General features: G+C 73.1%; 43 protein-coding genes, 1 tRNA gene and 1 pseudogene (1 of these 45 cut by a window edge). 18 read left to right on the plus strand and 27 right to left on the minus strand.

What is annotated here, in order from left to right; translation table 11 throughout:
* The 3 genes from AB0D49_RS34355 to AB0D49_RS34365 all read left to right on the plus strand — a co-directional run.
* Nucleotides 1–18 carry the 3' portion of a transglycosylase SLT domain-containing protein gene (locus AB0D49_RS34355; protein ID WP_362765483.1) on the plus strand. The gene continues 804 nt to the left of window position 1, outside the view, so only the last 18 of its 822 coding nucleotides appear in the window; its start codon lies off the left edge, out of view; it ends in the stop codon at nucleotides 16–18.
* A 94-nt stretch (nucleotides 19–112) separates the two neighbouring features.
* Nucleotides 113–1,087, plus strand: coding sequence for a hypothetical protein (locus AB0D49_RS34360; protein ID WP_362765486.1), 975 nt, complete (start codon nucleotides 113–115; stop codon nucleotides 1,085–1,087).
* Between the two features lie 302 nt (nucleotides 1,088–1,389).
* Nucleotides 1,390–1,935, plus strand: coding sequence for a sigma-70 family RNA polymerase sigma factor (locus tag AB0D49_RS34365; protein ID WP_362765488.1), 546 nt, complete (start codon nucleotides 1,390–1,392; stop codon nucleotides 1,933–1,935).
* 360 nt (nucleotides 1,936–2,295) lie between these two features.
* Here the strand turns inward: AB0D49_RS34365 and AB0D49_RS34370 are convergent, their stop codons facing one another.
* Nucleotides 2,296–4,455 (minus strand): YfjP family GTPase, encoded by a 2,160-nt coding sequence (locus AB0D49_RS34370; protein WP_362765491.1) that lies wholly within the window; start codon nucleotides 4,453–4,455, stop codon nucleotides 2,296–2,298.
* 3 nt (nucleotides 4,456–4,458) lie between these two features.
* Nucleotides 4,459–6,066, minus strand: a complete 1,608-nt coding sequence (locus tag AB0D49_RS34375) for a dynamin family protein (RefSeq protein WP_362765495.1) — start codon at nucleotides 6,064–6,066, stop codon at nucleotides 4,459–4,461.
* Nucleotides 6,067–6,384: 318 nt separating this feature from the next.
* Between AB0D49_RS34375 and AB0D49_RS34380 the strand changes: the two genes are divergently transcribed.
* The 4 genes from AB0D49_RS34380 to AB0D49_RS34395 all read left to right on the plus strand — a co-directional run bounded on the left by AB0D49_RS34380 (nucleotide 6,385) and on the right by AB0D49_RS34395 (nucleotide 11,681).
* Nucleotides 6,385–6,457 (plus strand) — tRNA-Arg (locus tag AB0D49_RS34380).
* A 314-nt stretch (nucleotides 6,458–6,771) separates the two neighbouring features.
* Nucleotides 6,772–9,183, plus strand: coding sequence for a BTAD domain-containing putative transcriptional regulator (locus AB0D49_RS34385; RefSeq protein WP_362765498.1), 2,412 nt, complete (start codon nucleotides 6,772–6,774; stop codon nucleotides 9,181–9,183).
* 211 nt (nucleotides 9,184–9,394) lie between these two features.
* Nucleotides 9,395–9,958 (plus strand): single-stranded DNA-binding protein, encoded by a 564-nt coding sequence (locus AB0D49_RS34390; RefSeq protein ID WP_362765501.1) that lies wholly within the window; start codon nucleotides 9,395–9,397, stop codon nucleotides 9,956–9,958.
* Nucleotides 9,959–10,241: 283 nt separating this feature from the next.
* A complete protein-coding gene (locus AB0D49_RS34395) occupies nucleotides 10,242–11,681 on the plus strand; it encodes a TQXA domain-containing protein (RefSeq protein WP_362765504.1) in 1,440 nt (479 codons plus the stop codon).
* Nucleotides 11,682–11,775: 94 nt separating this feature from the next.
* Here AB0D49_RS34395 and AB0D49_RS34400 read toward each other — a convergent pair whose 3' ends face one another.
* Nucleotides 11,776–12,399: a nuclease-related domain-containing protein gene (locus AB0D49_RS34400; protein ID WP_362765507.1), complete on the minus strand. Its 624-nt coding sequence runs from the start codon at nucleotides 12,397–12,399 to the stop codon at nucleotides 11,776–11,778.
* Nucleotides 12,400–12,756: 357 nt separating this feature from the next.
* Between AB0D49_RS34400 and ettA the strand changes: the two genes are divergently transcribed.
* The 3 genes from ettA to AB0D49_RS34415 are packed head-to-tail and all read left to right on the plus strand — an operon-like array spanning nucleotide 12,757 to nucleotide 15,517.
* Nucleotides 12,757–14,421, plus strand: a complete 1,665-nt coding sequence (ettA, locus tag AB0D49_RS34405) for an energy-dependent translational throttle protein EttA (RefSeq protein ID WP_362765510.1) — start codon at nucleotides 12,757–12,759, stop codon at nucleotides 14,419–14,421.
* A 2-nt stretch (nucleotides 14,422–14,423) separates the two neighbouring features.
* Entirely contained in the window at nucleotides 14,424–14,834 is a 411-nt protein-coding gene (locus AB0D49_RS34410; RefSeq protein ID WP_362765513.1) for a thioesterase family protein, read from the plus strand.
* Nucleotides 14,831–15,517 carry a hypothetical protein gene (locus AB0D49_RS34415; RefSeq protein ID WP_362765516.1) on the plus strand — a complete coding sequence of 229 codons (687 nt, stop codon included), beginning with the start codon at nucleotides 14,831–14,833 and terminating at the stop codon, nucleotides 15,515–15,517. The genes AB0D49_RS34410 and AB0D49_RS34415 overlap by 4 nt, the downstream gene beginning before the upstream one ends.
* A 137-nt stretch (nucleotides 15,518–15,654) precedes the next feature.
* Here AB0D49_RS34415 and AB0D49_RS34420 read toward each other — a convergent pair whose 3' ends face one another.
* The 6 genes from AB0D49_RS34420 to AB0D49_RS34445 form a co-directional block, all read right to left on the minus strand.
* Nucleotides 15,655–16,620, minus strand: coding sequence for an ABC transporter ATP-binding protein (locus tag AB0D49_RS34420; protein WP_362765519.1), 966 nt, complete (start codon nucleotides 16,618–16,620; stop codon nucleotides 15,655–15,657).
* 79 nt (nucleotides 16,621–16,699) lie between these two features.
* Entirely contained in the window at nucleotides 16,700–19,447 is a 2,748-nt protein-coding gene (locus tag AB0D49_RS34425; RefSeq protein ID WP_362765522.1) for an FtsX-like permease family protein, read from the minus strand.
* Nucleotides 19,448–19,697: 250 nt separating this feature from the next.
* Nucleotides 19,698–22,937: an FtsX-like permease family protein gene (locus AB0D49_RS34430; protein ID WP_362765525.1), complete on the minus strand. Its 3,240-nt coding sequence runs from the start codon at nucleotides 22,935–22,937 to the stop codon at nucleotides 19,698–19,700.
* Nucleotides 22,938–23,108: 171 nt separating this feature from the next.
* Nucleotides 23,109–23,522 (minus strand): globin, encoded by a 414-nt coding sequence (locus AB0D49_RS34435; RefSeq protein WP_362765528.1) that lies wholly within the window; start codon nucleotides 23,520–23,522, stop codon nucleotides 23,109–23,111.
* 32 nt (nucleotides 23,523–23,554) lie between these two features.
* The gene (locus tag AB0D49_RS34440) at nucleotides 23,555–24,346 is read right to left on the minus strand and encodes a hypothetical protein (RefSeq protein ID WP_362765531.1); all 792 of its coding nucleotides are present in this window, start codon (nucleotides 24,344–24,346) and stop codon (nucleotides 23,555–23,557) included.
* 30 nt (nucleotides 24,347–24,376) lie between these two features.
* Complete coding sequence (locus tag AB0D49_RS34445) at nucleotides 24,377–24,823, minus strand: ATP-binding protein (protein ID WP_362765534.1); 447 nt, start codon at nucleotides 24,821–24,823, stop codon at nucleotides 24,377–24,379.
* A 249-nt stretch (nucleotides 24,824–25,072) separates the two neighbouring features.
* On the opposite strand from AB0D49_RS34445, the pseudogene AB0D49_RS34450 reads away from it, so the two are divergent.
* The 4 genes and pseudogenes from AB0D49_RS34450 (at nucleotide 25,073) to AB0D49_RS34465 (ending at nucleotide 26,716) form a co-directional block, all read left to right on the plus strand.
* Nucleotides 25,073–25,971: pseudogene (locus AB0D49_RS34450) on the plus strand (DUF5753 domain-containing protein).
* Complete coding sequence (locus AB0D49_RS34455; protein ID WP_362765666.1) at nucleotides 25,967–26,188, plus strand: DUF397 domain-containing protein; 222 nt, start codon at nucleotides 25,967–25,969, stop codon at nucleotides 26,186–26,188. The pseudogene AB0D49_RS34450 and the gene AB0D49_RS34455 overlap by 5 nt, the downstream one beginning before the upstream one ends.
* Before the next feature lie 33 nt (nucleotides 26,189–26,221).
* Complete coding sequence (locus tag AB0D49_RS34460) at nucleotides 26,222–26,452, plus strand: DUF397 domain-containing protein (RefSeq protein ID WP_362765537.1); 231 nt, start codon at nucleotides 26,222–26,224, stop codon at nucleotides 26,450–26,452.
* 39 nt (nucleotides 26,453–26,491) lie between these two features.
* A complete protein-coding gene (locus AB0D49_RS34465; RefSeq protein WP_362765540.1) occupies nucleotides 26,492–26,716 on the plus strand; it encodes a DUF397 domain-containing protein in 225 nt (74 codons plus the stop codon).
* Between the two features lie 57 nt (nucleotides 26,717–26,773).
* On the opposite strand, the gene AB0D49_RS34470 is transcribed toward AB0D49_RS34465, so the two are convergent.
* Genes AB0D49_RS34470 through AB0D49_RS34480 form a run of 3 tightly spaced genes read right to left on the minus strand, consistent with a single transcriptional unit; the run spans nucleotide 26,774 to nucleotide 28,345 of the window.
* Nucleotides 26,774–27,625 carry a helix-turn-helix transcriptional regulator gene (locus AB0D49_RS34470; RefSeq protein WP_362765543.1) on the minus strand — a complete coding sequence of 284 codons (852 nt, stop codon included), beginning with the start codon at nucleotides 27,623–27,625 and terminating at the stop codon, nucleotides 26,774–26,776.
* Between the two features lie 23 nt (nucleotides 27,626–27,648).
* Nucleotides 27,649–28,182 carry a DUF6879 family protein gene (locus tag AB0D49_RS34475; protein ID WP_362765546.1) on the minus strand — a complete coding sequence of 178 codons (534 nt, stop codon included), beginning with the start codon at nucleotides 28,180–28,182 and terminating at the stop codon, nucleotides 27,649–27,651.
* On the minus strand, nucleotides 28,157–28,345 hold the full coding sequence (locus tag AB0D49_RS34480) for a hypothetical protein (RefSeq protein ID WP_362765549.1): 189 nt from the start codon (nucleotides 28,343–28,345) through the stop codon (nucleotides 28,157–28,159). The genes AB0D49_RS34475 and AB0D49_RS34480 overlap by 26 nt, the downstream gene beginning before the upstream one ends.
* 282 nt (nucleotides 28,346–28,627) lie before the next feature.
* Between AB0D49_RS34480 and AB0D49_RS34485 the strand changes: the two genes are divergently transcribed.
* The gene (locus AB0D49_RS34485) at nucleotides 28,628–28,855 is read left to right on the plus strand and encodes a DUF397 domain-containing protein (protein WP_362765552.1); all 228 of its coding nucleotides are present in this window, start codon (nucleotides 28,628–28,630) and stop codon (nucleotides 28,853–28,855) included.
* Nucleotides 28,856–28,881: 26 nt separating this feature from the next.
* Nucleotides 28,882–29,355, plus strand: coding sequence for a hypothetical protein (locus AB0D49_RS34490; protein ID WP_362765555.1), 474 nt, complete (start codon nucleotides 28,882–28,884; stop codon nucleotides 29,353–29,355).
* Nucleotides 29,356–29,362: 7 nt separating this feature from the next.
* Here the strand turns inward: AB0D49_RS34490 and AB0D49_RS34495 are convergent, their stop codons facing one another.
* On the minus strand, nucleotides 29,363–29,881 hold the full coding sequence (locus AB0D49_RS34495; protein ID WP_362765558.1) for a hypothetical protein: 519 nt from the start codon (nucleotides 29,879–29,881) through the stop codon (nucleotides 29,363–29,365).
* 95 nt (nucleotides 29,882–29,976) lie between these two features.
* Between AB0D49_RS34495 and AB0D49_RS34500 the strand changes: the two genes are divergently transcribed.
* Nucleotides 29,977–30,954 (plus strand): methyltransferase domain-containing protein, encoded by a 978-nt coding sequence (locus tag AB0D49_RS34500; protein WP_362765561.1) that lies wholly within the window; start codon nucleotides 29,977–29,979, stop codon nucleotides 30,952–30,954.
* A gap of 11 nt (nucleotides 30,955–30,965) precedes the next feature.
* On the opposite strand, the gene AB0D49_RS34505 is transcribed toward AB0D49_RS34500, so the two are convergent.
* From AB0D49_RS34505 to AB0D49_RS34570, 14 genes are all read right to left on the minus strand, one after another.
* Complete coding sequence (locus tag AB0D49_RS34505) at nucleotides 30,966–32,342, minus strand: FHA domain-containing protein (RefSeq protein WP_362765564.1); 1,377 nt, start codon at nucleotides 32,340–32,342, stop codon at nucleotides 30,966–30,968.
* A 64-nt stretch (nucleotides 32,343–32,406) separates the two neighbouring features.
* On the minus strand, nucleotides 32,407–33,756 hold the full coding sequence (locus tag AB0D49_RS34510; protein WP_362765567.1) for a VWA domain-containing protein: 1,350 nt from the start codon (nucleotides 33,754–33,756) through the stop codon (nucleotides 32,407–32,409).
* Between the two features lie 258 nt (nucleotides 33,757–34,014).
* On the minus strand, nucleotides 34,015–35,457 hold the full coding sequence (locus AB0D49_RS34515) for a PP2C family serine/threonine-protein phosphatase (protein ID WP_362765570.1): 1,443 nt from the start codon (nucleotides 35,455–35,457) through the stop codon (nucleotides 34,015–34,017).
* Nucleotides 35,458–35,460: 3 nt separating this feature from the next.
* On the minus strand, nucleotides 35,461–38,034 hold the full coding sequence (locus AB0D49_RS34520) for a tetratricopeptide repeat protein (RefSeq protein WP_362765573.1): 2,574 nt from the start codon (nucleotides 38,032–38,034) through the stop codon (nucleotides 35,461–35,463).
* An 11-nt stretch (nucleotides 38,035–38,045) separates the two neighbouring features.
* Nucleotides 38,046–39,353, minus strand: a complete 1,308-nt coding sequence (locus AB0D49_RS34525; RefSeq protein WP_362765576.1) for a hypothetical protein — start codon at nucleotides 39,351–39,353, stop codon at nucleotides 38,046–38,048.
* Nucleotides 39,354–39,453: 100 nt separating this feature from the next.
* The gene (locus AB0D49_RS34530) at nucleotides 39,454–40,485 is read right to left on the minus strand and encodes a glutamate ABC transporter substrate-binding protein (protein WP_362765669.1); all 1,032 of its coding nucleotides are present in this window, start codon (nucleotides 40,483–40,485) and stop codon (nucleotides 39,454–39,456) included.
* A 20-nt stretch (nucleotides 40,486–40,505) separates the two neighbouring features.
* Nucleotides 40,506–41,897 (minus strand): hypothetical protein, encoded by a 1,392-nt coding sequence (locus AB0D49_RS34535; protein WP_362765672.1) that lies wholly within the window; start codon nucleotides 41,895–41,897, stop codon nucleotides 40,506–40,508.
* Between the two features lie 722 nt (nucleotides 41,898–42,619).
* Nucleotides 42,620–43,597 (minus strand): BadF/BadG/BcrA/BcrD ATPase family protein, encoded by a 978-nt coding sequence (locus tag AB0D49_RS34540; protein ID WP_362765579.1) that lies wholly within the window; start codon nucleotides 43,595–43,597, stop codon nucleotides 42,620–42,622.
* Nucleotides 43,588–44,853, minus strand: coding sequence for a 6-phospho-beta-glucosidase (locus AB0D49_RS34545; protein ID WP_362765582.1), 1,266 nt, complete (start codon nucleotides 44,851–44,853; stop codon nucleotides 43,588–43,590). Before AB0D49_RS34545 ends, AB0D49_RS34540 begins: the two co-directional genes overlap by 10 nt.
* A 6-nt stretch (nucleotides 44,854–44,859) precedes the next feature.
* On the minus strand, nucleotides 44,860–45,753 hold the full coding sequence (locus AB0D49_RS34550; RefSeq protein WP_362765585.1) for a carbohydrate ABC transporter permease: 894 nt from the start codon (nucleotides 45,751–45,753) through the stop codon (nucleotides 44,860–44,862).
* The gene (locus AB0D49_RS34555; protein WP_362765588.1) at nucleotides 45,750–46,694 is read right to left on the minus strand and encodes a sugar ABC transporter permease; all 945 of its coding nucleotides are present in this window, start codon (nucleotides 46,692–46,694) and stop codon (nucleotides 45,750–45,752) included. Before AB0D49_RS34555 ends, AB0D49_RS34550 begins: the two co-directional genes overlap by 4 nt.
* A 6-nt stretch (nucleotides 46,695–46,700) precedes the next feature.
* Nucleotides 46,701–48,038: an ABC transporter substrate-binding protein gene (locus tag AB0D49_RS34560; protein ID WP_362765591.1), complete on the minus strand. Its 1,338-nt coding sequence runs from the start codon at nucleotides 48,036–48,038 to the stop codon at nucleotides 46,701–46,703.
* Nucleotides 48,039–48,181: 143 nt separating this feature from the next.
* Nucleotides 48,182–49,399 (minus strand): ROK family transcriptional regulator, encoded by a 1,218-nt coding sequence (locus AB0D49_RS34565; RefSeq protein WP_362765594.1) that lies wholly within the window; start codon nucleotides 49,397–49,399, stop codon nucleotides 48,182–48,184.
* Nucleotides 49,400–49,695: 296 nt separating this feature from the next.
* The gene (locus AB0D49_RS34570; protein ID WP_362765597.1) at nucleotides 49,696–50,802 is read right to left on the minus strand and encodes a mechanosensitive ion channel family protein; all 1,107 of its coding nucleotides are present in this window, start codon (nucleotides 50,800–50,802) and stop codon (nucleotides 49,696–49,698) included.
* Between the two features lie 330 nt (nucleotides 50,803–51,132).
* Between AB0D49_RS34570 and AB0D49_RS34575 the strand changes: the two genes are divergently transcribed.
* Nucleotides 51,133–51,669, plus strand: a complete 537-nt coding sequence (locus tag AB0D49_RS34575) for an HNH endonuclease (protein ID WP_362765675.1) — start codon at nucleotides 51,133–51,135, stop codon at nucleotides 51,667–51,669.
* Nucleotides 51,670–52,125 lie beyond the last annotated feature (456 nt).

The raw sequence follows: 52,125 nt of genomic DNA on the forward strand, positions 1-52,125 counted from the left end.
ACCGAGACCGCCCCATGACGGACGACCGCCCGGACGCCGCCCCCGTGACGTACGACCGTCCCCATACGGACCGTCCCCGCACGACCGTTCCCGTACGACCGAGGAGACCGTGATGGACCGCGCCGACCGCTTCGAGGTGTACCTCTCCGACGACGGACCGGCCGAGATCGACGGCGAGCCGATCGCCGTCGCCCCCGGCGAGTCGGTGCACGAGGCCGTCCTGGACCGGTTGCAGCGGTACGCGCAGGAGCGGGGCGCGGTGGTGGAGGCGATCGTCAACCAGGGCTCCGGCGTGGACGACTTCGCGCTCCAGGTGTCCCCGGACGGTTCGAGCCGCCTGCTCCTGCCGGAGGACCTGGCGTACGGGGAGGAGGACGACGAGGACGACGACGAGGACGACGACGAGGGCGACGACGCCGGGCCCCGCGTGGAGGACGCCCTTATGGAGGACGCTCCCGTGGAGGACGTCCCTATGGAGGACGCTCCCGTGGAGGACGCCCCTATGGAGGGCGCCCCCGCCCCCTCCGTCCCGCCCGCCGAGACGGCCTCCTCCGCCCTGGCCGCCGTCTTCGGCCGGGCCAGGGCGGCGGCCCGTGAGACCCCGCCCATGGAGCCGGTGGACGCGGCGGGCATGTCCGCAAGCCTGCCGCTGGCGTTCACCGAACGGATCGCCCGGGTCAACAGACTGGCCGGGGACGGGCGCCTGGAGGACGCGTTCGCCGCGGCGACCGCCCTGCGCAAGAGCGTCACGCGCGAGGTGGGCGCCGACGACCCGCACGCGCTGGAGGCCCGCTCCCTGGAGGCGTACGTCGCCCACCTGGCGGGCGAGCACCGCGAGGCCGTGGTCCTGGCCCTGGGGGTGGCCCGTATCCGCTGCGGGGCCGGGGACCTCCGGGCGCCGGGCGACGTGGCACGGGCGGCGGCGTTCTGGCAGCGGCTGGACGACGACGGCGCGGCGCTGACCCACGGCCGTGAACTGCTCCACATGTGGGACGTCCTGAACACCCGGGGCCTTTTGGCCCCGGGCCACCGGATCATCGCGGAGCGGGTACGGGGCTATGTGGACTCGCTGGCGGCGTATGTATGAGACGAGCCGGGACAGGACGGGGCGGGCCCCGATATACGCGCGGGACACCCGCGCAAGTACCCCCGTTTCGCCCCCCTTTCCCCCTGATCCGGCGCTGCGTATGTGGGGATGACGTGCGCGCCAGGTGTCCGTGCGGTGACACCGGACGGTACGGCTGGGGCGCCGGTACACGGGTGGGGAACGTGCGTACACGCGGCGTCAATCGGGCATGGATCGCCCCTCGGAACACTCCGTTCCCCAGGACGGCCCCGCTCCCGGTCACCCGGACCGGCTCCGGTCGTCCCAAGGAGCTGGAGCACACCATGAACGTGACGGTCATCGGATCGGCGACCGCGGCCTCACCCGAGGAACGGGCACTGCGCGATCTGTATCTGGCCCATGGCCCGGCCCTCTACACGTATGTGCTGCGCCTGCTGGGCGGCGACACCCACCGTGCGGAGGACGTCGTCCAGGAGACCCTGCTGCGCTGCTGGAACACCCAGAACCTGACCGACGGCGAGGGGATGGCCGTCCGCCCCTGGATGTTCCGCGTCGCCCGCAATCTGGTCATCGACGCCCACCGCACCCGCAAGGCCCGCCCGCTGGAGATAAGCGGCGACATCTGGCTGGGCGAGTGGAGCGCCGAGGCGGACGACATCGAACAGTTGCTGTCGTCGGTGGTGGTGCAGCAGGCGCTGGAGGAGCTGACCCCGGCCCACCGCGATGTGCTGCGGGCGACGTTCTTCGCCGACCACACCACCCGCCAGGCGGCGGAGGCCCTGGGCGTCCCCCAGGGCACGGTCAAGTCCCGCGTGTACTACGCCTTGCGCTGCCTCAAGTCGGCGCTGGAGGAACGGGGGGTGGGCTGAGAACTCCTGCGCCGGCCTTCCAGACGCGGCACCCTGGATCCCGCCCGAAGACACCGTGGACTCACGGTGGACTCATGGACGAGGCGCCCTGCCTGCCCCCCTTGAGGGCGTGACACCCCCGATCCCGCCAAGGCGCCCCCCTGGCTGAACCCGCCCGACGACGCGCCGGGTCCCCAGGGTGTGACATCCCCGTCCCGCCGTGGGACACCACAGGCGTCCAGGCCGCCCACCGGTGATGCCACCGGACGACACGCTCCGGTACCGCCCCACGACACGCCCGGCCTGTCAAGCGCGTCAAGCGCGGCACCGGCGACCGCCCGCACATGTCCCGCCCCCAGGGCACCACCCCCGGACCCCGCCCTAGGACACCCCTACCCCCACCCCCACCACCTTCCCGTACTGCTCCCTGACCTCCCGGTAGCGGAGCAGCTCCGCGGCGACGGGGTCCAGGACGCGGGCCCGGCCGCAGGCCGCCGCGGACTCGCGCAGCCGCCGTTCCGCCTCCAGGCCGTAGCGGCGGGCCGGTCCCCGGGCCGCCAGGCGGCAGCTCCACTCGACCAGCGGGCCGCCCACGATCCCGACGACCATCAGCAGCACCGGCACCCCGAGGTTGGGCGCCATCACCCCGGTGATCTGCCCCACCAGCCACAGCCCGCCCGCGATCTGGAGCAGGGTCATGGCGGCCTGGGCGAGGACCGCGACCGGCCACCAGCCGGGCCTGGGCGGCCGTTCCATCGGCAGCCCCGCGCGGGTGGCCAGCTCGTCCAGCGCCTCCGGCAGCCCCTGCGAGCCGCGCGCCGCCGCCTCCCGCACCGCCACCGCCCAGGGCGCGGGCAGCCCCGCCGACGCCCGGTCGGCGACCGTCCGTACCGCCTGCTCGACCCGCTGCCGCGCGGTGGCCTCCTCGTCCGCCGGGCCGCGCACCGGCAGCCGTCCGGTCTGCTGCTCGCCCCGGTCCTGGTACCAGCGCCACAGCCGCAGCCACGGCGTGCCGCAGGCGCGGTTCGCGTTGCGCAGCCAGGCCCGCTCCGCGGCCTCGCCCGCCGCGCCCGCGCCCACCGAGTCGGCGAGCCGCGCCGAGAACTCGTCGCGTGCCTCCTCGCTCAGCCCGCCGCGCCGCCCGGTCGCGTACACCGGCCGCAGCCGGGCCGCGGCGGCGTCCATGTCGGCGGAGATCCGGCGCGCCGCGGCGCCCCGCTCGGCCACGAACTGGCCCAGCGCCTCCCGCAGCTCGCCCAGACCGTCGCCGGTCAGCGCGGACAGGGCGAGGACATTGGCGCCCGGTTCGCCGTACTCGCCGAGCGCGATGCCGTCCTCGTCCAGGAGGCGCCGCAGGTCGTCGAGGACCTGTTCGGCGGCCTCGCCGGGCAGCCGGTCGATCTGGTTGAGGACCACGAACATGACCTCGGCGTGTCCCGCCATCGGCCGCAGATACCGCTCGTGCAGCACGGCGTCCGCGTACTTCTCCGGGTCCACGACCCAGATCACCGCGTCCACCAGCGCGAGCACCCGGTCCGCCTCCTCGCGGTGCCGTACGGCGGCCGAGTCCAGGTCGGGCAGGTCGATCAGGACGAGGCCGCGCAACTGCGCCTCGGCCTCGGCGCTGTGCAGGGGGCGGCGGCGCAGCCGCCCGGGGATGCCGAGCCGGTCGATGAGGCCCGCGGCCCCGTCGCTCCAGCTGCACGCGATGGGCGAGGACGTGGTGGGCCGCCGTACGCCGGTCTCGGAGATGGTGACCCCGGCGAGCGCGTTGAACAGCTGCGACTTGCCGCTGCCGGTGGCTCCGGCGAGGGCGACGACGGTGTGCTGCCCGGACAGCCGGCGCCGGGCGGCGGCCTCGTCCAGCACCTGGCCCGCCTCGGCGAGGGTGCGGCTGTCCAGCCGGGTCCGGGACAGGCCGACCAGTTCGCGCAGCGCGTCCAGACGGGAGCGCAGGGGGCCGTCGAAGGCCAGCGGGGTGACGGGGAGGGCGCCGCCGCCGCGCGGCTCCACGGCGGCCGGGGCGGGCCGCTGCTCGCCGTCCTCGTCGTCGGTGTCCTCGGTCACCCGCCGCGCGATCAGCCCGTCGTCCCAGACGGCCCCGGTGTCCGGGTCCGGGGCTGCGTTCGTGTTCGTGTTCGCGGCCGTGTCCTGGAGGGGCGGGACGGTGGGCCTGGTGGCGGGGCGGGGCGGCTCGGTGGGCCGGGGCGGCGGCGGGGGAGGGTCCTTGGGAGCGCCGCGCCGGGGCGTGTCCTTGGTCAGGCCCTCAGGGGCGTCTCCCGGCGTGTCGCCGGAGCCGCCTCCCGCGCGGGACACCTCCCCGCCGCGTCCGGCGGCGTCGACGGAATCTCCGGGGAGCCCGCCCTCGGACCCCCCTGCGAGCCCTTCCTCAGGACCCTCTCCGGGCAGCGCCCCGTCGCCGTCGACGGCCCCCGACCCGGCGGCGTCGACCCGGCCCCCCTCCCCGGAGGCCACCGCCGCCGTCTCCTCGGGCTCGGCGTGGTCCGTCTGGTCCTGGTCAGTGTCCGTGGCGGCGGTCACCGCTCACCTCTCCTTCTGAAGTACGGACAGCGCGGCGATGAGTTCGGCCTGCGGCTCGGCGTGGACGTCCAGCGCGTCCAGCGGGGCGAGCCGGCGTTCACGTTCGATGTGCATCACCCGGTCGACGTACTCGCCGAGCAGCCGTCCGCCCCGGTCGCGCAGCCGCAGCGCGCCATGGGCGCCGAGCCGCTCGGCGAGCCGCTCCCCGGCGACCCGGGCCCGGCGCCCGCCGAGCAGCGCGGTGGCGACCAGGGCGGCGATCAGCTCGGGGTCGGGTGTGGCCCCGCGGTCGAGGTCGCGCACCTCGTCCTCCGCGTACTCCTCCAGCTCGCGCCGCCAGCGGCGGACCGACACGCCGATGCGGTGCTCGGCGTTCTCCGGCGGCGTGTCGCGCTCCCCGAGCCCGGGGGCGCCCGCGGCGGGCTCGCGGCGCCAGGACTCCTCGACCCGTTCGTCGGCGGCCGTGACGGCGCACATGAGCAGTTCCCCGAGGCTCTCCACCAGCGCGTCGAGCAGCTCGGCGGCGGAGCAGTCCAGCGGGAAGGCGCGCCAGCGCTTGAGGGCGTCGCCCGCGAGCACGGCCCCCGACTGGAGTCGGCCGCGCACCCGCGCGTGCTCGCTGTCGTAGGCGCCGTCCACGGCGGAGGTCAGCCGCAGGGCGGCGGCGTACTGGGCGGCGGCGGCACCGGCCAGCTCGGGCATCCGGGCCTTGAGCGAGTCCAGCATCCCGTACGCCGTACGGGTCACGGTGTGGCGGCGGGCGCCGGGGTCCTGGGCCTGGTGGAGCAGCCAGGTGCGCAGCGCGGCGACGGCGCTGGCGGGCAGCAGTCCGCCGCCCCAGGCGGACTCGGGCAGCTCGGGCACGGTGAAACGGGGCACGTCCCCCAGCCCGGCCTTGGTGAGCAGCGCGCCGTACTGCCGGGAGACCTCGGTGACCACCTGGTGCGGCACCCGGTCGAGGACGGTGACCAGGGTCGCCCGGTACTCCTTGGCGGTGCGCAGCAGATGCCAGGGCACGGCGTCGGCGTAGCGGGCCGCGGTGGTGACCATCACCCAGATGTCGGCGGCGCAGATCAGCTCGGCGGCCAGCACGCGGTTGTCGGCGACCAGGGAGTCGATGTCGGGCGCGTCCAGCAGGGCGAGGCCGGGCGGCAGCGTGTCGGCGGTCTCGATCCGCAGCACCCGCGCGGGGTTCTCACCGGGCAGCAGAAGATCGTCGCCGGGTTCCTGGTGCGGCACCCAGACCCGGGTGAGCTGGGGCAGCACCCGCATCCCGCTGAACCAGTGATGGTCCTCCGGATGGCAGACGAGCACCGGCGTCCGGGTGGTCGGCCGCAACACGCCCGCCTCACTGACCCGCCGCCCCACCAGGGAGTTGACGAGCGTGGACTTCCCGGCGCCGGTGGAGCCCCCGATGACGGCCAGCAGCGGCGCGTCGGGCTCTCTGAGCCGGGGCACCAGATAGTCGTCGAGCTGCGCGAGCAGTTCATCGCGGTTGGCACGCGCGCGTGGGGCCCCCGCCAGGGGCAGCGGGAAGCGGGAGGCGGCGACACGGTCGCGCAGGGTGGAGAGTGCGTCGAGCAGCTGAGGCCGTACGTCCAAGGTCACCACATGCGAAGAATGCCCAATTTTAGGGGAATTCTGAAGCATATGCTCATGTCTGCGTGCCGACCGGACACAAGGGGCGGAAGGGGCGACTGGGGATCAGTCACAGTCGAGGCATAACGAGTGCACAACACCCGGGGCGTAAGGCGCCAAAAGCGGTGCACGATTCGTACCTGCCTGCGATTATCAGGACCGCTTCACCGAACCTCCACATCGTGCCACGGAGGCGAAGCAGCAAGGGCAAGGAACCAGGAGCTTTATCCTTGTCCCCGGCAACGTCACGGATCAGCCCGCACCCGGGCACCACGACAGAGGCCGCACCAGGCCCCCGTAGCTCAGTGGATAGAGCAGGCGCCTTCTAAGCGCTTGGCCGCAGGTTCGAGTCCTGCCGGGGGCGCACACGTGCATTGGCCAGCGGAAACACCGGCCCCGGTCCCTCCGCTTTTCGGCCCGATATGGACGCCGCGACCCACGGGCCGCCGGTCGATCCGTCCCTTCCGTGCCGGTCGTCCCCTTGAGTGGTCCAGGCCGGTCCGGCCGGTCCGGCAACCGCCCGGTTCGCGATGGCGACGACCATCATTCCCCTCTCACCCGCGCATGAGGCACTTCACATCGCACTCGCGAATCGCCCTGCCCGTCCATTCCTGACCGCTGGCGGGAAATGGTTCGTGGAACTGACGCTCGAACGGCCGCCCGCTACTGTCCCGGGTCGTGGAGGAAGTGGAGGACGTGGAGGAAGTGGAGGGAATGGAGGGACGAGACGCGGAACGGGGCGCAGAGAGCGGCGCGGAACGAGGCCCGGAACGAGGCGCAGAAGGCGGCGCGGAACGAGGCCCGGAACGGGGCGCGGAAGGCGGCGCGGAACGAGGCGCGGAACGGGGCGCGGAAGGCGGCGCGGAACGAGCCGGGGAGAGCGGCAGCGATCCCGCCGAGCCTCCCGCACCTCCCGCACCCCCCGCACCGCTCCGGTTCTCCCTGCTCGGGCCCCTGCGAGGCCGCCGCGGCACCGCGGAGCTGGCCCTCGGCTCCCCCCAGCAGCGGGCCGTGCTCGCGATGCTGCTGCTGAACCGGGGGCGCGCCGTGGGCGTGTCCGACCTGGTCGAAGGCGTCTGGGGCGACGAACCGCCCCAAGGTGCCGTCTCCGTCCTGCGGACCTATGTCTCCCGGCTGCGCAAACTCCTGGAACCCGTCCGCCGGGCCGGGCAGCCGCCCGCCGTCCTGACCTCCCTCGGCGACGGCTACGCCCTCCATACGGACCTGCTCTCCACCGACCTCGCCGACTGCGAGAAAGCCGTCACACATGCCCGGCGCCACTGGGCCGAGGGCCGCGGCGAATGCGCCCTCGCCCAGCTCCGCTCCGCGCTCGACGCCTGGGAGAGCCCCGCGCTGGCCGGAGTGCCCGGCCCGTACGCCGAGGCCATGCGCGCCGATCTCGCCGAACGCCGCCTCAGCACCCTCGAACTGCGGCTGCGCCTCGAACTGGAACTGGGCCGCCACCCGGCCGTCGTCGCCGAACTCCTCGCTCTGCGCGACGCCCACCCCGTCCGCGAGGCCGTCAGCGAACTGCTGCTGCTCGCCCTGTACCGCTGCGGACGCCAGGCCGAGGCCCTGGAGGCGTACGCCCGCACCCGCCGCCACCTGGTCGACGAACTCGGCATCGAGCCCGGCCCCTCCCTGCGCGCCCTGCACACCCGCATCCTGTCCGGCGACCCGGGCCTCCTGCCGGTGCCCCCGCTCCCCACCGCCGCCCCCGCGCGGGCACCGGCCCCCCGTCGCGCCCCTGGTGTCCGGCCCTCGCAACTCCCCGCCGACCTGCCCACGTTCACCGGCCGCCGCACCGAACTCGGCCATCTCACCGCCCTGCTCCTCGACGAGGTCCCGCCCCCCGCCGCCCCCGGGACCCGCCCGCCCGGTATGGCCATCGCGGTCGTCAACGGGATGCCCGGCGTCGGCAAGACCGCCCTCGCCCTGCACTGGGCGCACCGCGTCGCCCACCGCTTCCCCGACGGAACCCTCCATGTCGACCTGCGCGGCTACGGCCCTGGCGGCGGCCCGCGCGAGCCGGGCCAGGTGCTGGAGGCGTTCCTCGCGGCCCTCGGCGTCGCCCCGTCCGCCGTCCCCGCCGGACTGGACGCGCGGGCGGCGCTCTACCGCAGCGTCCTCGCCGACCGCCGGGTGCTGATCGTGCTGGACAACGCCCGGGACATCGCCCAGGTGCAGCCGCTGCTGCCCGGCGCGGCGGGCTGCCTGGTCCTCGTCACCGGACGGGGCCGGCTGAGCGGCCTGGTCGCCCGGCACGGGGCGTGTCCGCTCCCCCTGGGCCCGCTGAGCGCGACGGAGTCCCGCGAGATGCTGGCCCGGCGGCTCGGCGGCCACCGGGTCGCCGCCGAACCCGACGCGGCCGACACCATCGTCGAACTGTGCGCCCGGCTGCCGCTGGCGCTGGCCGACGTGGCCGCGCGGGCCGCCCACCACCCCGGCTTCCGGCTCGCCCACCTCGCGGCCGAACTGCGCGCCGGCCACGGCAGCCTGGACGCGTTCACCGGACACGACACCGGCGCGGACCCCGACACCGTCTTCTCCTGGTCCTACCGCACCCTGTCCGCCGAGGCCGCCGCGCTGCTCCGGCTGCTGGCCCAGCACCCCGGCCCCGACCTGGGGCTCGCCGTCGCCGCCGCGTTGACCGGACAGCCGGGACCCCGGGTCCGCCCCCGGCTCACCGAACTGACCGGCGCCAGCCTGCTGCACGAGCCGTTCCCCGGCCGCTTCGTCCTGCACACCCTGGTCCGCGCCTACGCCTTGGAACGCGCCGCCGAACAGGACAGCGCCCGCGAACGCACCGCCGCGACCTTCCGGTTGCTGGACCACTATCTGCACACCACCCATCACGCCGCCGCCTTCCTCGGCCCGCGGCGCCCGTCCGTCCTGCTGCCCCCGCCGGTCGCGGGCAGCGCGCCGCTGCGGTTCGGCGACCGCGCGCAGGCGGCGAACTGGCTGCGCGCCGAATGCCGGACGCTGCGCGCGGTCGTCGAGTACGCCGCCGCCCACGGCCACCGCGACCACGCCTGGCACACGGCCCACGCCCTGGACCCGCACCTCGGCTGCACCGACCTCGCGGGCTGACCCGCGCCCACCCGCCGAGCGGAACTCCCCGTTCGGGTGACGCGGTTGTCCACAGGCCCCACGCACGTCCACAGCCCCGAGCGGGAGTTGCCCCGGCGACGGCAGTCTGATCGCACGGCGCCCGCCCCGACGGCGGACGCCGCAGACGGACACCGCCGTACGGGACGGACCCGTGGGCGGACCCGGAAGGGACCCGGAAGGGATGGGGACGATGAACGAGACGATGGTGTGCGCGGTGGGGAATGTGGCGACCCGGCCGGTCTACCGGGATCTGGCGGCCGGACCGTCGGCCCGGTTCCGGCTCGCGGTGACCTCGCGCTACTTCGACCGGGAGAAGAAGACCTGGGCCGACGGCCACACCAACTTCTTCACGGTGTGGGCCAACCGCCAGCTCGCCACCAACGTGGCCGCGTCGCTGGCGGTGGGCGACCCGGTGATCGTGCAGGGCAGGCTGAAGGTCCGCAGCGATGTGCGCGAGGGACAGAGCTGGACCTCGGCGGACCTGGACGCGACGGCGATCGGCCACGACCTGGCGCGCGGCACCTCCGTGTTCCGCCGCGCGGCCCGCCCCGAACCGGCGGTCGCGGCGGAGCGGACCCGGCCGGAGCCGGAGTGGGAGACACCTCCGCCGGAGGCCACCACCGCCACCGCTGAACCGTCCGGCCCACCGAACCCGTTCGACCCGACGGAAGCACCGACCACCGAGCCCTCCACCGAACCTGTGGTCGACCCGTCCACCGAGCCCGCTGTCACGGGGGCCGCCACCATGACGTAATCCCACGATCCGCACCACCCTGACAACAGAAGCGGCTTATCGGCGAATACATCCGGATCGCATCCCGCCCCCTCCTGGCGATTTGTCGATAAGCCCTGTTCAAGAAGGTCCCGGCGAGGTCCCGGCGATAACGATTCCGAGTCGGATCGGTTGCCCCTGGAGATCACGGGGAAGCGCGGTCCGCCGTCGTCCTTAGGATGCCGGGCAAGGCTCCAGGGGCTGTTGATGCTGCTGGTGGGACCACACCCCCCACATCAATGGGTCCTGCTCGAAAGGGAGTTCCGTGTCTTCTTCGTTCCGCCTGCCGCTCGTGTCCACCCTGCGGGGCCGGGGTCCGGTCCGTCCGGCCGCCGCCGCGCTGGTGTGCGGGCTCCTGGCCACCGGCGTGCTCACCGCCGCCGGTCCGGCCCTCGCGGACGAGGCGCCCGCGGCGGGCCAGGGCGGCGCGACCGCCACGGTGGGCGCGCTGAAGACATACGGCGAGGCGGTCATCCACGGTGAGGACGGCGACCAGCCCGTCTCCGCGGGGCTGTTCGAGATGTCCGTCGAGGGCGGCGGAATGCTCCAGACGTACTGCGTGGATCTGCTCACCCCCACGCAGAAGGACGCCAAGTACCACGAGACCCCGTGGAGTTCCACCTCGCTCGGCGCCAACAAGAACGCCGGGAAGATCCGCTGGATTCTCCAGAACTCCTACCCGCAGGTCAACGATCTCGCCGAACTCGCCCGCGAGGCGGGCATCGGCGGCGGACTCACCGAGCAGGACGCGGCGGCCGGTACCCAGGTGGCGATCTGGCGGTATTCGGACGGGGCGGACGTCGAAGCCCTCGACCCGCAGGCCGAGCGGCTCGCCGACCACCTGGAGAAGAACGCCCGCTCCGCCGCCGAGCCCCCCGCCTCCCTCACCCTGGAGCCGCCCGCCGTCTCCGGCGCCCCCGGCGCCCCGCTGGGCCCGGTCACCGTCCGCACCAACGCCGAGAGCGTCACGGTCACCCCGCCCGCCGACGCCGCCACCTCCGGGGTGCGGATCGTCGACGCGAAGGGTGAGCCCGTCACCACCGCCCGCGACGGCGGCCGGCTCTTCTTCGACGTGCCCGCCGACGCCCCCGACGGCACGGCCGAGCTGACCGTGCACGCCTCCACGACCGTCCCGGTGGGCAGAGCCTTCGCCTCCGAGACCCGCAGCCAGACCCAGATCCTCGCCGGGTCCAGCGAGTCCACGGTCACCGCGACCGCCTCCGCGACCTGGGCGGCCGACGGCCCGGTCCCGGCCCTGTCGGCCCGCGAGAACTGCGCCGAGGGCGGCGTCGACCTCACCGGCGTCAACGCGGGCACGGAACCCTTCACCTTCGAACTCCTCGGCGTCGAGCACACCCTCCCCGCCCAATCCACCCGCACGGTGACGATCCCCCTCCTGGAGGACCAGGGCTACGACTTCACGATCACCGGCCCCGGCGGTCTGGAGCGGCGCTTCAGCGGGGTCCTGGACTGCCTCACCGCCCAGCACACGCACACCGCCGACGGCGGCGAGAGCACCCAGATCCTCAGCGAGCCCCGCCCGGCCACCGCCGGCGGCACCTCCGACGAACTGAACCTCGCCGCGACCGGTTCCTCCGGCGCCACCGGCCTGATCGGCGGCATCGCGATCGGCCTGGTGGTGATCGGCGGCACGGCCCTGATCATCCTCCGCGAACGAGAGAAAAAGACCACCCCCCAGGACTGACCGTCCTCCCCACCCCACGCACACCCCGAAACCCGCAGGTCAGGGCCGGTCACGCCCCGGCCAGGCAGCCAGCCAGCCCGTGCCGCACGCGGGATCATGCCGCCCAGGTCCGGGCATTCCGCGCCACCTGGTAGATCCGTTCCACCTGCTGAGCGGTAAGAGTGGGGGCGAGGCCCGAGAGGACACGGGCCACCTGTTCCACGCCGAGCACCAGGACGGGCGGGTTCGCGTTCTTGACCGTGAGCTTCGCCGCATCCACCACCGAGATCACGGGGCGGACCGGAACATCGGCCCCACAGTGCCGGGACAGGGCTCGTGCTATGCGCCGGGCCTCGGAGTTGCTGGTGGCGATATGGCGGGTTGCCGCTCGATTGACCGTGATGGCGGTGTCGCCGTACCAGACGGTCTTGCCCCGGTGCCGCTTCGAGTTGATGGCGAAGACGCCCGCCGGACCGATGGCGAGGTGGTCGATGTCCGCCCCCGTCGACCACTGCACGGCGTGCAGCACATACCAGCCTCGCCGCCTGAGCCGGTTGATCCTCCTCCCGGTGGCGCGCTCCCCGACGAGTCCGTCCGACCAACTGCGGATCTCCGAGCCGGGCATCCACCGGGTGACCAGCCGCAGCAGCGGGTTCGGCTGTAGCTCCTGGATCTTCCTCCGCACGGCGTCCCCCGGCTGGTTCCGTGCCAGGTCGTCCCACAGCGGCTGCGGCTGCACCCTGCCCCCTTTGCCTGCGCTTCGCCGCCAGGCCATCACGGAGGCCGATCGCTGCCAAGGCGCGTATCGGCCAGGAACTGTCACAGGTCTCCGCACCTCATCAGGCCCCGGCTGCGTGGGGGAGCCGCGCAAGGCATGAGGGGGACGACTGCCGACCGCCGGGCCGTCTGCGGACCGTCTGTGGATGGCCGACGGCAACCGATGACGGCCGGAAACGACAGGCATCCGGTCCCGGCGGAAGGGCTCGTGCCCAGGTCAGAGGCCGTCCGCCATTCGGGTTTCCTCCCAGGGGTGGCGGTACGGCAAGATGGGGTGTATCTGCCCACTGCCAGATTTCAAGCTGCCGGACGGTTTCTCTTGGCTGAGTTCATTTACACCATGCGCAAGGCGCGCAAGGCGCACGGCGACAAGGTGATCCTCGACGACGTCACCCAGAGCTTCCTCCCGGGTGCCAAGATCGGCGTCGTCGGCCCGAACGGCGCCGGCAAGTCGACCGTACTGAAGATCATGGCGGGGCTGGAGCAGCCCTCCAACGGCGACGCGTTCCTGACGCCCGGGTACACCGTCGGCATCCTGCTCCAGGAACCCCCGCTGACCGAGGACAAGACCGTCCTGGAGAACGTCCAGGAGGGCGTCGCCGAGATCAAGGGCAAGCTGGACCGGTTCAACGAGATCGCCGAGCAGATGGCGACCGAGTACACCGACGCCCTGATGGAGGAGATGGGCAAGCTCCAGGAGGAGCTGGACCACGCCGAGGCGTGGGACCTGGACGCCCAGCTGGAGCAGGCCATGGACGCGCTGGGCTGCCCGCCCGGCGACTGGCCCGTCACCACCCTCTCCGGTGGTGAGCGGCGCCGCGTCGCGCTGTGCAAGCTGCTCCTGGAGGCGCCCGACCTGCTGCTGCTGGACGAGCCCACCAACCACCTCGACGCCGAGTCCGTGAACTGGCTGGAGCAGCACCTGGCCAAGTACAAGGGCACCATCGTCGCCGTCACCCACGACCGGTACTTCCTGGACAACGTGGCGGGCTGGATCTGCGAGGTCGACCGCGGCCGGCTGCACGGCTACGAGGGCAACTACTCCAAGTACCTGGAGACCAAGGCGTCCCGCCTCAAGGTCGAGGGCCAGAAGGACGCCAAGCGGCAGAAGCGGCTCAAGGAAGAGCTGGAGTGGGTCCGCTCCAACGCCAAGGGCCGCCAGGCCAAGTCGAAGGCGCGCCTCGCCCGGTACGAGGAGATGGCCGCCGAGGCGGACAAGATGCGGAAGCTGGACTTCGAGGAGATCCAGATCCCGCCGGGCCCGCGGCTGGGCAATGTCGTGGTCGAGGTGGAGAACCTCAGCAAGGCGTTCGGCGACAAGGTCCTCATCGACGACCTGTCCTTCACCCTCCCGCGCAACGGCATCGTCGGTGTGATCGGCCCCAACGGCGCGGGCAAGACCACGCTGTTCAAGATGATCCAGGGCTTCGAGCAGCCCGACTCCGGCACCATCAAGGTCGGCGACACGGTCAAGATCTCCTACGTCGACCAGAGCCGCGAGAACATCGACCCCAAGAAGTCCCTGTGGGCCGTGGTCTCCGACGAGCTGGACTACATCAACGTCGGCCAGGTCGAGATGCCGTCCCGCGCCTATGTGTCGGCGTTCGGCTTCAAGGGCCCGGACCAGCAGAAGGCGGCCGGGGTCCTGTCCGGCGGTGAGCGCAACCGCCTCAACCTGGCGCTCACCCTCAAGCAGGGCGGCAACCTGCTGCTCCTCGACGAGCCCACCAACGACCTGGACGTGGAGACCCTCTCCAGCCTGGAGAACGCGCTCCTCGAATTCCCCGGCTGCGCCGTGGTCGTCTCCCACGACCGCTGGTTCCTGGACCGCGTCGCCACCCACATCCTCGCCTACGAGGGCGAGTCCAAGTGGTTCTGGTTCGAGGGCAACTTCGAGTCGTACGAGAAGAACAAGATCGAGCGGCTCGGCGCCGACGCGGCCCGTCCGCACCGCGCCACCTACAAGAAGCTGACCCGGGGCTGATCTTGCGGCACATCTACCACTGCCCCCTGCGCTGGGCGGACATGGACGCGTACGGCCACGTGAACAACGTGGTCTTCCTCCGCTATCTGGAGGAGGCCCGTATCGACTTCCTGTTCCGCCCGGACAAGGACTTCCAGCAGGGGTCGGTGGTGGCCCGCCACGAGATCGACTACAAACGCCAGCTCGTCCACCGCCACGCGCCCGTGGCCATCGAGCTGTGGGTCACCCAGATCCGCGCCGCGTCCTTCACCCTCACCTACGAGGTGAAGGACGGGGACGCGCTCTACGTCCGCGCCTCCACGGTGATCGTGCCGTTCGACTTCGCGGCACAGCGCCCCCGCCGGATCACCACCGAGGAACGCGAGTTCCTGGAGGGCTACCGGGACGACGAGGAGGAGGCCGTCGCCGCATGACGGTGCTCCATCTCGCCGACGAGGGGGAGGCGGCGGATCTCGCGGCCTTCCTCTCCCGGCTGCTCCGCTACGACCGCTCCGCCGCCGTCCGGGTCCAGGTGGCGGGCACCGCGCTCGCCGTCTTCGGCCGCCCGCCCTCCTTCGAGGTGCTGGCGATCCGCGCGGTCCGGCTGGCCAAGCCGTACGAGAACGGTCTCGACGTCACCCTGGACGTCACGGTCTCCGCGGGCGAACTGCTGGAGTCCGTGGACGAACCGGCGGTGACGGTGACCGTGCCGGGCGCGGTGACCGGTCCGCCCTGGGCCGGGGTCCTGCCCCCGCGCGGCGGCTGGCACGCCGAGCCCGGACTGCCGGGGCCGGAGGCGCTGGCGGCCCTCGTCCAGGCCGCCGTCGCCGAGTTCAAGTCCCGCACCCAGGATCTCGCCCCCGAGCGGCGGGTCCGGGCCGAACTCGACCGGATCGGCCGGGAGATCTGGTCCCGCACGGTCGCCGACACCGCCCTCCCGGTCCGCGCGGTGCACGCCGCCCAGGCCCTCGGCTTCCTCCGCCCCGGCACCCCCACCGAGATCGCCCTCTTCACCTCCGGCACCTGGCTCCGCCTGCGCACGCGGTACGGCTCGGTGGCGGTCCGCCGCCCCGGCACCCAGGGAACCCGAGGCACCCTGCCCCTCAGCGTCCGCTGACCTCCACGGGGCGTCACGAGAAACACGGCCCCGTCCCGGGTGGGCGCGAGTGGGTGTCCGCCCCGCCCCACCCCGGGCCCCGGCCCGTCGCACCCCGAGCCCCACCCCGGTCACGTCACCCCAGGTGGGCGCCCCGGTCACCCGCCGGAGGCCCGCTCACTGTCGTCCGGCCACACCCCGATATGGTCCCGCTCCAGTTCCAGGGCCACCCGGTCCCGCATCCCCAGGGCCGTCGTGTAGTCCGCGGGGAGCTGGAGACGTCCGGCGCGGTCCAGCATCGCGTACTCGCGGGCCACGACCGTCTCCCGGCCGGTCGCCGCGTCGATCTCGCTGCGCCGCAGCACCTCCGTGGAGGTCCGGCCGTCCCGGATGGCGACGGTACGGCGCACCTCGCTCGCCACGGCCTGGTCATGGGTGACGATCACGATCGTCGTGCCGAGCTGCTCGTTGGCGTCCCGGAACGCGCCGAAGATCTGCTCGGCGGTGTGCGAGTCGAGTTCGCCGGTGGGTTCGTCGGCGAGCAGCACGTCCGGGTCGTTGGCGAGGGCGACGGCGATGGCGCAGCGCTGCTGCTGGCCGCCGGACATCTGGTGCGGACGCCGGTCGCGGCAGTCGGCGACCTGGAGCAGCTCCAGCAGCCGCAGGGCCCGCTCGGTCCGGTCGCGGCGGCGGGTGCGGGCGCCGTTGAGCTGCATCGGCAGGGTGACGTTCTGGGCGGCGGTGAGATACGGGAGCAGATTGCGCGAGGTCTGCTGCCAGACGAAGCCGACGACGTCCCGCCGGTAGGCGAGCCGGTCCTTGGCCGTCATGGCGAGCAGATCCCGTCCGGCGACATGCGCCGCACCGGCCGTGGGGGTGTCCAGACCGGCGAGGATGTTCATCAGCGTGGACTTGCCGCTGCCCGAGGCGCCGACCAGGGCCATCAGCTCGCCCTTGCGGACCAGCAGATCGAGTCCCTGGAGGGCCTGCACCTCCACCCCGTCCGTGGTGAAGATCCGTACCAGCCGGTCACAGGTGATCAGCGCGTCATGGCCGTAGGCGGGGGCGTCCCGGGCGGCGGTGACGCGTGCCGCGAGATCCGTGAGGGTGGGTTCGGTCGTCATGGGGCTCCTCGAAGGAGACGGGCCGGGCGGACAGCGGGGGGCAGAGGGCGGGAAGCGGGGCGGCAACGGACCGTCGGGCTCATCGCGCGTCCCCCGCCCGCAGCTCCCGTACGGCCCCCCGCCGTGCCGTCCACCACGCCTGGAGCGCGGCCACGGTCACCGTCAGCAGCAGCACGCCGAGCGCCGGTACGGCCAGGGACACGGGGTCGGTCACCAGCCGGGGCGGGACGGTGACCGGGTGGTTCGCGGGCAGTGCGAGGGAGGTGAGGTCCAGACCGGGGGCGAGGACCTGCACCGTCCCCCAGCCGGTGAGCGCGCCGCCCAGCGCGGCCAGCCCGGCCTGCGGCAGCGACTCCAGGATGAGCAGCCGGCGCCCCTCCGCGCGGGTCAGCCCCATGGTGCGCAGCCGGGCGAGCAGCGCGGTGCGTTCAGGGGCGGCCCGCAGCAGCGACAGCAGCAGGGCCAGTACGGCGAGCCCCGCCCCGGCCAGCACGGCGGCGCCGTACAGACGTTCCACACCGGACTGGAGCGGGGAGTCCACGAACCGCTCGCGTTCCTCGGACCGCACCTGGACATGGGCGGGACCGCCCGCCGCGGCGGCCCGCAGCGCGTCGCCGTCGACCCCGGCACCGCTCACCAGCACCGCCGTCGGCCGGGCGGCCGTGCTGCTCAGCCCGGCGCGGTCCACGACGAGGAACTCGGTGCCGGAGACGGCCGGGGTGCTGTCCCGGACCAGCACGATCCGGACGTCGACGACACTGCCGTCGCCGAGCCGCACCGGGAACGGCCGGGTCCCGTACATCTCGGCGACGACCGGCGAGGCCAGCGCGGGCAGCGAGGCGCGCTCGGCGGTCGGGCGGCGCAGTTCGTCCGCCCCGAAGGCGCCGAGCCCGGTGCGGTCGGCGAGCGCGGTGTACGAGGCGAGGTCCACGGCGGCGAACGGCACGGGCTGGCTGCCGGTGTAGGGGCGGGCCTGGTAGTCGACGCCGACCACGGTGGTGGCCCGGACGCCGGGCGCCTCGGCGACCCGTTCGGGCAGCCCGTCCGGCAGCGGCACGGTCGCCTCGACCCGGGCGTCGGCGCCGATGGCGTACAGCGCGGCCCGGTCCCGGGCGTCCTGCACCCCGGCCACCACCGAGCCGCCGAACGCGGCCGTGGTCAGCGCGACGGACAGGGCGAGCAGCGGCAGTACGGCGGAACCGGTGCCGCGTCCCGCGCGGGCCAGCGACAGCGGGCCGAGCAGTCCGCGCAGCCGGGCGGCGGGACGGGCCAGCATCCGCAGCGGCAGCGGATACAGCCGGATCAGCACGAGCGCGGCGATCACCGCGACCAGCACGGGCGCCGCCGCGGCGAGTTCGTCGCCCCCGCTGCCCCGGCGGCGCAGCGTGACGACCGCACCGGCCGCGAGCACGACGAGGGTCAGCTCCACGACGGTACGGCGCCGGGACGGCCGCAGCGCGGTGATGTCCGTACGGGAGTCGTGGACGCGGACCCGGCGGTGCGCGGCGACGGCCCGCAGCGGCAGGGCGAGCGCGGCGACGGCGGTGGCGGTGACGGCGGCGAGCAGCGCGGGCGTGGTACGGCCCGCCGGGACGAGCAGCAGCGCGGCGCCCAGCCCGAGCGCCCCGGCGGGGACGGCGACCACGGCGGTCTCGGCCAGCAGCCGGCCGGCGAGGGAGCGCAGGGAGGCGCCGCGGGCCCGCAGCAGGGCGAGTTCGGTGCGCCGCCGGTCGGCGGCGAGACCGCCCGCCATGGCCAGCACGACGGCGGCGACCGTGCCGGTGCCGACGGCGGCGACGGCGGTGAGCGGGCCGACGCCGGTCCGCAGCCGGTCGTAGCCGTCGAGGACATGGTCGAGTTCGGTGACCGCCTGGGTGCGGGGGTCGGTGGCGGAGCGGGCGGTGCGCAGCCCGGGGCCGGACTCCAGGGCGGCGACGGCGGTCCGCAGCCGGGGCGTCTCATGGGCGTGCAGCACGGCGGTGTCCGGCGCGAGATGCCAGTAGCGGGACGGGGCGCCGTCGGTGCCGAGCATGGCGGGGGCGGCCTCGGGGGCGAGGTGCAGCGCGCCCAGCCAGTAGGTGCTGCCGTTCGGGTCGTCGGGGACACTGATCTGGGCCGGGGTGCGCAGCAACGGCACGGTCGCCCAGTAGGGGCCGTCGGGGGCACGGGGGGTGAAGATCCCGGTGACCTTGACGACCAGGGGCCCGCGTCCGGCGCCGGGCACATGGATGACCGCGCCGGGCCGGATGTTCATCGCCTCGGCGGTCTCGGCGCTGACGGCGGCCTCCACCTCGGGGGTGGCGGCGGTCACCGGGGCGGCGGTCGCCCGGGGCAGCCGTCCGGCGGCCAGGGCGGTGTGGTCGGCGAGCCCGCTCTGCGCGACCAGGACGACCCGGGCGGGCAGTCCGCTCGGCCGCGGGATCCACGGCTCGGGCACCACCTGCGGCACGGTGGTCCGCACCCCGTACGCCGACTCGCGCCGGTCGGGGACGAAGGGCCGCTCGGCCGCCCCGGCGACCCGCGCGTACTGCCGCTGAAGCGTCCCGGGCCGCAGGGCGGACTCCCGCTCCTCGTCGGGCAGTCCGGCCTCCGGCTCCGGGGCGTACACCTGGACGGTGGTCCGGTCGGCCCCGGCCGCGGCGACGGCGTCGCGCAGCCCGTCGTCCAGGTAGCGGTCGAGGGCGCGGGGGAAGGCCGCCGCGAGTCCCGCGACCACCAGCACCAGCAGCCCCAGCGCCCAGGCGGCGGCGGGGGCGGCCCGCAGCCGGGTCCGGGTCCAGGGCGCGGCGACGGGCGCGCCCGCGCCCCCCGAGAACTCCTGCTCCACGCGCCCCTCCCTCACCTTGCCCGACCATGCTGCCGACCGCCGGGGGCCTGCTGCCGATTGCCCGGAGTCCGCTGCCGATTGCTCGGAGTCCGCTCCCGACTGCCCGGGGCCCGCTCCCGACTGCCTGGGGCCCGCCCCCGACCGCCCGGAGCCCGCTCCCGACCCCGACGCCTCTGACCCCGCCCCCGACTCGACCCCTGACCCTGACCCCGACCCTGCCCCTGCCCCCGCCCCGTCCTCGACCGGCATCTCACTCACCCCCCTGTTCCCGCAGCGCCGCCACCGGATCGGTCCGCCGCAGCGCCAGTACGGCCGTCACCACCACCGGAGCCGCGGCGACCGCGGCGAGCAGGACGGCGACCCGCCCCGGCGGGAGCACGACCAGGACGTCCGGCACGGGCCGGGTGGCCCGCGCGGTGAGCACGACGAGCGGCAGCACGGTCCGGGTCAGGACGACCCCGAGGACCGTGCCCACCAGCAGCGCGAGCCCCACCAGGACACCTTGTTCGGCGGCGATGGTGCGGGCCAGCCGGCGGCGTGGCGCGCCCAGCGCCCGCAACACCGCGAACTCGGCGTCCCGCTCCCGCAGGGACCCCGCCGCGCTCACCGCGAACCCGACCGCGGCCAGCGCCGCCGCGACCCCCGCCGCCGCGGTGAACGCCGCTTCGGGACCGGCGCCGAACGGGTCGTCGCGCAGGGCGGCGGCGATCTCGTCGCGGACCACGACCTGGGAGGGGTCGAGGGCGGGCAGGTCCCGCAGGGCGTCGGCGACGGCGGCCGGTTCGGCGGTGCCGAGCCACCACTCGGTCGGCGTCAGAGCGGTCCCGTGGTGGACGTGGAGCTGCTGGTTGACGGCCCGCAGATCCACCAGCAGGGCACCGCCGTCGCTGCTCTCGGGCGTGGTCGGCAGCGCGGTCACCGAGCGCACGATCTTCACGGGGAGGGTGGTGCCGCCGAGGGTGATGTCGACGCGCTGCCCGGTGCGGGCGCCGGTGGAGTCGAGATAGCGGTCGGTGGCGACCGCGGTGAGCTGCGGCGGCGCCGGCTGCGCGACCTGGAGCCGTACGGTGACGAGCCCGGCGGCGTGGAACTCGTCGATCCGGTACCCGGTGCCGTACGCGGCGGTCGGCGGTGTCTGGGAGACCAGCTCGGGCTTGGTCGGCAGGGTCTCGTCGGAGGGGTCGGCGGAGGAGTTGCCGCCCTCGGTGCGGGCCTCCCACCGGGCGGGCAGCGGCACCGGCCACGACCGCCCGGCGGCGCCGTCGGCGGTCAGCTCGTGCACGGCGAGCCGGTGCCGCTCGGGCGCCCCGATGGGCGGGGCGACGGCCGTCTCGACCGTCGTCAGGGTGAGCGTGCCGGAGGTTCCGGTGAGGTCGGCGGTCAGGACGTGCGGGCGCCCGTCGGCGCGCAGGGTCCCGGCCGGGATGTCGTAGGGGACGCCGCCCATGTCGAGGACGGTGACGAGGACCTCGGCGGTGGTGCCGGGGGCGGCGCCGGCGAGGGAGGCGGTGATCCGCAGCGAGGTGCTGCCGTCGGGGATCGGGGCACCGGCGGGGTGGTGCTTCGGGGCGAGCGAATCGAGGGGGGAGCCGGGGGCGAGATCGGACCGCAGCAGCAGATGGTCGTCGGCCTCGGCGGTGTCCAGGGCGAGGACGGTCGCGGTCCGGTTGCCGGACAGGGACTGCTCGGCGCGGGTGGCGGTGGCGACCGAGTCGACGCCGGGGACCCGGTCGTAGGTGACGGAGCGGCCCGGTGCGGTGGCGCCCGCGCCGACGACCCGTACGGGGGTGCCCGCCTGGAAGTCGGCCTGGTCGTCCTGTGAGCGCTCCCATGAGGCGCCCTGGCCGATGGCGAGCATACCGAGCGCGATGGCCAGCACCAGCAGCAGCACGGGACCGGCGCCGCGCATCGGACGGCGGCTGAGCTGCCAGCCCGCGAGCGCCGCCGCGATACCGCGCCCGCCGGTGGCCCGGCGTTCGGCGAGCCGCGCCACCGGCGGCAGCAGCCGCAGGGTGAGCACGGTCCCGGCGAGCAGCGCCAGGGCGGGCGCGGCGACCAGCAGCGGATCGATGCCGAGGGCACCGGAGCGGGAGTCGGCGACGACCCCGGAGTCCTGCCCCGACAACTGCCAGTACGCGACCCCGGCCACCGCGAGGAGTCCGACGTCGGCGCCCGCCCGTACGGCGCCGGGCAGGGCGCGGGCGCGGACGGTGCGCAGGCCCGCGGAGGTGAGTGCGGGCAGGGTCACCGCGAGCGCGCAGCCGAGCGCGGCGCCCGCCGCGACCAGCCACACCGCGAGGGTCCCGGCGCCGGGCACCTCGAGCCGCAGCCCGATCCGGTCGAGCGCGCCCTGTCCGGCCAGCAGCCGGGTCAGCGGCCCGGCGAGCAGCGGCGCGCACAGCAGCGCGGGCACGGCCAGCACCAGCGACTCCAGCGCCGCGTACAGCGCGATCCGGGCGCGGGAGCCGCCGCGGGCCCGCAGCAGCCGGGTCTCGTCGGTGCGTTCGGCGCTCAGCAGCCGGGACACCAGCAGCAGCGCGCACCCGGCGAGCAGCACCAGCTGGAGCGCGACGATCAGCAGGGTGGAGCGGGAGACCAGCAGGGAGCGTTCGGTGCGGTCGAGGACGGCGGGCAGTCCGGTGGTGGCGGTGGTGGCGCCGCTCAGCTCGGGCTTGCCGCGCAGCGCCTCGGGCCCGTTCAGCGCGCTCTCCCGCAGCGCGTCGATCCCCCCGGCGGTCAGGCCGGAGAAGTCGGCGGACGCCAGCCAGCCGGACTGACCACCGCTGACGGCTCCGCCGGTGACCGTCGCGGGGTCGGCGAGCAGGGGCCCGTATGTGGTGAAGCCGCCCTGCTGGACGCCGCGGCCCTGGAGGTCGTCGAGGCGCCAGTAGGGCGCGGTGGGGGAGAGGGGCCGGTAGACGCCGGTGATCAGGACCTGGACGTCGGCCTCGCCGAACCGGTCGGTGAGCCGGAAGCGGTCACCGGCGCGCACCGCGAGCCGTTCGGCGACGGCCTCCGGTACGGCGGCCTCCACGACCCCGCCGTCCGTGGCCCGGGGAGCCCGCCCGGAGGTGATCCGCACCTGTCCGGCGTCGATCGCGGCGAAGTGGGTGAGGTCGGGCTCGTCGCCCCCGGCGGCGTCGGCGGGCCGCAGCGCCGCGGGCAGCGCGTAGGGCCCGGACCGCTGGAAGGTCCGGACGGTGACGGGCAGCCCGTCGAAGGTGCGGTCCGCGGCGTCCCGTACGGAGCGGTCGGCGGCGGCGCGCTGTCCGGCGGGCACGGCGGCCTTGACGATCAGCGCGGAGTCGGCGGCGTTGCGGTCCTCGCGCAGGGAGTGCCGCAGGGCGGCGTCGCCGATGGCCCCCGAGTAGGCGGCGAGAGTGGCCAGGACTGCGGTGGTCAGGACGACGGTGAGCAGCGCGGCGGCGAGCAGCGGCCGGTGCGCGCGCCCGCGCAGCAGTACGAACCTGACGGCCCCCGTGAACCCCACCCCGTGTCTCCCCCTGACAGCCGACGTTTCCCGTCGATCCGGGTGATGTTGTCAGAGGGGACGCCCACGAGGTAACCGCCGAGGGGCGGGGCTTGACCGGATCGTGACCGAAAATCGGCGAAGATCGCCCGGAATCCGAGCTTCAGCGAACGATCTAGGAACGGGGGCGCCTCAGCCAGCCGTATTGATCATCGAAGCCGCGGCATAGGTGAGGTACTTCCACAGCGTCTGCTCATGCTCGGGCGACAGCCCCAGCTCGTCCACGGCGACCCGCATGTGCCGCAGCCACGCGTCATGGGCGGCCTGGTCCACGACGAACGGGGCGTGCCGCATCCGCAGCCGGGGGTGGCCCCGGTTGTCGCTGTACGTGGTGGGTCCGCCCCAGTACTGCATGAGAAACAGCGCGAACCGCTCCTCGGCGGGCCCGAGGTCCTCCTCCGGGTACATCGCCCGCAGGACCGGGTCCTCGGCGACGCCTTCGTAGAAACGGTGGACCAGGCGGCGGAACGTCTCCTCCCCGCCGACCTGCTCGTAGAAGGTCTGCTCAGGAAGCGTGCCGCGCGGAATCTCATTCACACCGTCCATGCTCTCAGACGGCCAGACGGAGGACCTGAGCCCTAGGTCCCCACCGGCCCATCCCCATGCAGCAGCAGATCGCGGACTTCGGCGGTGGGCGGCGGCTCCCGCTCCGCCAGCTGCACCTGGAGCCCGGCGGAGTCGGCGAAGGCGGTGATCCCGCGCAGCCCCTGCCGCACGGCACGGGTCCCGCCACCGGGCTCGGGCCGCCACTGCACCCGGGCGCAGAGCGCGGCGCCGGGCGGCCACAGACAGCTGGGCAGGTCCCGCACCCACACCTGCCGGACGTGCGGCAGCTCCGCGGTGTGCACGAGATAGCGCAGCCGCTCGACGGGCGGCACCTCGGGATACCGGTACTCCCGCGGCTTCGGCACCGCCCCCCACGCCCCGGCGGCCCGGACGGGCGGCGGGTGTCCCTCCTCCATCCGATAGACGAGCAGGTCGGCCTGGGCGTCATGCCCGGGTACGGCGGCCCGCCCCGCGCGCTCGACGACATACCCGCGCCCGCGCAGCGCGTCGGCGACGGCGTCGAGCCGGGAGTCCCACAGCCCCTGGACACCTTGCGTCGCCCGCCGAAGCACCGCATCGGGAAACCACTGGACGACGACACAGAGCCGGGCGCCCCGGGGCCAGGCGCACTCCGGGGCGTACAGCGCCCGGCTCCAGCCGTGACCCGGGGTGACATCGGTCCCCCAGAGGTCGCGGCCCTGCTGCCGCCCGACGACGGCCCAGTTGTCGCCGAGCCCGAGCTGATGGAGGTCGTGGTTGACGAGGAGGGGACCGGTGCGGTGGGGCTGGTCGCGGTCGTAGGGGGGAGGCTCTGCGCTGAACACCTTGCTCCTGCGGTCGGTGGGGGCGGGAGATCACGGCGCCGGTAGGGGAAGGGCGCACCAGATCGTGGTGCCGTCGGCACTCACGCCCCATTCATCGGCGAGAGCGTCCACGAGGACGAGCCCCCGCCCGTGCTCATCCTCCACGGACGCGTGGCGCACCCGTGGGACGACGGACGACCCGTCCCGCACCTCGATGAGAACCCGCCCACCGCGAACCCGCATCCGGAACCGGATATCGCCCCCGCCGTGCCGCAACGCATTGGTGACCAGCTCACTGACCAGCGTCTCGGCGTCCCCGACGACCCGCGCCTGCGCACCCTGGCCGAGCACACCCCGCACGACCCACCGCAGCCGCCGGGGCCAGACCGCGTCCTCGGGGGTGAGGTGGTGGGGGGTGGACGCGGGGTCTCTTTGGAAGGAGAGCTCCATGGACATGCGGGCACCGAAGTCCTGGGTGGTGATCGCAGGGGATGTCATGCCCCGACCTCCGTGTGGGGGATGTGGACCGGCACGGCGAGATCGCGCCGTAGCGCAGGACTCCACCGATTGGCCATCACGGAACGTGTTGGTTCAACTACGGTGATGCCTGGCGCGGTTGGGAATCAATCGAATCCCCGCTGAAAATTCAACGGGGGCGTAAATGGACTATGCGAGCACCTGCACAGGGAGTGTCACGCTCCGCGCAGGGGCGTGCATGACCAGCGCAGAGGCAGAGGAGTGATGCACATGGCAGCGAAACGAGGAGCGACCGGACGGCGCCTGGAACTCGGAATCCAGCTTCGGCAGCTGCGTGAGAACTGCCCACCCGTCGAGGATGGGAGAGCACGCGGAATGACCCGCAAAGCGGCCGTACGGGGACTCAAGGCGCTGTCCGAGGCATCACTCGCCCGGATCGAGAGCGGCGAGCTGAATTTCCGTCGCAATGTGGGCGACCTACGCACGCTGCTGAAGCGATACTCCGTGGACGACGAGGAACTGATCGAGCAACTGCTCGAACTGAACCGTGAGGCGCCCAACGAGGCGTGGCTGATCCAGTACCGCACATTCATGCCGACGGGGATGCCGCACTATGTGGGGCTGGAGGCCGAGGCGTCGGAGATCCTGGCCTACCACCCGACCCTCGTACACGGCCTCATCCAGACCCCTGACTACGCGCGGGCCCTGTTCGAGGTCCAGCGGCCCGTCGAGGACACCACCAACGAGTTCATCCAGCGCAACGTGGAGCTGCGCATGGAGCGCAAGCGCCGGGTTCTTGAACGCGATGACGTCCGGCTGCGGATGATCGTCGGAGAGGCGCACTGCGCATCCCCGTCGGTGACGAGGACACCATGCGGTGCCAGTACCGGGAACTGATCGAGCTGGCGCACAAGGGCCATGTCTCGATACAGGTCCTCCCTTTCAAGCGTGGCTACAGGGCGACCAACGACTTCGCCATCCTCCATCTCGCGGGGCTGCCTTCCCGGGTCCAGTCGGATAATGCGTGGGGTAGCGTGTCCACGTCCGACAAGCCCCGTGAGGTCGAACGGTTCACTCGCCGGTTCAACGCGATGGTCGGTGCCGCGCTCGGTCTGGAGGAGACCATTGTTTTCCTGGAAGAGTTCGCCGGAAAGCAGCAGAGCCATTAGCACGCATCGAGCCCAGCAGGCGTCCACCGACGTCGCCCCGGAAGCAGCCTGGTTCAAGTCCTCCTACAGCGACGGCACGGGCAACAGCTGCGTCGAAGTCGCCCACCTCACACCCGAGATCGGCATCCGCGACTCCAAGAACAAGACCGGCCCGGCACTCGTGGTGAACGCTGCGACATGGTCGTCGTTCGTCCGATTCGCGTGCCGGGGACGCTAGCTCGTAGGAGATGCTGACCCGGAGGTTCTCGACATGACGGAACAGCACGCTTCTCGTACAGCCCGGGATCTGGCTGCCCGCGCAGCACGGTGGCAATGGCGCAAGTCGTCGTACAGCAACGACTCGGGTGGCAACTGCCTTGAGATCGCCCACCGGGACTCCAGCGTCGGCATCCGCGACTCCAAGTACCCGAAGGGCCCCGCGCTGGTCGTCTCGACGGCGGCGTGGTCGTCGTTCGTACCACTCGTGCGGCGGGATCGCTAGCCCGTCCTGTCTTGGCCTGTTGACCTGGGAGATCTCGACATGACCGACTGGCACACTCCTCGCACAGTCGAAGACCTGGCGGCCCGCGGAGCGCACTGGCGCAAGTCGTCGTACTCCGACGGCGCCGGAAACAACTGCGTCGAGGTCGCCCACTTCCCCGCCGAGATCGGCATCCGCGACTCCAAGAACAAGACCGGCCCGGCACTCGTGGTGAACGCTGCGACATGGTCGTCGTTCGTCCGATTCGCGTGCCAGGGGCGTTAGCCCGCGACCGGAAGCGGACGTCCGGCCGGGTCCTCCCGGCCCGGCCCGGCGTCCGGGTCAGCCCAGGGCGTCGATCGCCCGCACGATCAGCGCCCGCGCCTCCGCCCCGTACACCGCCATGCTCCGGAGCTGGTCGAACGCCTTCAGGTAGAGGGCGATCTCGGAGGGCTGGGTGATGTTGACCTCGGCGGTCGCCAGCTCGACGGACACGAGGGTGTCGTCATGAATGGTGAACGTCTCCTGCGGCCACAGCGAGCGCTCGCGCGTGGCCGTGGGGATGATGCCGAACGACACCTGGGGGAGCGCCCCGGCGGTGAGGAGGTGGCCCAACTGCGCGGCCATCGACTCGGCGTCACCGAGCTGGTAGTACAGCACGGCTTCCTCGACCACATGCACGAACCGGTGGCCAGGTTCATGGATCACCTGCGACCGCCGCACACGGGCAGCAGCCGCTTCCCCCACGTCGTCCGGAGCCCCGTGGAAGCCGGCGCTCATGCCGAGCAGCGCCCGCGCGTATCCCTCGGTCTGAAGCAGCCCGGGGACCAGCACCGGAGAGTACTCGCGCAGCAGGTCGGTGGACCGGTACAACTCCACGTAGCTGTCCTGGAGCCTGGCCAGCCCGGTCCGTACCCGCTGTCGCCACTCGCGGTACAACGATTCCGCGTGCTGCGAGGCCGCGATCAGATCCGCGATCTCCTCGGCCGCTCCGGTCGCCCGGCACCACAGACGGATGTCCGTCGGTGAAGGTGGCGTACGGGCGTTCTCGATCCGTGAGGTCTTGGCGTGATGCCAACCGCAGTCGTTGGCCAGCTCGGTGACGGTCAGACCGCTGTTCCTCCGCAACTCCCGCAACCGCCGCGCCACATTCTCGCGGGCGGCCTGGGCGGAGGAGGACGGCGACTTCGTCATAAGCCAGCCAACGGTGCTTTCTGTCAGTGAATCTCGTACGTGTCGTGCGGGATGGCGCGTTCCCAGACCGCCTCGAACGCGTCCGAACACTGCTTGACGATAGTCGGTTCCGTCCGCAGTTCCTGGCGCGGGTCCGCCCAATCTCCCACGCCGGTGAAGTGGTTGAACAGGACCCGAGCCCCGTCGAAGAGCCACAGATCGGCGCCGGGCAGCATCAGGTCGACGGCCCGGGGTCGTGGCAGCCACCGCACCTGCTCGCCCGCCGTCACATTGACCCCGGCGCCCGCGTGCTCGTAGCGGATGTAGTCCGTGACCGGCTCGGACACGATCCGGGCCCGCCGCACCACCACGCCCCGCGCCACCGTGCCGGAGATCAGCTCGACCCAGGGCGCCCAGTACTCCGAGGCCGGGTCGGCGTCCCTGTGCCCCGTCCTCAGCCAGGTGTCGAAGTCGTCCGACTCATCGCCGACGGCGTACTGATCGCGCATTTCGAGATGCACGGCCGAGTGCTGGGCGGCACCCAGCAACTCACTAAAGCTGGGCACGTTCTGCGGCATCACATGCCTCCCTCAGGATCGGCGCGAGATGGGCCGGGACCCGGATCACGGTCTCGTGGTCCGGAACACCCTTCTGATGGCCGGGCGCGGTGTTCCTCACACAGGCCGCACGAGTCTCCTCGTCGGCGGTGTAGCTCTGGATCACGATGTCCGCGTTGTCCATGTCCACCCACGCGGTGGGGGACCCTACCTTTCCCGTCTCCGGATCGATCCCGATGAACCGTAAGCGCATGACGTCCTCCCTCATTCTCGCCGTGCACTGATGTGCGCCAACTTGCCGCCCCAACCGAGCTCAAGTCAAGACACGCTGATGCCTCAGCAGCAGTAAACAAGCCTGTACGCACATCCATGCACAATGCTCGTCCATGCCCGCGCCAGCCCTCTAGCGTGGCCACATCCGCCAAACACCGGGCGTGATCCGACCCCCTCTCGGAAGGGCACGGCGATGACCGATCTGTACGACCTCCCCCTCCCCGACCCCACCGCCTTCACGAGGGCCTGCGGTGGCAACACCCACCCCGACGGCGAATCGTGTGCCACCCTCGCCCGGCTCGGCCCCGACGCCTGGGCGCTGGGCGACAGCAAGCGACCCGGTACCGCCCCGCTCCGCTTCACCACCGCCGAGTTGCACGCCGCCGGGATCGACCCGACCCGTTTCGGGCTCTCGGCCTGACGTCGCAGGGCAGGGAGGGCGAGCAGGTGCACCATCACGGCTACCTGTGGACCGGCCCGAAGCAGCGGTTCGACGACGAGGCGCTGCGGCGGCCCGCCCACCCCGTACCACCGCCCGCCGGCGCCCGGCCGGAGTTGGTCCAGCGGTACCGGGAGGTCAAGGCCGGGTTCCCGGTCGTGGAGCTGCCCCCGCTGGAGACCGCCCACTGGCTGGTCAAACCGGCGGGCCAGGTGCGCGGCACCTGGGCGGAGCCGCACGCCGCGGCGCGCTGGCTCGGAGCGCGTGTCGCCGAGTACGCGCCCCGTTTCGCCGCCGGACCCGACCGCGACCGAGCCCGGCTCACCGCGCTGGTCGGCTCGGCCGCCGCGCGGCTCGGCTGGGGCGGGGACGTGTCCTGGGGGTTCTACCTCGAACAGCCCGCCTTTCTGTATCTGTCCGTGGTCAGCTGCGCGCCCAATCGGGCTCGGCCCGACCTGGGCTGCCCCCTGCGGCGCGGGTGACGTCGGGTCACAACTGATCCCCCCTCCCCGCCGGTTCCGGAGGATGGGGACCCCCGCCGTCCTTCGGGTCCTGCTCGCAGGTGCGGCCCGGGTAGGACTGGTCGTTGGGGAGGAGCAGGACCTCCGTCGCCCGCTCCGGGTGCTCCAGCGTCAGCCAGGCGTCGCCCGTCAGGGGGCCGTCCGGGCCGAACGCCTGGGACGAGTGGACCGTCACACAGCCCAGCGCCACCCGGCTGTCGTCGACCGCGCAGGCGTCCACCGACGGGTTCGACAGCTCGACGGCGCCCTCGAAGCGGTACTCGAAGTGCACCTGGTCGCCTTGAGACGGTGCCTGCGGGTGGGGTTCCAGGCGCCAGTCGGTCACCTCGGCGGTGGAGTCGAGGAACTGGCCGGACGCGTTCACGATCCGTACCTCGACGGCTGCCTCGCCGCGCTCGGCGGTCGTGTTTGTGCAGACCCAGGACGAGCATCCGGACAGGGCGGCCATGACCGCCGCCGCCGTCAGGGTCAGTGCTGCGGGGCGCATTCGAGGGCCTCCCGTCGTTCCGTGCTCAGCGTGATCGGCGTGTCGCTCATCGTCGTCTGCTCGCCTCCCGTCGCGATTCGCCGCACAGTGGAGGCATGGGTGGCGCGCACGCTCCCGGGCGGGAGCCGGTAACGCTTGCCGTGGCGGCACGCGAGGCGCTGGTGCGGGAGATCGACGCCACCGGGGCCTGGGACACCGATCCGGTGTGGCGGCAGGCGTTCCTCGCCGTGCCCCGGCACCTCTTCGTGCCCTATTACTACGACGCCGGCGAGCGCTCCTGGGGCGACGACCCCGACCCCGCCGCCCGTGAGCGCTGGCTGCTCGGCGCCTACGCCGACGCCCCGCTCGCCACCCGGCTGCGCGACGGCGAACTCGTCTCCTCCAGCAGCCAGCCCTCCCTGATGGCGCTGATGCTCGTCGCCCTCGGCGTGCATGACGGCGACCGGGTCCTGGAGATCGGCACCGGCACCGGCTACAACGCCGCCCTGCTCGCCCACCGCCTCGGTGACGACTCCCTCGTCACCACCATCGACCTCGAACCCGAGATCACCGACGCCGCCCGCGTCCATCTCGCGCTCAGCGGACACCGTCCCGTCGTCGTCACCGGCGACGGCGCCCGGGGCGTCCCCGAACGCGCCCCCTTCGACCGGATCATCGCCACCTGTGCCCTGCCGACCGTCCCGCGCCCCTGGCTCACCCAGTGCCGTCCCGGCGGCCGGGTCCTCACCCCGCTCGCCACCGGACTGATCGCCCTCGACGTCCGTGCCCCGGGGTACGCGGAGGGGCGGTTCCTGGACACTCCGGCGTTCTTCGTTCCGCTGCGGGGCGGGAGCCGTCCCGAGGTGGAGTCCCCCGGGCTCGGCGGGGTGCCCCGGCGGGGGCGGGACCACGATCTCTTCCGGTTCCTCGTCGCCCTCACCCGCGGCAGCCTCGACCCCCAGGACGCCTACGCCCTGTGGGAGCACGAGGGCCGTCCACGCCGCGAGCGCTACGGCATCACCGTCGCGGGCGACCGCGCCTGGTCCTGGCTCGACGAACCGGAGGGGCCGTACGCCTGGCCCCTCCCGCGATAGACGGGTCTCGCTCAGCCGCGCCGGATCGTGATCGTCGTCCACGCGCCCACATGCACCCGGTCGCCGTCCTGCAACGGCACCGGCACGAACGGCTGGATGGGCTCGTCCGAGCCGTTCACCGTCGTCCCGTTCGTGGAGTTCTGGTCGACCACCGCCCAGCTCCCGTCCGGCTGCTGCACCAGCACCGCGTGCTGGTGCGAGACGCCCGGGTCCTCCGGCGGCACCGACAGATCGATGTCCGGGGTCTCCCCCGTCGAGTGCCTGCGCCGGCCGATGGTGATCTGGTTGCCGGTGAGGGCGCGCTGCTGCTCCGGGCTGTACGCGGGCAGGTTCAGACCCGCCGCCTCGGGGCCCGAACGCTGCATCATCGCCAGGAAGTAGTCCCGGTCGGGACCGATCGTCGCGGCCCAGGTCAGCGGGCGCTGCGGGACCGGCGGCGCGGGCGGCGCCTGCGTGGCACCCGGCTGCGGATAGCCGTACCCGGCGGCGGGCGCGCCACCGGCGCCACCCGTCGGCGGGGAGATCACCCAGTCGTCCTCGGCGCGCCCGAAGGGACCGCCACCGGCGGGGGGCCCACCGCCGGGGGGCCGGCCCGTCTCCTGCGGGAAACCGGGCGCGGGAGGCGGTCCGGGCGGGCCGGGAGGCCCCGGATGTCCGGGAGGTCCGGCGTGTCCGGGAGGGGCCGGCTGCTGGTGGAACGCCTGCGGGGCGCCGCCGCCCATGCCGGGGCCGGGGTTGGTCGGCGGGGGGCCGGGCCGCTGCGACGGGTCACCGCCGTGGCCGCCACCACCAGGACCGCCCGCACCGTAAGGACCGCCACCGGGTCCGCCGAAGCCGCCCGGTCCGCCAGGTCCGCCCGGTCCGCCGAAGCCGCCCGGCGCTCCCGGACGCGGTGCGTTCGGGTCGCCGAAGCCGCCCCCGCCCGGCGGGATCGGCTCCGCGGGGCGGTTCATCTGCGACGGGCGCGAGCCCTGGTAGTCGTACCCGTCGGCGCCACCGCCGTACGTCGGGCCGGGCGCCTGACCGGGGCCGGGGCCAGGGGCCCCGCCCGGTCCCGTCTGGAAGCCCGGCGGTGGACCCCCGGCGGGCGGACGCGGTGCCGCGGGCGTGTACGACGTCGCCGTGTTCGTCAGGAAGTTCCACCGGCACTCCTCGCAGAACGGCGCCGCCCCCTCGCGGGGCGTACGGCACTGCGGGCACAGCTCCGGCGGGCGTCCGGGGGCGGGATAGCCCCCGCCCTGCGGGGGTCCGGCGGGCGGCGGGAAGCCGTAGCCCCCGGCGGCCGGGGGCGGCGGGGGAGGCGGCGGTACGGCACCGGCCATGCGGTGACCGCAGACCTCGCACCAGTCGTCGGAACCCGACTGGTGTCCGTTCGGGCAGGTCGGCATGTCGGCGCTTCCCCCTCTCCTTCGTCCCGGCCCCACGGCCGGTCTCTCCCACCCCGAGGGGCTGCTACTTCTTTACACGAACAGTCTTTGTCGACCGTGTTTCGAGAGTCATCTCGTCGGCCTCCGCGACCTTCGCCTTCAGTCGCACAGTACCTGTCGTGGCGTCCACGACGTCCACCACCTTCGCAAGGAGTTTCGCCGTATCGGCGTTGCCGGACGCGCTGGCGAGCTGAACGGCGCGGCCCAGTTTGGCCGTTGCGCCATCGATATCTCCGGATTTGCGCAAATCAAGCCCTTGCTGGATGACTTGCGCCAGTTCTGCCTGGCCGGTGTAGTGGGCGACCTGAGGGTTGATCGACGTCGACGCCGTCATGTCGTCCGTCCACACGGCCCGGACGAGGCCCTGGGTGCCGAGCGTGCGCGGGGTCCCGCCGCCGGGCTCGGGTATGACCAGCGAGACCCGCGCGGCCAGCATCTCCTGGCCCAGACCGGCCGCCGGAACCTCCACACAGACGTGGTAGTCACGGGACTCGTCGCCCCAGGAACCGGTCGGGTAGTCGCCCGCGCGCGGACCCGCCTCCGTGCGCCGCGCGGTGAGGTCCGCCACGCTCGGCGCGACCTGCTTCACATACTTGATCGTCGTCCCGACCGGTGTCCACAGCCGCAGTGCGACATCGGCGACCTCCTTGCCCATCGCCGTCTCCATCATGCCGGTGAAGTCGGCGGACAGGCCGGTCGGATCGGCCACGATGTCGGCGGTCCCGAGCAGCGCCGAGGCGATCGCTGTGACTTCTTTCACTTCCCAGTCGGTGCCCACGCCCCGGGCGTCACAGGTGAACCGTCCGGCACAGTCGTCCAGCGCCGCTCTCAGATCCTCCGGCGACTCATGCTCATTGCGCCCGTCGGTGAGCAGGATGCCGTGCCGGATCTCGACCTCCGCCGACGACAGCAGCCGGTCGGCCAGCCGCAGCCAGGTGCCGATCGCCGTACCGCCGCCCGCGCTCAGCCGCCGCAGCGCCTGCTTGGCCTGCTCCCGGGTGGTCGGATCGGCCACCGCGAGCCGCCCGCCGCCCGGATACGCCTCCCGCGCCACATGCGTCCCGTCGATCACCGCGAACCGGACCCCGTCGCGCAGGGTGTCGATCGCGGCGGCGGTCGCCTCCCGGGCGCCGCGCATCTTGGCCGGCGGGTAGTCCATCGACCCCGAGCAGTCGACCATGAGGGCGACCGCGGCGGACGGGCCCTCTCCGGGCGAGTAGAGGTGCGGCGCGGCGACCGCGCTGCCGACGGTCCCGCCGCCGGTCGCGCTCACCGTGACGATCGCGTTGACCTCCCGGCCGCCCTCCGGCAGATACGGGTTCTGGTACACGTCGACCGCGAACTGCGGCACGGTGGACTTCGAGAAGTTGGCCATCCTGTTCACATCCCCCTCGCACGTCCCGGTCGGCCCGGGACGCTATTGGTGGGCGGACCGGTCCCCTCCGGCCCGCGGACGATCATTTCCGTACGGAACTCCTCTCGGGACGCCCGTGACTCCCCCCGGGGTTCCCGCCGGGCACAGGGGTCTCCCCGGCCTCTGGTGCGCACGGGGCGGTGTCCCACGGCCGGATTCCCGTGGCGGGCACCTGAACCGCCCCGCCACGGACCCCGATACCCGCCCCCGCCACCGGTCTCAGGCCGATCCTGCCCCTTGTGGCACGGCCGGGAACGGCAGGACGGCCACTGTTACGTTGTCGTGGCCCCCGCCGTCCAGGGCGTGGCCGACCAGGACCCGGGCGCTGTGCAGCGGCCGTACCGCCGCGTCGACCGGGACCGTCCGGGCCATCTCCTCGGCGCCCTCGGCGTAGTTCCACAGGCCGTCGGTGCACACCACCACCACGCCTGGCCGGTCGGGTTTGAAGGACGCGGTGTGCGGCTCCAGTTCGTAGGCGTCCGCGCCGAGCCAGCCGGTGATCGCGTGGGCGCGCTCGTCGGCGTACGCCTCCGCCTCGTTCATCAGGCCCGCGGCGACCATCTGGGCGGCCCAGGAGTCGTCCTCGGTGAGCCGGGCGGGCGGCGAGGTGCGGTCCGCCGGGACCCAGTAGGCGCGGCTGTCGCCGACCCAGCCCACCACCAGCAGCCCGCCGGTCACGATCGCGCCGACCAGCGTGCACGCCGGGGCGTTCTGGTGCGGGCCCTGCTCACGGGCCGTCGCGGGCTCGTTGGCGAGCGAGTTGACCGCGCGGGACGCGGCGACGATCGCGTCGTGCATCGCCTGCTGCGGATGCGTCCCGGCGGGCAGCGCGGTGAGCAGGCTCTCCCCGGCGGCGCGGGACGCGGCCAGCGAGGCGTCGTCCGGCCGGGTCGCCGAGGAGACCCCGTCGCAGACGATCGCCAGCAGGACGGGCGAGCCGTCGGGCAGCGCGGTGCAGCCGACGCGGAACGCGTCCTCGTTGCGGTGGTGGCGCAGCCCGCGGTCGCTGACGGCGGCCACCGGACCCGACTCCTGCTCCATGTGGTCGCGTTCGCGCGGCTGGGCGTGTCCGCAGTTCTCGCAGTACCCGTCGTCGTCCACCCGCCCGGAGCGGCAGGCCACACAGACCGACACCCCGGCCGGGGCGGGCGGTGCCTCCGCGATCCGGGGGTCGGGTGCCTGGAGCGGGTACTCGTCGGGCTCCAGGGCCGCCTCCGGGTCGCCGGGCTGTCCCGCGCGCCGGTCGAACCGCACCCCGGCCGCCGCGCCGGACCCACCGGACCCCGCCTCGGCCACCGACCGCGGCCCCTGCGGCGGTACGACACCCAGGGGCGCCGCCGCCGGGGCGCCGCCGGACAGCGGGGTACCGCCGGAGTCCGTGCCGCGCAGATCGGTCGGGAGGTGGGGCGCCTGGCGGCCGGACGCCTCGGGCGCGTCGGGCCAGCCCGGGGGCTCGGTGGGCGCGGGCGGGACCGGGGGAGGCGGCGGAGGCGGCGGCGCGGTCAGGGTCAGCGTCGGATTGCCGTCCGGCCGCTGCGGCACGGCGGACAGGTCGTAACCGCACGCACCGCAGAAACGGTCGCCGGACTCCAGCGGCTCCGCGCAACTGGGGCAATGGGACACAGCGGCCTGCGGGGGCGTCTGCGGGGGCTTCTGCGACATCAACTACACCCACGTCCGGGGGCGGTAACGGTTGGCACGTTCCACCAGGTCGATCCTCTCCTCGCCGCCCGGCGCCAGCCGGGCCAGCGTGCGGTACGCGCGCTCCAGGCCGAAGCGCAGCCCCCGCTCGTCCAGCCCGTTGCCGAGCAGTGTCCGTCCTCCGGCGGCGGGAGGGGCGGAACCCCGGCCCTCGGAGAGTATCCAGTCCAGCGCCGAGCCGAGCACCTCGGTCGCCAGCCGCTCACGCCGGGTGGCGTCAAGACCGTACGCGTTCAGCGCCTCCACCTGGCCCGCCGCGGCGCTGAGATCGTCCAGGAACGGCACGTCGGAGGCGGTCGGCGCGCGGTGCCGCAGCCGGGCCCGGACGGCCGCCACCCGCGCGGCGGTGTAGTGGATGGACGCCTCCGGCACCGATTCGAGCGTCCGTACGGCACCCGCCCGGTCCCCCGCGGCGAGCTGGACCCGGGCCAGGGCGAACGCGGCGCTGACGAAACTCGGGTCCGTCGTCCACACCAGCCGGTAGTACTCGGCGGCGTTGTCCAACTGTCCCAGCACCTCCGCGCACAGCCCGAGCGCCAGCTTCGGCGCCATCTCGCCCGGGAAGGCGTCGTAGATCGCGTCGAAGGCCAGCGCCGCGCCCTCGAAGTCGCCGGTGACCAGCGCCGCCACCCCCCGGTACCAGACCACCCGCCAGTCGTCGGGACGCTCGTCCTCCAGCCGCTCCAGGGCGCGCAGCGCGGTGTCCGGGTCGCCGTTCTCCAGCCAGGCCCGCACCTGCCGCAGCCGGGTCTCGGGGGAGGGGGCGGGCGCCGCGTTGAGCGCGCTGATCAGCTCGCCGGGCGCCGACGCCAGCAGCCCCGCAAGGAAACCGGCGTTGGGGTCGGCCGAATCCACGTGCGGCACCGGCAGGGCCAGCGCGGCGGCGGCCGTGTCGATCGCTCTCACCAGCTTCGGCGCGGCCGGCGGCAGCACCGTGGCGGCCACCCCCGCCACCGAGGCGAGCGGCGCCGACGGCGACGGCGTACCCGGCGGCAGCGCCGCCCGCCCGGTCCGCGCCCGCGCCCCCAGCCGGGACACCTCGTCGGTCAGCTCCGCGAACAGCTCGGTGTCCGTGACCCGCAGCTCCGGCCCGAACAGCGTCGACAGCGCCGGGCGCGCCCGCCCCGTCTGGAGCGAGACCACCTCCCGCAACACGCCCGTCAGCTGCTCCGCCATCTCCTGCGCGGACGCGAACCGGCGCACCGGATCGGGGTCGGTGGAGCGCACCAGCAGCCGGTAGTACGACTCGTAGCGGGCGAACACCTCGATGTGGTCCGGGTCGGGCAGCGAGTCCGCGAACACACCGGTGTAGCCCTGGAAGTCGAAGGACAGCACGGCCAGCGTCCGCCCCACCGTGTACAGGTCGGACGCCACCGACGGGCCGGTCTCGGCGACCTCGGGGGCCTGGTAGCCGACCGTGCCGTAGATCGCGGACTCGTCGTCGTCCATCCGGCGCACCGCGCCCATGTCGATGAGCTTCAGCTCGTCCTCGGCCTGGATCGCGTTGTCGACCTTGAAGTCGCAGTACAGCAGATTGCGGCTGTGCAGATGGCCGAGCGCCTCCAGCGCCTCGATGCCGTACGCGCACGCCTGCTCCACCGGCAGCGGATCGCGTCTGCCGTCCGGGGTGCGGCGGCCGTTGGCTATCTCCTTGAGCGACTTGCCGCCCACGTACTCCATGACGATGTACCCGTCCAGCGAGCCCGTGCGCTGGTCCAGGTGCTCCACGAAGTTGTAGATCCGCACGATGTTGGCGTGCTCGATCTCGGCGAGGAAGCGCCGCTCGGAGATCGCGGCGGCCATCGCGTCCTGGTCCCCGGTGTCCAGCAGACCCTTGAGCACCACCCAGCGGTCGGACACCGCGCGGTCCACGGCGAGATAGATCCAGCCCAGCCCGCCGTGCGCCAGACAGCCCACCACCTCGTACTGCCCGTGCACCACGTCCCCGGCCTTCAGCTTCGGGACGAAGGAGTACGGATGCCCGCACTTGGTGCAGAAGCCCTCCACCCGGCCGGGCTGCTGTCCGCGCGAGCGGCCCACCGGCGCCCCGCAGTCCGAGCGCGAGCAGAACCGCTTGCGCTCCGGCACCTCCGGATCGTCCAGCACCATCGCGCGCGGGTCCGGCCGGGGGATCGGCGGCACCTGCACCAGCCCGGCGCCCAGCCGCCCCCGGGACGCCGTACCGGTCGCCGAGCCCGAACTGCGCACCGACACCGACCGGCTCGTGGACCGCCCCGACAGCGAGCGCGACAGCCGCCCCGACACCGACCGCCGCGACTTCGACGACTGCGACGACGTACGGGAGCTGGCGCGCGAGCCGGAGCGGATGCCGCTGCCGCGGCTGGCCGAGCCGCGCCCGCCGGCCGTCAGCCCGGTCGGCGGCGAGGAGACCATGCCGTCGGGCGACACCACCGGCGCCAGCCCACAGGTGTCGCAGTACAGCTCCCCGCCGCCCACGTCCTCGTACGCGCCCTCGCAGCCCGGTCGCTGGCAGCTCCGCCGCGCCGGTGCCTGTCCCTGCCCCTGTGCCTCGCTCATGACGCCTCCCCCTACCCCCTGTGGTCCTCGGGCATGTACGGCCCGCCGCCGAGCAGTTCGGTCGCCGCCCGCTGGTAGCGCAGCACCGCCTCCCCGGCGACCCGCAGGTCGCAGGGCGCGCTCCACAGCATCCGGCGGGCCGCGTCGTACCGCTCCACCAGCAGCGGGTCCTCCGCCAGCCCGTGCCGGGACACCTTCGCCCGGTACGCGTCCAGCCGCCCGCGCAGCTCCGCGCGCACCGCCAGCGGCGCGGTCACCGCCGTCAGCGACTCCCGGGCCCGCAGCAGTTCGTCCTCCGCCTTGCTCTCCAGCGACTCCAGCAGCGGCGACAACCGGTGCCACTGCCCCTGGCGGCGGTACTCGGCGGCCGTCGCCAACTGCTCCTGGAGGACCGTCGGCGGGCCGCTGACCACCGGCACCTCGGTCGCCGCGATCTTCGCCAGCACCTCACCGCGCGCGGTCCGCGCCTCCGCCAGCGTGCGGTCCGCGCGGCTGAGCACGTCCCGCAGCCGGATCAGCCGCTGCTCCGCGTCCTGCCGCACCCCGAGGACCGCGTCGATCTCCCGGCGCACCTCGTCCAGCGCGCGGGCCTCCCGGTCGTACACCCCCGTGTCGGGACGGCCGCCGCCCGGTGCCGAACTGCCCTGTGCGGGCAGCCAGTGGGCCAGCGGATCGGACACCACCTGCTCGCGCAGCGCGGTCAGCGTCCGGGTGATCCGCTCCAGGTCGTCCCCGGCCGGATGCTCACCGGGGCGCACTCCGACCGAGTGGGCCAGTTTGCGGGTGCGCTGGAGTTCGGCGGCCAGCAGATCGATCCGCGCGGGCAGCGCCGACCAGACCGCGTCCGCGGCGACCACCATGTCCAGGGAGCGCGCGTACAGCTCGTTCATCCGGTCCACCAGCGTGGCCAGCGAGAAGCTCTCGCTGAGCCGCCCGGTGCCGTGCAGGGTCGGCGCGCCCGCGGCCATGGCGGCGGCGCCGGCCAGGGCCACCGACTCGCCGCGCAGCAGCTCCGTCAGCTCCACCAGGTCCTCGCGGGAGGACCAGCGGCGCCGGGCGCGGATCTCCCGCGCCGAGCGGAGCGCGCCCGCGTAGGCGTCGAAGTACGTCCACAGCAGGGTGATCGCCGCCTCGGCGGTCTGCCAGCGCTCCTTGGTGACGCCGGTGAGCTGGGCGCCTTCCAGGAGTCTGCGTCCGGCGTGGTCCTGGAGGGCGAGCAGCGAGGTCTCGATCGCCTCGTGCTCGGCGCCGAGCCGCGCCAGCGCACGGTCCACCTCGTCCCGGTCCATCACCGGCCCGGTGGGTCCCGTGCCGCCCATCGATCACCTCTCGCTGCTGTCGTGTGCCGTCCGTGGGGGGTCTGTGGCGGTCAGTAGGGGTCTGTGGGGGGCGGGGCGCGGGGCGCGGGGTCCCGCGCGGCTAGCGGTACTCGGGGTCCGGTGGGGTCGCCGACTCCGAGTCCGCGCCCATCGTCTCGGACAGCCAGCGGTCGTAGGAGTCCCGCCAGCCGCCGTCCGCGCGGTAGTCCTCCAGTATGGAGTTGACCCGGCGGACCAGGTCGTCGGCGCCCTTCTTCATCGCCACGCCGTAGTACTCGGTGGTGAACCGCTCGCCCTTGAGCGCCACCGTCGGGTCCTGCGCCGCCTGGCTCGCCGCGAGCGCCCCGTCGGTGACCACCGCGTCCACCTCGCCGAGCTGGAGCCGCACCAGACAGTCCAGCTGGTTGGGCACGGTGGTGCGGATGTCCGTGGTCTCGGGCAGCTCGCCCGCCTTCTGGTCGGCCTCCAGCGTCTCGTGCGCCGTCGAGCCCTCCGCCGAGCAGATCTCCTGGTCCGCGAGGCTCTCGTCGTAGCCGGCGATGTCCGAGCCGATCGGCGCCAGGACCTGCTGGCCGGTCAGGAAGTAGGGCGCGGAGAAGGCGACGTCCTCCATCCGCGTACAGCTGATCGTCATGGTGCGCACCACCATGTCGACCTGGCCGCTCTGGATCGCCGGGATGCGCTGGTTGGTGGGGATCGCCCGGAAGATGACCTTCTCGGGGTCGCCCAGCAGCTCCTGCGCGATCCGGCGCACGAGGTCGATGTCGAACCCTTCCAGCTGGACGCCGGGCCCCTGGCGGTTGGGGTCGCGGTACCCCCAGCCGAAGCTGTTCTGGTCGACGCCGACGACGAGCTGGTCGCGGTCCTTGATCCGCTCGATCGCGGCGCCGTCGGCGGTGGCCGGGGCGAGGCTCTGGTCCTGCGGGTTCTCGCACTCGGCGGCCTTGCGTTCGGCGCTCACCCGGGAGGCGTCGGCGACGCCGGAGCCGCCCGGGTCCGTGCCGTCGTCGCCGCCGCGCGAGGCGGTCAGCGGCAGCAGCAGCGTCAGCAGCGCGGCCAGGGCGCAGACGACCGCCATGGCGCCCACGCCGCCCCAGCCCCGCAGACTGGCCCGCGCCCGATCCGCTCGCATCGTCATGCCCCCTGCCGCCCTCACCGGTACTCCGAAAGCCTGCGGCCGATCCCCAGCACCGCGCCCGCCGCGCCCAGCACGGCCAGCACCGCGGCGCCCGCCCACAGCCCGGTCATCGCGCCGAGCCCGTCACCGGCCGCCGCCTTGAACTCTTCCTGCTCGTGCTCTATCGCCGCTTTGAGGCTCGCGTCGACACCGTCGAAGCACTCACCGGTCGGCGGGTCGTCCGGGTCGCCGCCGATGATCCGGTTCAGCGCGGTCTGGTAGTCGCCCGCGTCGTCCGCCGCGCGCGCCTCGCCGTGCCGGACCTGCCACTCCTTCATGGCGCCCGCCGCCTTCGACACCGGCTCCTTCCCGGCCTTGTCGTCCGCGAGCCCGGCCGCCGCGTCCAGCCCCTTCGCCAGCGCCGCCATCGACCGCCGGAACTCGACGTCGAACTTGTCCTGGAACTCGCCGTCGACCTCCACGGTCTCCGCGCCCCGGCTGACCAGTGTCAGATTCTCGTTGCCCCGCGCCTTCAGGGAGGCGATCCGGGCGTCGTGCAGCGCGTTCAGCGAGCGGACGCCGTGCTCATAGGAGTCGTTCAGCCCCGCGCGGGCCACGCTGTGGCCGACGACCAGCCACAGCAGGACGATCACGGTGGCGCCGGACGCGGCGACCAGACCGTGGTTGAGGACCCGGTTGGTCCGCCGGTACGTACGGTGCTGGGCCCAGCCCAGGGCGCCGAGCGCGATCAGCCCGAGCCCGATGGCCGCCCACGGGTAGGGCGTGGCGTCCGCGTAGTCGGCGCTCAGCCGACGGTTCTCGGTCGTGTACAGCTTCTCGGCGGCCGGGAGCATCTCCGACTGCATCTTGTCGTTGGCGTAGCGCAGATAGGCGCCGCCCAGCGGGAAGCCCTGGCGGTTGTTGGCGCGGGCGCGCTCGATGAGGCCCTTGTACGCGGGCAGCAGCCGGTTCAGCTCGGCGATGGTGTCGGCGGACGCCGAGCCCGGCTCCGAGTTGTTGGCGGCGCGGACCAGGCCCGCGGCGGCCTCGCGGATGCCCTTCTCGTACCGCGTGCGGGACGCCTCCGTCTCCTGACCACCCGCCAGGAAGCCGCTGGACGCGGCGGTGTTGGCGTCCGCCAGCGACCGGTATATCCCCGCGGCGTCGGAGCTGAGCGGCTGACTGGTGTGCAGTACGGCGTCGGCGGCCGAGGCACGCTCCGTGGTCTGCCAGGCGGTGATCGAGCCGAACGCCACGACCAGCAGGGCGAGCAGCGCGCCGATGATCCGCAGCCGCCCCGGCTCGGTGGTGGCCGCCGCGCGCAGCCGGTCCACGCCCTCGGCGAACGCCGTACGGCGCGGCGGCTCCGGCGGCGGGGCCGGGATCGGGGCGGGGGGTGACGCGGGCTGGGGCGGGCGCGGGATCATGGGCGCGGTGGGGGCGCCCGTGCCGCTGCCGCCGCCCGCGCCGGGTGGAGCGGTGCTGCTCTTGGGCGGTTGTGTCACTGTATTGACCTCCCCCGTGGTCATCCGTCGCCGCAAGTATCGCTGCCGGGGCCGACATTCGCATCGGGCTTCACTGGATCTTGCTTCCCACAGCGCTCCCTCCCCATGAATACGCCCCCGGAATCGGTTCGGTTCCCGGGGGGTGAGGGGGGTGCGCGGGGGGTGGCCAGGGGCGCGGGGAACCGCGCACGGTTCTTGGGACGACGGGGTTCTGTGACGGGGGGTCGGGGCGGCGCCCTGCTCTTCAGGGGCGCGGGGAACCGCGCACGGCTCATAGGGCGACGGGGTTCTGTGACGGGGGCTCAGGGCGACGCCCTGCTTGTCAGGGGCGCGGGGAACCGCGCACGGCTCATGGGGCGACGGGGTTCTGTGACGGGGGGGCCGGGGCGGTGCCCTGCTTTTCAGGGGCGCGGGGAACCGCGCACGGCTCATCGGGTAACAGGGCCCCGCGACGGGGGTCAGGGTGGCGCCCTGCCTCTCCGGGGCGCGGGGAAGGGGGGCCGCCTCCGTACATGTGGTGCGTACGGGGACGGCCCCCGGGCTGCTTGGCGCCGGGCTCGGCGCGCGCGGGGCCGGGGTTCGGTGCGCGGAGGCCGGGTGCCGGCCGTACCGGCGCCGCTGTGAGCCCCGGTCCCCGCCGGAGGCTACGGCGCCGTCTGGAAGCGGGCCCGCAGCCGGTCCTGGGCCTCCGCGCTCGCGTGCACCGTGTCCAGGCCCAGAAGGGCCGCGCCCAGGACCGGGCTCGCCGTGACCACGCGGGTGGTGGCCTTGGGGGCGCGCCGCGCCAGCAGGTCCCGTATCCCGGTGTCGAGTTGCTCGTGCCGGGCGGCGAGGACGCTGCCGCCGAGGACCACCGGGGCGGTCTCCTCCAGCAGCCCGAGCCGGGACAGGGCCACCGACGCCAGTGTCGCCACCTCGTCGGCGAGCCGGTCGATCAGGGAGCGGGCCACCGGGTCGCCGTCCGCGGCGGTGCGGAACAGGACCGGCGTCAGCTCATGGCGGCGCAGCGGGTCGATCCGCTCGAAGTGCAGCGCCTCGATGAGGGCGTGCATGGTGGGCAGCCCGAAGTGCGCCGGGAGGGCGCGCATGAGGTCGGTCGGACCGCCGCGGCCGTCCTCGGCGCGCGCCGCGTGGTACAGCGCCTCCTCGGCCATCCCCCAGCCGCCGCCCCAGTCGCCGGAGATCCGGCCGATCGCGGGGAAGCGGGCGGTCCGGCCGTCCGGGAGCATCCCGACGCAGTTGATGCCCGCGCCGCACACCACGGCGACCCCGCGCGGCTCGCTGACCCCGGCCCGCAGGATCGCGAAGGTGTCGTTGCGGACGTGCACCGAGGCGCCCCAGCCGCGGGCCCGTACCGCCGCCGTCAGCCGCTCCTCCTCCAGCGGGAAGTCGGCGTTGGCCAGACACGCCGAGACATGGGCCACGGACGGGATGCCCGCGTCGGCCAGGGCGCGGTCGACCGCCTCGGCCAGGATGCCGACGGCCGTCTCCACACCCACCACGGGCGGCTGGAATCCGCCGCCGCGGGCCGTGGCGAGGACCTCGCCGGCCCCCGACACGACCGCGACGTCGGTCTTGCTGTTCCCCGCGTCGACGGCGAGGACCGCACTGCTCATGCCCACGCGAGGTGCTCCCGGTTGTGCGCAATCAGCCGGTCGGTGAGACCGTCGGCGTACGCGTGCTGGCCGATCAGCGGGTGCGCGAGCAGGGCCTTGAAGACCCGGTCCCGGCCACCGCGCAGGGCGGCGTCCAGGGCGAGGTCCTCGTAGGCGGTGACGTTCGCGATCAGCCCGGCGTACAGCGGGTCCACGGCCGCCACCGGCAGCGGGGTCGGGCCCTTGGGGCCGACGGCCGCCTGGACCTCGATCACCGCGTCGTCCGCGAGGAAGGGCAGCGTCCCGTTGTTGCGGGTGTTGACCACCTGGTAGGGGCTGCCGGAACCGCCCAGCAGGGCCGCCGCCAGATCGACCGCCGCCTCCGAGTAGTAGGCGCCGCCCCGTTTGGCCAGCAGTGCCGGCTTCTCGTCCAGCGCCGGATCGGCGTACATCTTCAGCAGGTTCCGTTCCATCTCCGCGACCTCGGCCGCGCGCGACCGCTTGGTGCGCAGTTCCTCGACCACCTCGTCGTGGGCGTAGAAGTAGCGCAGGTAGTAGGAGGGGACGACACCGAGGCGGTCCACCACCGACTGCGGCAGGGACAGGTCGGCGGCGATGCTCTCGCTGTGCTCGGCGAGCAGCGCGGGCAGCACGTTCTCGCCCTCGGGGCCGCCGAGGCGCACCCCGGTCTCCCAGGTGAGGTGGTTCAGGCCGACGTGGTCGAGGTGGACCTCGGCCGGGGTCGTCCCGAGCAGAGCGGCGAACTTCCGCTGGAAGCCGATCGCCACGTTGCACAGCCCGACCGCCTTGTGCCCGGCCTGGAGCAGGGCGCGGGTGACGATGCCGACCGGGTTGGTGAAGTCGATGATCCAGGCGTCCGGGTTGGTGCGGCGGACCCGTTCGGCGATGTCCAGCACCACCGGGACCGTGCGCAGCGCCTTGGCGAGGCCGCCCGCGCCGGTGGTCTCCTGGCCGACGCAGCCGCACTCCAGCGGCCAGGTCTCGTCCTGCTCACGGGCCGCCTGGCCGCCGACGCGCAGTTGGAGCAGCACGGCGTCGGCGCCCTCGACGCCCTCGTCCAGATCGAAGGTGGTGACGATCCTCCCGGGATGTCCCTGCTTGGCGAAGATCCGCCGGGCCAGCCCGCCGACCAGCTCCAGCCGCTCGGGCGCCGGGTCCACCAGGACCAGTTCCTCGATCGGCAGGGTGTCCCTCAACCGCGCGAACCCGTCGATGAGTTCGGGCGTGTAGGTCGACCCTCCGCCGACCACGGTGAGTTTCATGTGGTGCTAACCCTTCACTCCGGTGAGCGTGACACCTTCGACGAACGCCTTCTGCGCGAAGAAGAACACGAGGATCACGGGGGCCATGACCAGCACGGTCGCGGCCATGGTGAGGTTCCAGTCGGTATGGTGCGCGCCCTTGAAGGACTCCAGGCCATAGGACAGGGTCCAGGCGCCGGGATTCTCCGAGGCGTAGATCTGTGGCCCGAAGTAGTCGTTCCAGGCGTAGAAGAACTGGAACAGGGCCACGGCCGCGATGCCCGGCTTGGCCATCGGCAGGACGACCTTGAGCAGGGTGCGCAGCTCGCCGCAGCCGTCGACCTTCGCCGCGTCCAGGTACTCGTCGGGGATGGTGGTCAGGAACTGGCGCAGCAGGAAGATCGAGAACGCGTCGCCGAACGCCATCGGGATGATCAGCGGCCACAACGAACCGGACAGATCCAGCTGCTTCGCCCAGAACAGATACATCGGGATGATGATCACCTGCGGCGGGAGCATCATCATCGAGATGACCAGCATCAGCGTCACATGCCGGCCCCGGAAGCGGAACTTGGCGAGCGCGTACGCCACCGGGATGGAGGACACGACCGTAAGGAGTGTTCCCAGTCCCGCGTACAGCAGGGTGTTGCGCCACCAGGTCAGGAAGCCGGGCGTGTCGAAGACCTTGGTGTAGTTGCTCCACTCCCAGGTGGCGGGCACCAGGTCGCGGGTCAGCGCCTGCTCGTCGCTCATCAGCGAGGTGAGCACCACGAACACGAACGGCAGGACGAAGAACAGCGCGGCGGCCACGCCGAGGGCGTGCACCCCGATCCACTCCAGGATCGCCCGGCGCCGGGCCACCCGCTGTTCGGGGGAGGGCGCCTCGTCCGTCTTCACGGGCCGCTGAAGTACCTGTGTCATCGTTCACCTGCCGAGATCAGTCCGCCCCGGCGGCGCATCAGCAGCGCCGTGAACGCCATGGACAGCGCGAACAGCACCAGCGCGACCACACAGGCGGCGCCGTAGTCGAAGCGCTGGAAGCCGAGGTTGTAGACCAGCTGGGGGAGGGTCAGCGTGGACTTCTCCGGGTAGCCCGGCTCGAACTGCTGGCCGGAGCCGCCGATGATGCCGGAGGCGACCTTCCCCGCCACCAAGGGCTGGGTGTAGTACTGCATCGTCTGGATCACGCCGGTGACCACGGCGAACAGCACGATCGGGGAGATGTTGGGCAGGGTGACGAACCGGAACCGCTGCCAGGCCGACGCCCCGTCCAGCTCCGCCGCCTCGTACTGCTCCTTGGGGACGTCCAGCAGCGCCGCCATGAAGATGACCATCAGGTCGCCGACGCCCCACAGCGCCAGCGCGGTCAGCGCGGGCTTGGACCAGGTGGCGTCGGTGAACCAGCCGGGGGCGGGCAGCCCCAGGCTCTCCAGGACGGAGTTGACCGGGCCGGTGCCGGGGTTCAGCAGGAACACGAAGGCCAGCGTCGCCGCCACGGGCGGGGCCAGGTAGGGCAGGTAGAAGAGGGTCCGGAAGACCCCCGTACCCGTCTTGATCTTGGTGATCAGCAGCCCCACCCCGAGCCCGAACACCACCCGGCACGTCACCATCACCAGCACCAGCCAGAGGGTGTTGCGCAGAGCGGGCCAGAACATCGGGTAGTCCTGGAAGACGTACAGCCAGTTGTCCAGGCCCCGGAACTCCGGGACGCCGAACCCGTCGTACTTCATGAAGGAGAAGTACACGGTGGACAGCAGCGGGTACGCGAAGAAGACGCTGAACCCGATCAGCCACGGTGACAGGAAGGCCGCCGTCCGAAGCGCCGACCTGCGGCGCTTCGCGCGGAGAGTGTGCGTGGTCATCGACCGCTACTTCGCCTGCTCGATGTCGCGGTCGATCTGCGCGGCCGTCTTCTCCAGACCGGCCTTCAGGTCCTTCTCCTTGCCGGACTCGTACTGGTAGCCGAAGTCCTGGAGGGTCGTCTGGTACGTCGAGCCGTTGACCGAGGCGGGCGGGGTGTTGGACTCGGGGTGCTGCGCGATGTCCAGGAACGTCTTGAACTCGGGGTCGTGCTTCAGGTTCGGGGACTTCAGCGCCTCGAACGTGGACGGCACATTGCGGATGCCGTTGGAGAAGGCGACCACGGCCTCGGTGTCGGTGGTCATGTACTTCACCAGTTCCCAGGCGGCGTTCTGCTTCTCGCTCTGCGGCGCGATGCCCATGATCGTGCCGGACAGGAAGCCCTTGCCGTACTCGGCGACCTCGTCGTCCGCGACCGGCATCGGCGCGGTGCCGATCTCGAAGTCCACCCCGGCGTCCTTGGCCATGCCGAGCCGCCACTCGCCGTCCAGCTGCATCGCCACCTGCCCGGTGTGGAACGGGTGCTTGGCGCCCCACTCGTCACCGAAGGTGTTGCGGTACTTCTCCAGCTTCGCGAACCCGCCGAGGTCGCCCACCAGCTTCTTCTGGTACGTGAACATCTCCGCGAACGCCGGGTCCTTGGCGATGTTGGACTTGCCCGCGTCGTCGAAGTACGTGTGGTCCCACTGGGACATGTAGTGGTCGACGACCGTCTCGTAGCCGTGGTAGTTCGGCATGAAGCCGAGCTGCTCGTAGCTGTCGCCCTTGGCCTTGGTGAGCTTCTTGGCGACCTCGGAGAACTCCGTCCAGGTCTTCGGCGGGGCCGTGATGCCCGCCGCCTCGAAGGCGTCCTTGTTGTAGTAGAGGCCGTAGGCGTCGCCGAGCAGCGGCAGCGCGCAGCGGGTGCCCTCGAACTGGGTGTAGTCCAGCATCGGCTTCGGGATGATCGTGTCGAGGTCGAGCTTGGACTTCTCGATGAACGGCTTCAGGTCGAGGAAGGCGCCCGAGGAGCAGAACTTGCCGATGTTGGAGGTGGTGAACGACGACACCACGTCCGGACCGTTGGAGCCGCCCGCGCGCAGCGCCTGGTTCAGCTTGTCGTCGTTGATGTTGCCGACGACCTTGACCTTGATGTTGGGGTGCGCCTTCTCGAAGCGGGCGATGTTCTCCTTGATCGCCTGCACCTCGCCGGGCGCGCTCCAGCCGTGCCAGAAGTTGATCGTCGTCTGCGCGTCCGGGTCGTCCGACGCACCCGTCTCGGACGACCCGGTACAGGCGGTGGCGGTCAACGCGAGGGCGGCGGAGGCGGCCAGAGCGAGAGAGACTTTTCTGGATATACCGGGCATGGTGGGTTCTCCTGAGGGAGGAACGGAGGGACGGGGCGGAAACCTTGAGGGGCGCTGGGGGCACCCCCTCTGGGGGAGGAACTGCGCGACCAGCCACGGACGGCCCGCGGCCTTGGATCAACCGGTGTTACTGGTACGGCTCCTCAGCGGAGCGACAACGTGTCGAAGACTTCGTCTCGGGTGGTCGCGAGGGCACTCTCCAGCGCGCCTCGCAGTACGGGTTGCTCCACGACCTCGCCGACCACCAGCCGGGGGCGAGACGCGGCGAGTTCCTCCAGTTCGGCCTGGATCAGCGCCCGGAGCCGCTCCCCACCGGAGGTGAGCGCGGAGCCGCTGAGCACGACGAGTTCGGGGTCGAGGACGGACACGAGGGAGGCGAGACCGGTGGCGAGCCGGGTCGCGTAGGTCGTGAGCAGGACGGTGGCCTGCGCGGTGTCCTGGCCGACCGCGCGGGCGACGAGCGCGCTGGCGACATCGGCGTAGGTGCCCGTCGGGATGTTGTCGTAGCCCAGTGCGGTGGCCATCCGGGGGACGGCCTGGGAGCCCGCCAGCTCCTGGTAGCCGCCACTGTTGGCTTTGGTGACATGCCGGACCAGCGGGGTCCCGGGAACCGGCAGGAAACCTACCTCCCCGGCGCCGCCGGTCCAGCCGCGGTGCAGCCGTCCGCCGAGCACCAGGGCGGCGCCCAGGCCCTCCTGGCTCCACAGCAGGACGAAGTCGTCGTGTCCGCGCGCCACCCCGAGCCGCTGCTCGGCGACGGCGGCGAGATTGACGTCGTTCTCGTACTCCACCGGCATCGGCAGCGCGGCGGCGAGTTCGTCCAGCAGGCTGGGGGAGTGCCAGCCGGGCAGGTGGGAGGCGTAGCGCAGCCGTCCGGTGCCGGGGTCGAAGGCGCCGGGCGTGCCGATGACCACCCGGCGCAGATCCGCGCGGGTCAGTCCGGCGGCCTTGACGGCCCCGTCGAGGGCGTCGGTGACCTGGCGGACCACCGGCTCGCCGGCGCGGCGGCCGGGGGAGGGCAGTTCGAAGGCGCCCACGGTCCGCCCGGTGAGGTCGGCGACGGCGGCCCGGATGCGGTACGGGGTGACATCCAGCCCGGCGGCGTAGGCGGCGGCCGGGTTGACCGCGTAGAGCTGGGCGTTGGGCCCGGGGCGGCCCTCGCTGGTGCCGGTCTCGTGGACCAGTCCCGCGGCCTCCAGGCGGGCCAGCAGCTGGGAGGCGGTCGGCTTGGACAGCCCGGTGAGCTTGCCTATCCGGGTGCGGGACAGGGGGCCGTGTTCCAGGAGCAGGTCCAGTGCGGCCCGGTCGTTCATGGCCCGCAGGACGCGCGGGGTTCCCGGCGTACCGTTCGGTCCTGCCATCGGGTCGACACCTGCCTCTCACCTGGTAGTTGGGCCAGCTTGGCAGTGTCGCGAACGACCCGTCCAACCCTGGGGGCACCGGACGCTCAGCGCCACTGTTAGGAAACTTTCCTATCCGGTTGGCAGAAAGTAAGCCCACCGTGAGGAGGGCGTCAATAGGTGGCCACACAGAACGCCCCCGCGGCAACGGAGTCGTTATCTGCGGGGGCGCGGAGACGGGCTACAGGTGTGGCGTACAGGTACGGCGTAGAAGAGGGGAGCCCGGCGCGTCACGCGCTGGAACTCCCCTCCGGGTCCTACTTCGTCACGCTGGGCGGCGCTATGGGCGAGGCCGCCGCGGACTGCGGGGACGCGGTGTTGGCGAAGGCGGACGGCGCCGACATGCCCGCCGTCGGGTCGGACTCCGGGGCCGCCTCCATGGCGAGCGGCAGCCCGCCGACGAGCTGGATGCCCGCCGCGTCGAACGCGCGCTTGATGCGCCAGCGCAGTTCGCGCTCCACCGTGAGGGACTTGCCCGGCATGGTCTTGGCGCTGACCCGGACGACCATCGAGTCGAGCAGGACGCTGTCCAGGCCGAGGATCTCTATGGGGCCCCACAGCATCTCGTTCCAGGGCTCCTCCTTGCTCATCTCCTCGCCGACCCGGGTGAGCACCGCCTTCACCTCGTCCAGGTCCTCCGACGGACGGACGGTCACATCCACCCCGGCCGTCGCCCAGCCCTGGGACAGGTTGCCGACCCGCTTGACCTCGCCGTTGCGGACGTACCAGATCTCCCCGTCGTCCCCGCGCAGCTTGGTCACCCGCAGGCCGACCTCGATGACCTCGCCGCTGGCCACGCCCGCGTCGATGGTGTCGCCCACCCCGTACTGGTCCTCCAGGATCATGAAGACCCCGGAGAGGAAGTCCGTGACCAGATTGCGGGCGCCGAAGCCGATCGCCACGCCCGCGACGCCCGCCGACGCCAGCAGCGGCGCCAGGTTGATCTGGAAGGTGGCCAGGATCATCAGCCCGGCCGTGCCCAGGATCAGGAAGGACGCCACCGAGCGCAGCACCGAGCCGATCGCCTGGGAGCGCTGCCGCCGCCGCTCCACGTTCACCAGCAGTCCGCCGATCGCGGTGCCGTCCACCGCCTGCGCGGTGCGGTTCATCCGGTCTATCAGCTTGGTGATCGTCCGCCGCACCACCACCCGCAGCACCACCGCGATGGCCACGATCAGCAGCACGCGCAGCCCGATCGCCAGCCAGGTCGACCAGTTCTGCTCGACCCAGCTCGCCGCGTTCGTCGCGCTCTCGTGGGCGTCCTGGAGGGCCGGCAGCGACGGTGCGGTCTCCGACTCCGACGGCGTGGGCGTCGGGGACGCGGCGAGGACGACGGTGGCGAGACGATCGGGCAGGGACGACACGGCGGGTACCTCCTGGAGCTGCGGTCCGGCCGCCCCATGGGGAGGAGCACAGCTGCAAGGTCACGGAAAGGTCACTGGAGCGGCGGAGCCACCCACACTAGCGGGGCCTCGCGCACGGACCGCCCTGACGGCCGTCGGAGAGACCGGTCTCACCCCGGTGTGAACTGGTGGGATGAACGGCGGCTGATCCTGGGGACGATTCAGGGTGTGGTCGAAAACACTCCCAGCCCGTTACCGGGACATGGTGGCGCTTCCACCAGGCATGAGGGGAGACTGATGGCAGATCGTCCCGGCGCGAGCCACGCGCCGCCGGCGTACAAGGAGGCATCCGTGCCGCATGTCCTGGTCCTCAACGCGTCGTACGAGCCGCTCGGCGTCGTACCGCTGCGCCGCGCACTCATTCTCGTCCTGGAGAACAAGGCCGTATGCCTTGAGGAGTCCGGCGCCTTCCTGCACAGCGCGACCGTCACAGTCCCCGCACCCAGCGTGGTCCGGCTCAAGCGATTCGTCCGGGTCCCCTACAGGGGGCCCGTTCCACTGACCCGGAGAGCGCTCTTCGCGCGCGACGGGGGCCGGTGCATGTACTGCGGTGGCGTCGCAACCAGCGTCGACCACGTCATCCCGCGCTCGCGCGGGGGCAAGCACGTCTGGGACAACGTGGTGGCGTCCTGCCGCCGCTGCAACCACGTCAAGGCCGACCGGCACCTCGGTGAGATCGGCTGGCGGTTGCGCCACAAACCCGCACCACCCACCGGACTGGCCTGGCGCATCATCGGCACCGGCCATAGGGACCCGCGCTGGCTGCCGTACTTGCAGCCGTACGGCGCGGACGACGCCTTGGCCCGGATCGACGGCATCTCCGCCTGACGATCCGGGCCTTCGCATTGCCCCGCCCGGACCGGGGAGACCCCCGTCCACCCCGGTCCGCGGGGCACCCGTCCGGCGCACCGGGGGACACCCCTCGCCCGCGCCGGACCGCGCGTCGGCGTGCTCGCGCGACGGTTCGAGGCACGGGCCCGGGGGCGGGCCGGAGGCGGGCCGGGGGCGGTGTCGCGGCACCGGGCGGGCAGCTCCCGCGCCCTCCCCTGTGCACCGGGCGGGCAGCTCCCGCGCCCTCCCCTGTAGTACCGCCCCGCGTGGGCGGCCTCTACGTCCCCGCCCGTAACGCCGCCCCGCGCGGTGCGCCCTATGCCAGCTCTGGATCGGCCGTCGCCCTCGCCCTGTAGCGCCGCCCCGCGTGGGCGGCCTCTACGTCCCCGCCCGTAACGCCGCCCCGCGCGGTGCGCCCTATGCCAGCTCTGGATCGGCCGTCGCCCTCGCCCT

Source organism: Streptomyces sp. NPDC048290 (assembly GCF_040652095.1).
In the GTDB taxonomy this organism is placed as follows: domain Bacteria; phylum Actinomycetota; class Actinomycetes; order Streptomycetales; family Streptomycetaceae; genus Streptomyces.

What these genes read in the sequence shown, in the direction of transcription:
- AB0D49_RS34510 (WP_362765567.1), bottom strand. Translation starts at nt 33,756, where the DNA reads ATGGCCAACTTCTCGAAGTCCACCGTGCCGCAGTTCGCGGTCGACGTG.
- AB0D49_RS34475 (WP_362765546.1), bottom strand. Translation starts at nt 28,182, where the DNA reads ATGCCGCAGAACGTGCCCAGCTTTAGTGAGTTGCTGGGTGCCGCCCAG.
- AB0D49_RS34480 (WP_362765549.1), bottom strand. Translation starts at nt 28,345, where the DNA reads ATGGACAACGCGGACATCGTGATCCAGAGCTACACCGCCGACGAGGAG.
- AB0D49_RS34460 (WP_362765537.1), top strand. Translation starts at nt 26,222, where the DNA reads ATGACGGAACAGCACGCTTCTCGTACAGCCCGGGATCTGGCTGCCCGC.
- AB0D49_RS34530 (WP_362765669.1), bottom strand. Translation starts at nt 40,485, where the DNA reads ATGCGAGCGGATCGGGCGCGGGCCAGTCTGCGGGGCTGGGGCGGCGTG.
- AB0D49_RS34550 (WP_362765585.1), bottom strand. Translation starts at nt 45,753, where the DNA reads ATGACACAGGTACTTCAGCGGCCCGTGAAGACGGACGAGGCGCCCTCC.
- AB0D49_RS34520 (WP_362765573.1), bottom strand. Translation starts at nt 38,034, where the DNA reads ATGAGCGAGGCACAGGGGCAGGGACAGGCACCGGCGCGGCGGAGCTGC.
- AB0D49_RS34515 (WP_362765570.1), bottom strand. Translation starts at nt 35,457, where the DNA reads ATGTCGCAGAAGCCCCCGCAGACGCCCCCGCAGGCCGCTGTGTCCCAT.
- AB0D49_RS34505 (WP_362765564.1), bottom strand. Translation starts at nt 32,342, where the DNA reads ATGCCGACCTGCCCGAACGGACACCAGTCGGGTTCCGACGACTGGTGC.
- AB0D49_RS34435 (WP_362765528.1), bottom strand. Translation starts at nt 23,522, where the DNA reads ATGGACGGTGTGAATGAGATTCCGCGCGGCACGCTTCCTGAGCAGACC.
- AB0D49_RS34415 (WP_362765516.1), top strand. Translation starts at nt 14,831, where the DNA reads ATGACGGTGCTCCATCTCGCCGACGAGGGGGAGGCGGCGGATCTCGCG.
- AB0D49_RS34560 (WP_362765591.1), bottom strand. Translation starts at nt 48,038, where the DNA reads ATGCCCGGTATATCCAGAAAAGTCTCTCTCGCTCTGGCCGCCTCCGCC.
- AB0D49_RS34390 (WP_362765501.1), top strand. Translation starts at nt 9,395, where the DNA reads ATGAACGAGACGATGGTGTGCGCGGTGGGGAATGTGGCGACCCGGCCG.
- AB0D49_RS34545 (WP_362765582.1), bottom strand. Translation starts at nt 44,853, where the DNA reads ATGAAACTCACCGTGGTCGGCGGAGGGTCGACCTACACGCCCGAACTC.
- AB0D49_RS34500 (WP_362765561.1), top strand. Translation starts at nt 29,977, where the DNA reads ATGGGTGGCGCGCACGCTCCCGGGCGGGAGCCGGTAACGCTTGCCGTG.
- AB0D49_RS34485 (WP_362765552.1), top strand. Translation starts at nt 28,628, where the DNA reads ATGACCGATCTGTACGACCTCCCCCTCCCCGACCCCACCGCCTTCACG.
- AB0D49_RS34465 (WP_362765540.1), top strand. Translation starts at nt 26,492, where the DNA reads ATGACCGACTGGCACACTCCTCGCACAGTCGAAGACCTGGCGGCCCGC.
- AB0D49_RS34365 (WP_362765488.1), top strand. Translation starts at nt 1,390, where the DNA reads ATGAACGTGACGGTCATCGGATCGGCGACCGCGGCCTCACCCGAGGAA.
- AB0D49_RS34420 (WP_362765519.1), bottom strand. Translation starts at nt 16,620, where the DNA reads ATGACGACCGAACCCACCCTCACGGATCTCGCGGCACGCGTCACCGCC.
- AB0D49_RS34445 (WP_362765534.1), bottom strand. Translation starts at nt 24,823, where the DNA reads ATGACATCCCCTGCGATCACCACCCAGGACTTCGGTGCCCGCATGTCC.
- AB0D49_RS34360 (WP_362765486.1), top strand. Translation starts at nt 113, where the DNA reads ATGGACCGCGCCGACCGCTTCGAGGTGTACCTCTCCGACGACGGACCG.
- AB0D49_RS34470 (WP_362765543.1), bottom strand. Translation starts at nt 27,625, where the DNA reads ATGACGAAGTCGCCGTCCTCCTCCGCCCAGGCCGCCCGCGAGAATGTG.
- AB0D49_RS34535 (WP_362765672.1), bottom strand. Translation starts at nt 41,897, where the DNA reads ATGATCCCGCGCCCGCCCCAGCCCGCGTCACCCCCCGCCCCGATCCCG.
- AB0D49_RS34495 (WP_362765558.1), bottom strand. Translation starts at nt 29,881, where the DNA reads ATGCGCCCCGCAGCACTGACCCTGACGGCGGCGGCGGTCATGGCCGCC.
- AB0D49_RS34555 (WP_362765588.1), bottom strand. Translation starts at nt 46,694, where the DNA reads ATGACCACGCACACTCTCCGCGCGAAGCGCCGCAGGTCGGCGCTTCGG.
- AB0D49_RS34525 (WP_362765576.1), bottom strand. Translation starts at nt 39,353, where the DNA reads ATGGGCGGCACGGGACCCACCGGGCCGGTGATGGACCGGGACGAGGTG.
- AB0D49_RS34565 (WP_362765594.1), bottom strand. Translation starts at nt 49,399, where the DNA reads ATGGCAGGACCGAACGGTACGCCGGGAACCCCGCGCGTCCTGCGGGCC.